Below are 57671 nucleotides of genomic sequence, written 5' to 3' on the forward strand. Positions count from 1 at the left end.
CACTCTAAAAGCGCAGACTCATATTTTTTAAAAGATTCGTGATAATTTTCCATTGAACCACCTTAGCCGTGTAACGCTTTCTATACGGCTTTATGCAGCCTTTAAGACATGCTAACGCCTTCTTTCTTATATAGTATTTATGGATAATAGCACTTATCTTTATGAAAAATAAAGAAACTAGGTATGAATATAAGTGCTGATACGCGCAATTAGGCAGCGAAAAGTAGGTTAATTAACTACGGAATGCTAATTTAATAAGCCTGTATGAATAAACAGGAAACATTTCGTAATGAAGTCCCTATTTTTACTTAGTGTTAAAGAATATATGCTTATGCGGCATTATTCGAATAAGACCATCGAAAGCTACCTATTTTGGATCAAGCGTTATATCGCTTTTCATCAGTTTGCACATCCATCTAAGTTATCAGAAGACGATGTGGTTAAATTTCTTAGCCACCTCGCTGCCAAAGATAAAGTCGCAGTGAAAACACAAACTTTAGCCCTCAATGCGATTGCATTTCTATACCGAGATTTTTTCAAGACACCGCTCTCATTAGAGATGCGATTTCAAAAGTCACTGACTGAGAGAAAACTTCCTGTGGTATTAACACGAGACGAGGTCCGCAGGTTTATTCAACATGTCGATCCCAAATACAAGCTTCACTCACTTCTGCTCTATGGCTCCGGGCTTCGATTGATGGAGTGCTTAAGATTAAGAATTCAGGACATTGATTATGATTATGGTGCAATTCGTGTCTGGCAAGGGAAAGGTGGAAAGAACCGTACGGTAACATTAGCAAAAGAGCTACATTCTCCCCTAAAAGCACAAGTGGATCTCGCTAGAAGTTATTATCATAAAGATTGTCACATGCCTGGCTACGCAGGTGTTTATATTTCAGAGGGGCTACAGCGTAAATACCCAAACGCACAGTTGGACTTTAACTGGCACTTTCTATTTCCGTCAGCAAAACTAAGTGTTGATCCGGAAATGGGTGAGTTAAGAAGACATCATATCAATGAGAGTGCGATTCAAAGAGCCGTTAAACGTTCAGCTTTGGATGCGAATATTGAAAAATCGGTAACGTGCCACACGCTAAGGCATAGCTTTGCAACGCATCTACTCGAGGCAGGTGCCGATATCAGAACGGTTCAGGAGCAATTAGGTCACTCGGATGTCAAAACCACACAAATCTATACCCATGTCATAGAGAGAGGAGCAAGTGGCGTTCTTAGCCCTCTTTCCAATCTTTGAAAAACAAAAGCCACCGAGTTGGTGGCTTAAGATATAAATGACACTAAGTGGCTTAGTGGCGTTCACCCAGTTTCACGTTACCTTTGGAATCAAACCAAAGTGCTTGTGAACGACGGCGACCAATCAGCATGGGACCATCATCATAGAATAGGAAGTTCTTCCAATGCTTTTTGAAGATAGACCACTTAGTTTCGATGACGTTGTACTTTTCGTAACAGAAATAAACCGTCACATCGTCTTGCCAGTCGATATGTGCTTCCACTTCAGCAGGCATTTCTGGCTCATCCGATTCCCACTCAGCCATCCAGTCGACAGTGTCTGACCAGTTGGACTCTTTCATCGGCCAATCTTGAGAGCTCAAACGGTCCATATCAGGGCTTTGTGCACTGATGTTCTCTTTCCAGAACTGAGCGGAGCGAGCCTGACTCATCGGCTTTATCTGCGCTAAGTCTTCTTCTGGTACCGGCATCGACTGGTGAGTAAAAATCCATTTTCTTTGGTATTCGTCCAAAGGCAAATAAGACATTCAGTCTCCTTTATTACGACTTCAGCCAACCTTTATCGGTGGCATCTTCAATTATTTCTTTCGCTTTGTCCCACAATGTGACAGAGCCAAGTTCAATTCTTTTGTTAATAGTAAGCGCTTGTTCACGCGTTACGCCATGTTCTTGCCAACTTTGACCGTTATTATGATAATTCAGAAGCATTGGTATTAAACGGTCGAGGGCTTTTGCATACTTTGCATCATCGGTCTGTGCGGCTTCGAACTCGTGCCACAGTGCCAATAACTCTTGGCCTTGTTCGCTAGGCAACATACCAAACAAACGTTCAGCGGCTTTGATTTCTTTCTCCGCCTGCTCTTTAGAAGCGGACGTATCATAAACAAAGGTGTCGCCCGCGTCGATCTCTACAACATCGTGGATCAACAGCATTTTCATGACTCGGCAAATATCGACGGGGGCATTGGCATGTTCCTCCATCAAGACGGCCATCAGGGCTACGTGCCAACTGTGTTCTGCACTGTTTTCCAGACGCCCTTCCGCGCTTTTCACACGGGTTCGACGAAGCACACTTTTCAACTGATCCAACTCTATTAATAGCTTTAGCTGCTTATCTAGTCTTTCCATATCATCGAGCCTTTGGTTGCCAGTCAGGTTTAGTCAGTGAGGTTAAGATATGATCTTGCCACTCGCCATCTATCAGAAGATAGTCCTTCGCATAGCCTTCTTTATTAAAGCCAACATGCTCCAGAACCGCTTCGCTGCGTTTGTTGTGTGGCATGTACCCTGCCTGAATTCGATGCATATTTTGCACGTCGAACATGTAATCACAAGCCATTTTAAGACCACGACGCATGTATCCGTTACCTTGCGCCGTTTGGGCAAGAGAGTAACCAACGCTGCATGAATGAAATGGAAAACGAACCAGACCGCTGAAGGATATTGTCCCTAACATGCGTTGTTTTTGGGTATCAATGAGAAGACAGTAATAGCCAAGCCCCTGTCGATGAAGTTCGTTTAGCTTAATTAGCTTCTGTAGCCAGCCATTGACGGTAAAAAATGCCTCTTCACGGGTTGGCTCAAATGGTTTTAAGTACTCTCGGTTCACCTGAAAGTACTCGGCGATCATATCTGCGTCAGCGATTTCAGCTGTGCGCAGCAGTAAGTTCCCGTCCAACTTATGAACGGCGACGGATGAACTTTTATCTTCCATTACAAATGACAACGTCCGTTTTCTCTTCGTTCAGGATTAATTCTTACGAATCCCGTAATCACGCAGTTTATTAGCAATTGACGTATGCGACACATTCAAACGCTTCGCCAGCTTTCGACTTGATGGGAATGACTGATACAAACGCTCAAGGATCTGGGACTCATAGTCACGCATGATCTCATCCAAAGAGCCATCTAAATTGAGTGTCGCACTACCACCACCAACCGATTGAGGTTGTGGCAAATTAAAGTGTTCAACCTTCAATAAATGCCCATCCATCTCGGTTAATGCGCGTAAAACCATATTATCGAGCTGACGCATGTTTCCTGGCCATTGATAATTGGCTAATCCATCGACCAAATCCGCGTCAAAGTCCGGCTTATCAATACCTAATTGTTGTGCGTGCTTAGTCACAAACAGATCTAATAGTGGAGCCACATCATTGGAGCGCTTACGTAAAGGAGGAATGGTCAACGTCAGTACGTTTAGGCGATAGTATAAATCTTCACGGAACATCCCCGCTTCCGACAGCTCAGCAAGGTTGTGCTTAGTAGAGGCGATAATACGCACATCAACGTGCATTTCATCCTCTGCGCCAACTCGACGGAAGTTACCATCTTGAAGGAAACGCAGCAGCTTGATTTGCAAGTGGGAGCTCATCTCACCAATTTCGTCCAGGAAGACGGTGCCACCGTTCGCTTGCTCAAAAATACCTTTGTGCCCTTGCTCGTGGTTAAATGAGCCTGGCGCATGACCAAACAATTCAGTTTCAGCTACATCATCCGGCATAGACGCGCAGCTCAGTACGAGGAAAGGCTTGCTCGCTCGGCTAGATCGGCTGTGACACGCTTTTGCCAACATTTCTTTGCCGGTGCCAGTTTCACCTTCGATCAATAAAGGTTGATCAAGTACTGCTAACTTTTTGGCTTGATTCATTAACGCTTTATGGCGATTAGATAAACCAACAAAATGTTCAAAACCAAGCGGGTTATGCAGTGGCACCGCTTCTTCAATTCTTGACACTTGCTGGCTGGAACGAATAGTGATCAGCGTGCTCGCCAGTGTCGAGTTCTGAGCTTCATCCTTGATGTAAACCGGCATCAACTCGAGAATATAATCCAAGCCATCAATAACCAGATTTTCACGAGTTCTCGCATTCACACCTTCAGACCAGCGAGAAAAACGCATGCTCGGCAGTAGCGTACCAATTGGAGTGCCGATCACCTCTTTTTTATGCAAACCAAGTAAAGAGAGCGCAGACATATTCGCCATATCTACCGCACCTTTAAGGTCGATAGCAAAGACAGGATCGGGTAAGTTATCCACCAGCGAAAGAAGCTCTGTGTTATGGCGCTCCATTGGCATAAATTGGATTTTACGTACGTCTTTAACCCCTGAAATACGGCGGATTTCGGCCATTAATTCACTAAAGGTATCGAAATCAATGTCCGGGCAGTTCAAGTAAATGATGCCGATGATATCAATTTCAATACCGCGTAAATCGATATTTTTAGACGCTAAAATATCGAGCAATTCTCGGGTAAGACCGAGTCTATCTTCACATAAGACTTCAAGACGCACTGAAAATATCCCAATTCACAACTGTCAGGAAAAGTTGACAGTAGTTTCTATCAAGCTTGTTATCGCGTCAAGCAATCCTACCTTTCAAAGGTGATATTGGTTACGGTTTCATTGTGATTGATGCAACTTTCGCCACTACCGCTTTACGAATTGTGCCTAGTTTGACCTGACGTTCAGGATACCAAGGTAACGGGCGAAGCAGTGTCATCGCTTTTAACCCTAAGCGAGCGGTGAGAATACCGACACCAAGCCCCTGCCCTGCGCGTGCTGAAACTTTACCCGCAAGATCCATCGACATCAAATCCATACCGGCATCAATCGCTAACTCACTCGCACCGGCGGCAGCCATATTCACAAACACCGCTTTAAGCAGTTTTATTCGCGACGCATAGCCCAGTTCGACGCCATAGACTTTCGATAAATTGTCGATCATTTTGAAGTTACGCCAAGCAACCAAAAACATATCTGCAGCGGCGAGAGGGCTGACTGCAACTAACGCAGCGGATTCGGTGGCATGTTGAGACACAATTTTAGTGGCGAGCTTATCTTGCTGGCTAACCACCATTGAGTCGTACATATCGAGAATTTCAGCGTCGCTGTGCGCAGGGTTAACGCTGTTTTTCCAGCGGTCAAAGCCTGGATTTTCAGCCAGAACGCCACTTTGTTCAGCCACTTTTTCACAAAACGCTTTGCCCTTGCCCACGCTATCACTGCCAACAAGCAACTCGCTCTCTTCTTGAATACTGAAGTGATTTCTTAGTTTGCGCAGCTTCCACAACTCTTTGCCTAACGCGCCAATACCAAATGAGGCAATGGTCGTAATAAAACCTGCCCATCCCAATGCAAGCCAGTCGGATGTTTGAACCGCCGTGACAACTGAATCGATCGCCTGCCACCCGACCAGACCTGAAAACGCGGTAAGTAGCCCTGTCGCTAACCACTTTCGTCCGGGTTTAGGGCGAATCACATGCTCAAGCTGTAACTCCTGCTCTGTTTCAGGCAGCTCTTCTTGCACCGTGACGGGCACAAAAGTTTCTTGATCACTAAAGGCTTGTTGAGAAGTTAGATCCTCAGATACAGAGTCCTTTTCTTTCTCTAGTACATTGTCGGAGAAAACCTGCTTTTGTTTGAATTCACTCATTTCAACTTATCTCCGATCAGATAATCCAGTGCTTTGTCTAAACGTATGTGTTTCATTGGTTCATCACTTGCTGACGGCATTGGACGGAACGAAGTGAAATCAAAACCGCTGTTTTGCCAATACGCCGCATTGGGTAATTTCTTTGGCACTTCCCCCGGGAACATCGTCATCTGCTCACCTTCGAGCGTTGTGCCTTGCAAGGCAGGAATGCTCTTATCACCGGAAGCGATAAATCCCGGCGTTGTCGCCTGAATCGAGGCAATACTCATACAACTCATTTCGATATTTTCATACGCAGCGGTCTGCCAGGCAGGATGTACCATCTGTTGAAGTAAAGACACCAGATTCGAGTGTTGCTCTGGCGTAACATGGTCTGCTTTGGTTGCCGCAAAGAGGACTTTGTCGATCTTTGGTGAAAAAAGTCGACGAATAAAACTGCTGCGGCCGTAGCGGAAGCTATGCATGATTTGCTCCAGCGCCTGACGCATATCGTAAAACGCCTCATCTCCGGCATTTAAAGGCTGCAAGCAATCCACCAGCACGATCTGTCGGTCAAACGTCGCAAAGTGATGTTTATAAAATGCCTTCACTACTTTTTGCTGATACTCCTGGAAACGCGCTTCTAGCATCGCTAGATTACTGCCTTTAATCGGCTTAGTATCTTTCTCAACCCGACAAGGGAAAAACTGCAGAACCGGCGCTCCGGCCAACTCACCCGGCAGAACAAAACGCCCTGGTTGAACCCAATGCAGCCCTGAGTCTTTACAACCATGTAGATATTGCGTGTAAGAATGCGCAATACTCTCGAGCTGCTTTTCATTAACACTCTCGTTAAGGTCCAGGTTTTCCAGTTCTTCTAACCACGTTTCTGCCAACTGACTGCGTTGACCTTTTAGCGCATTAAACTGCGTTTGCGACCAGGTAGCGAAATCCATATCCAGAAGCGGCAAATCAAGCAACCACTCTCCCGGGTAGTCAATGATATCCACGTTGAGCACCGCGGTTTTGCTCAATAACTTTTTGGTGGTTTTATTCGGCTTATATTTCAGCGCCAGTCGAATTTCACTTACATCGCGCGTTGGTACCGGCCATTCTGGGGGCGTGGCATGAATTTGAGCGATGGCTTCGTCGTAAGCAAAACGGGGAACCATCATATTCGATTGAGGCTCACGTTTAGCGCCTATCAATCTTTTGTCTCTGGCCGCGGCCAGTAATGGCAAGTTATCGTGCGTCGCTGTATAAAGCAGCTGATCGACCAGAGAAGTAATAAACGCCGTTTTGCCCGCTCGGGATAAGCCAGTAACGGCGATTCGGACATTCGAGTCCATGCCGCGGTTGATAAAGTCATTCACTTCTTTTGTTATTCTTTTCATACTTTTTATTTATCTCATTAGTAAACGACAAAGGTATGAGTCTAATTTTACATACATTAATCAAAGATGAACAAACGACTCACAGCAAAAGGCATGGCCCAAGAACACAAAAGCCCCTGAGAATTCTCAGAGGCTTCGGTATTCTAACTGTCGATCAAACGATTTAAGCTTAAACGTTCTAATCTTCTTCAATCAGTTTGTAGATAACAAATAGCGCCACCTCTAGTACTACCCACAGTACACACGTGATCGTGACATATTTTTCATCAAAGATACTGATACCGTGAAGAATCAAGTCATAGCCAACAAAGCCACCCACCACAACAGCAAGAATAATTTGTAGAATTTGAATAAAACGAGGCATGCCGTCTCCTAATTATTATTGTTCGCATAACGTCTGTTGCTATGCCCAAAGGTTAATATACCTAGTATATAGACAAAAAGTGCAGTTTTCGCTGCACTTTTGTCAATTGTTTGCTAGGTAAATCAGCACCTTGTCACATTCTCAAGACTGAGACGTCCTCAAAGTGCCATTTACATTAAGCTTCCATCTCTTGGATTTTTACTTTCCAAGTGTCAGGACCAATCTGGTGAGCGTTCACACCGTTAGAGTCTACCGCGACTGTCACTGGCATGTCTTCTACTTCAAATTCGTAGATCGCTTCCATACCGAGATCTTCAAACGCAACGACGCGCGCTTTCTTAATTGCTTTCGCAACCAGGTAAGCTGCGCCGCCAACCGCCATCAAGTAAACCGCCTTGTGCTTCTTGATAGACTCAACGGTCGCAGGGCCACGCTCCGCTTTACCGATCATGCCCATAATGCCTGTTTCATCAAGCATCATGTCGGTGAATTTGTCCATACGAGTTGACGTTGTCGGGCCAGCAGGACCAACGGCTTCATCACCCACAGCGTCTACAGGGCCAACGTAGTAGATAAATTTACCTTTGAAATCGACACCTTCAGGTAGACCCTCACCATTTTGCAACATAGTCTGGATGCGTTTGTGTGCCGCATCGCGACCAGTAAGAATCTTACCAGAAAGAAGTACGGTCTCGCCGGTCTTCCACTGCTCAACATCTGCTTGTGTCACTTCGTCTAAGTTAACGCGACGAGTATTCGCGCCCGCTTCCCAAGTGATATCTGGCCACTCTTCAAGCTTAGGCGGCGTTAAGTCTGCCGGGCCTGAGCCATCTAGCGTGAAGTGAACGTGACGAGTCGCAGCACAGTTCGGGATCAGACACACTGGTTTAGACGCTGCGTGCGTTGGCGCTGTTTTGATCTTAACGTCAACTACGGTAGTCAGGCCGCCAAGACCTTGCGCACCGATACCAAGTTTGTTTACGCGATTGAAGATATCAAGACGAAGCTCTTCTTCTGCGTTTTGTGGCCCACGGTCGATAAGCTCTTGAATATCGATATGCTCCATTAGCGATTCTTTTGCCAGTACCGCTGCTTTTTCAGCCGTACCGCCGATACCAATGCCAAGCATGCCCGGAGGACACCAACCAGCGCCCATCGTTGGTAGTGTTTTTTCTACCCACTCGGCAATATCGTCAGATGGGTTTAGCATCACCATCTTAGTTTTGTTTTCACTGCCGCCGCCCTTCGCCGCGATCTGAATTTCAACCTTATCGCCCGGTACCGTATTGATGTGTACTACCGCTGGCGTATTGTCTTTGGTGTTAATACGTTTACCAGCAGGATCCATCAGAACCGATGCACGCAATGGGTTATCTGGATTCGTGTAGGCTTGTCGAACGCCTTCGTCTACCATTTGCTGAACCGTCATGTCCGTTGAATCCCACTGCACGCCCATGCCGATGTTGACAAAACACGTCACGATACCCGTGTCCTGACAGATTGGGCGGTGGCCCTCTGCCGACATGCGGGAGTTAATTAGAATCTGCGCAATCGCGTCTTTCGCGGCTTGGCTCTCTTCGCGGTGGTAGGCTTTTTCAAGGGCTTGAACAAAGTCTAGCGGGTGGTAGTAAGAAATGTACTGGAGCGCATCAGCAACACTGCTGATGACATCCTGCTTGCGAATTACCGTCATTACATGCCTCGTTATAGTTATGCTTCCATTACTGGCTTGGCTTCAATCGTGATTGTTGAGCGAGTTGCTCTTTTGAGCTTCATTTTTATAAACACATTTTATAAACAGTTGTCGAATGGCTGATATCGACATACACGAGTTACTGAAGTCGCCTTCTTGTATAGTAAAACCGCCTCTGAACCCTTTGTATAGAGGAAGTTTGGCTATACGGTGGAATATGATACTCTTGCTGCCCATGACATGCCATGCAGTGAACGATCTCTTTGTCACAAATTACACAAATGAACAACATGGATAATCAATTCATTGATTTTAAAGCGCTGGATTACGCACCAGACTTAACGCTTCACCTTTTTTCGCGTATTCAGCACCAGCCTTGGGCGATGTTGTTGCGTTCCGCGTCCCAGACTCACATCGATAGCCGTTTCGATGTGCTTGTTGCGAACCCGGTAGCAACGCTAGAAACCATTGCCGACAATACACACATCAAAACGCCAACAGACGCTTACACCTCGAGTGATGACCCGTTTACGCTACTGGACAAGTTGCAACAGCAATGGCTACCAAGTGTTGCTCTCGGTTCAGAGTGGGACCTGCCGTTTGTCGGCGGAACGCTGGGCTACTTCAGCTATGATTTAGGTCGCCGCGTTGAAGCCATGCCAGAGCTCGCAGAAAAAGATCTGCAGACTGCCGATATGGCGGTTGGCCTCTATGAATGGGCATTAGTTGTCGACCACAAACTCAAGAAGGCTTGTATGGTCGGGCAAAATATTGCTCAAGCTTGGGATTGGCTAGATACACAAGCCGAAGTAAAGGATGCAGATTTCAGTTTGACCGGACCTTGGCAATCCAATATGACCGAGCAATCGTACGGCACTCGCTTTAATCGCGTGCAGGAGTACCTGCTGAGTGGCGATTGTTATCAAATCAACTTAGCGCAGCGTTTTAATGCACCTTACGCGGGCAGTGAATGGCAAGCTTATCTGAAGCTGGAATCCGCCAACCAAGCGCCTTTTTCTGCGTTTATTCGTATGCCTGAATCGTCTATTTTGAGTATCTCACCAGAGCGTTTTCTGGAACTGAAAGATCGCGTCATCGAAACCAAGCCGATCAAAGGTACGCGACCTCGCAGCCTGGATGCTGAGCAAGATGAGGCCAACGCCCATGACTTACAAACGGCGGAGAAAGATCAGGCTGAAAACCTGATGATTGTCGATCTACTGCGAAATGATATTGGACGCGTTGCCTCACCGGGTAGTGTTCATGTGCCAAAATTGTTTGATATTGAGAGTTTTCCGGCGGTGCACCATTTGGTGAGTACTATCCGTGCTGATTTAGATGAGCAATACTCTCCTGCGGATTTGTTGCGAGCTTGCTTCCCTGGCGGTTCAATCACTGGCGCACCTAAAGTGCGTGCGATGCAGATCATTGAAGAGCTAGAACCTCATCGACGCAGTGCTTACTGCGGCAGTATTGGTTACATATCTCGCCATGGTCGCATGGACACCAGCATTACCATTCGAACTTTGGTTGCAGAAAAAGGTAACTTGTACGCTTGGGCTGGCGGTGGCGTGGTCGCAGACAGTGAATGTGCAGCCGAGTATCAGGAAACACTCGACAAGCTGTCGAAAATTCTGCCGGCATTAAAGTAACACCAAAGCTAGTTTCTCCAGGTAATACCGCGACGCCTCCATATTTGGAGGCGTGTTCGTCCTCAGGGCATTTATTACCTTAACGTCTGATTTACTCTTGGTGAGTACCGATATAACCTCAATAAGATACTCAACGAGAAGGCCAAACTTCTCTATAATTATCAATAGGTGTCAGACAGAAGGACGTAACTTGGTCATCAATAAAACGAAACTGCTGCAAAACTTTCAACTGCAGTTGCCCACTGGTTATCACAAAGAGTCACTCGCGCGCTTAAGCTTTTTAAAAGACAAGCCACTGCGTGACGCGGCGGTGTTGATCGGATTTGTTGAACGACCAGAAGGGTTACAGGTCATTTTGACCAAACGCGCAGAGCACTTGCGCCATCATCCGGGCCAAATCAGCTTCCCCGGCGGCAAATTTGAACCTGAAGATATTCACTTAGTAAATACTGCCATTCGTGAAACCAAAGAAGAAGTGGGTATCGACAATCAGTACATTCACGTATTCGGCCAGTTACCCAAACTACCTACAATTAGCCGCTTTAATGTCACGCCCTTCCTGGCGTTCGTCTCTCCGGACTATACGACTCACATTGACCCAAATGAAGTCGAGTATGTGTTCGAAGTACCAGCCAATCATATTCTGAATCCCAACAAACTCTACAGCACTAAATTCAAACTTAAGCAAACCAATCACCGTGTGTTCGCCATTCCTTATCGCCAGCACTTTATTTGGGGTATGACGGCTCAAATTATTGAGTCGATGCAAAAGCACATCATGTCGAAGTAACAGTGTGCAAATTTTGCTGGTTCACCTTAGATCCCTGCTCAGTATCCCACCTCAATAACAGCTCATTTACATTAGATTAATTTATCATTTCTAAAGCAAACGGTTGCCTTGATCAAAATACACACAAATTACTTATCGCATTAGATTTTCTAATTTTAAACATTAGCAATAATCACTAGTAGCACGTCGTTTTCGTGATGAAAAACAGGTTTTTGATATATTGTTCAATAAGCCCGAGCAATACATGACGTAGATCTAATTTTCTCAATGTAAAATCTTGCAAAATTGCACCCGACTTATTTCCTGTTCCCAAAATGAGTAAACAAAAAATGAATTCAATCAATTCTGCGGTTGCTACCGCACAATCGTCTAGTAAGTTTTCTTACAAAGACTTCACCTGGTGTCTGTCGTTATTCGGTACAGCAGTAGGCGCAGGTGTACTATTCCTACCAATTAAAGCCGGTGCGGGTGGCTTTTGGCCATTAGTAATCCTAGCCCTAATTGCGGCACCAATGACTTGGTTCGCACACAAATCTCTGGCTCGCTTCGTTCTTTCTGCAAAGAACCCTGAAGCGGATATCACTGACACAGTAGAAGAGCACTTCGGTAAGACTGGCGCCAACCTTATTACTTTCGCCTACTTCTTCGCTATCTATCCAATCGTACTTATCTACGGTGTCGGTATTACCAACACGGTTGACTCATTCCTGGTTAACCAAGTAGGCATGGAATCTATTCCTCGCTGGTTGCTGTCTGGTGCTTTGATTTCAGCAATGACAGCTGGTGTGGTATTCGGTAAAGAGTTAATGCTGAAAGCAACGTCAGCAATGGTTTACCCACTGGTATTTATCCTGCTAGCGCTGTCTTTCTACCTGATCCCTGACTGGAACACGTCGATGATCGAAGTATCGCCAAACTGGGGTGACATGCCTTCAATCGTTTGGTTAGCAATTCCAATCATCGTATTCTCATTCAACCACAGCCCTATCATTTCTCAGTTCTCGAAAGAGCAACGTCGTGTGTACGGTGAAAATGCAGTGAAGAAAACTGACGCTATCACTGGCGGCGCGGCGATGATGCTGATGGGCTTTGTGATGTTCTTCGTGTTCTCTGTGGTTCTTTCTCTGTCTCCAGAGCAATTAGCAACTGCACAAGCACAAAACATCTCGGTTCTTTCTTACCTGGCGAACGTTCACGAATCACCACTGATCTCTTACTTAGGTCCACTGGTTGCATTCGCAGCGATTACTTCAAGCTACTTTGGTCACTTTCTTGGTGCTCATGAAGGTCTGGTTGGTCTTATCAAATCTCGCTCTAATACACAGGTTAGCAAGATCGAGAAAATTTCTCTGATCTTCATCGTACTGACGACTTGGGTAGTTGCTATCGTTAACCCAAGCATCCTGGGTATGATTGAAACAATGGGTGCGCCAATGATTGCGGCAATCCTATTCCTGATGCCTGTTTTCGCAATGCAAAAAGTGCCAGCAATGGCGAAGTACAAAACGTCAACACCTGTGCAAATTTTCACAGCAATTTGTGGTCTTGCAGCGATTAGTTCTGTAATCTACGGCGCGCTTTAATCTCAGCTGAAATACCAGCGTGATTAATCGAAAAATATAACGATAAAAATTAAGCCTCCCAAATCCCCTTGGGAGGCTTTCTTCTGAGGTAATCGATATGATTAGTGTATTTGATATCTATAAAATCGGTGTTGGTCCTTCTAGCTCACACACTGTAGGCCCAATGAAAGCGGGTAAAGAATTTATTGATGATCTTCGTGCAATGGGAAAATTACGCGACATCACTAAAATCACCGTGGACGTTTATGGATCACTATCACTGACAGGGAAAGGTCACCACACAGATATTGCAATTATCATGGGTCTTGCAGGCAACTCCCCTGAGAAAGTTGATATCGATTCTATTCCGGGCTTTATCGCTCGAGTAGAAGAAACTGAACGTCTTCCTGTTGGCATGCACTGTCATACAGTTTCATTTCCACGTGAAGGTGGAATGAACTTCCATAAGACTAACTTAGATCTTCATGAAAACGGTATGCAAATCCACGCCTGGATTGACGAAGAAAAAGCATACTCAAAAACCTACTACTCTATTGGTGGTGGTTTTATCGTTGATGAAGAAAACTTTGGTAAAGAAGTCGAGAACCCAATTAAGGTTCCTTACGCATTTACCACGGCAGAAGAGCTGGTAGGCCAGTGTCGAGAAAGTGGCCTGTCTATCAGTGCGCTTACCATGAAAAATGAACAAGCGCTTCATTCTGATGAAGAGACTCGTACCTACTTTGCGAACATCTGGCGCACCATGCGTGAGTGTATGGATCGCGGCATGAACGAAGAAGGCATTCTACCGGGTCCACTGCGTGTGCCTCGTCGTGCAGCTGCACTTCGCCAACAACTGCTTACTTCTGAGAAAACTACCAACGACCCGATGTCTGTGGTTGATTGGGTAAACATGTTTGCTTTTGCAGTCAACGAAGAAAACGCAGCAGGTGGCCGTGTGGTTACAGCACCAACGAACGGTGCGTGTGGCATTATCCCAGCAGTACTGGCTTACTACGACAAGTTTATTCAAACCGTATCAGAGAAAGACTACATCCGTTACTTTGCCGCCTCAGGTGCAATCGGCGGCCTGTACAAGCGCAACGCTTCAATCTCTGGTGCAGAAGTTGGCTGTCAGGGTGAAGTTGGTGTGGCATGTTCTATGGCTGCAGCAGGCCTTGCTGAACTGATGGGTGGCAGCCCAGAGCAAGTGTGTATGGCGGCTGAGATTGCAATGGAGCACAACCTTGGTCTGACTTGTGACCCAGTAGCCGGTCAGGTACAGGTTCCATGTATTGAGCGTAACGGTATCGCGGCGGTAAAAGCGATTAACTCGACTCGTATGGCGCTACGTCGTTCTTCTGCTCCGACGGTATCTCTGGATAAGGTTATCGAAACCATGCTAGAGACAGGGAAAGACATGAACGCCAAATACCGCGAAACCTCTCAGGGTGGTTTGGCAGTAAAAGTTATCTGCTAGTCCCAACTCTCTGTACATCAAGCCTGAGCTATCTGCTCGGGCTTTTTTGTATTTGCGCTTAGCATATCCATAATTTGGGTCGTCCAGATACAACAAAGGCAAGCGATGGGCTTGCCTTTGTTTCTGAGCGCTGGTTGCGATTACTCGCCTTTGTAGATACAACCTGCTGTGCAAGTTTCTTTGATCTCTACTTTGCTTAATAGCGGAAGGCTTGGTTTCAGTTGCTGCCAAATCCATTTCGCAAGCACTTCGCTGGTTGGGTTTTCCAAACCTTCGATATCGTTTAAGTAGTAATGGTCTAAACGATCGTAAATTGGTTTGAAAGCGGCTTTGATCTCTGCAAAATCCACAACCCAGCCCGTATGCGGGTCTACCTCACCTTCTACATAAAGACGAACAAGGAAAGAGTGTCCGTGCAAACGACCACACTTGTGACCTTCTGGCACATGCGGCAAGTGGTGTGCCGCTTCGAACATAAACTCTTTGTATAATTCTGTTTTCATCTTGATTCTCAGGCTTTAAAAAGACACGCAATACTAAGGAAATCGCTACCAAGAGACAAGCATTAGTCCTTTATTGAGTCATAAATCAATACCTTTATTTCATCGCGTAGCAACTGAGTGTTGATTTTTTGCTGTATGCCGAACCTTTGATTACATACCACCCACATTATAATTACATATTCACAACCAAACGTCTCAACGCAGTTTACAGAATAACCCCCTCAAACTAAGTATCGGCGTTGACTTGCGACGTCTGTCTGAACATTTTCAGCATTTAGAGAACCACTTCACGCTTGAGGAACAACATTAGGAAGACGAAATCATCCATTTCTGACCTTCAAAATGAATATAAAGGTTGAAGCTGACGAATTGACAGGTAATATGTCCCGTTGAATCTGTAAAATGCGACCCAACTCAGCGCCTTGCTTGTTTTTTAAACAAAAACATTATGGAACAAGTAGTTTAATAAGTGTTGAGTTGAATTTTTACCTCTATGGAGAATATTGAAAACATGACTTACGCGCCTGTATCAGACGTTTTGAAAGGTCAGCTAGCAGTAGACAGTGAAGTGACTGTTCGTGGCTGGATCCGTTCACGTCGTGATTCCAAAGCTGGAATCTCTTTCCTTGCCATTTATGACGGCTCTTGTTTCGACCCGATTCAGGCCGTGGTCCCTAATAATCTTAATAATTACGACGACGAAGTATTAAAGCTGACTACAGGCTGCTCTGTTGAAGTAACGGGTAAGATTGTTGAGTCTCCTGCAAAAGGTCAGGACTTCGAACTGGCAGCAACTGACGTTAAAGTGGTTGGTTGGGTTGAAGATGCTGAAACTTACCCAATGGCAAAAACTCGTCACTCGATCGAGTACCTGCGTGAAGTAGCACACCTTCGTCCACGTACAAACGTGATTGGCGCGGTAGCTCGTGTACGTAACTGCCTATCTCAAGCGATTCACCGTTTCTACCACGAGCAAGGTTACTTCTGGGTATCTGCACCACTAATCACAGCCTCTGACGCAGAAGGTGCGGGTGAAATGTTCCGCGTTTCTACGCTAGACATGGAAAACCTACCTCGTACAGACGCTGGCAAAGTGGATTACAACGAGGACTTCTTCGGTAAAGAGACTTTCCTTACCGTATCTGGCCAGCTAAACGCGGAAGCTTACGCTTGTGCAATCAGCAAGGTATACACTTTCGGTCCAACTTTCCGTGCTGAAAACTCAAACACAAGCCGCCACCTGGCTGAGTTCTGGATGGTTGAGCCTGAAGTTGCGTTTGCAGACCTGGATGACGTAGCGAAACTGTCTGAAGACATGCTGAAGTACGTATTCAAAGCGGTGCTTGAAGAGCGTCGTGATGACCTTGAGTTCTTCGCTCAACGCATCGATAAAGAAGCAATCACTCGTCTAGAGCAATTCGTTTCTTCTGATTTCGCACAAGTAGACTATACTGACGCAATCCAAATCCTGCTGGATTCTGGCCGCGAGTTCGAGTTCCCAGTTGAATGGGGTATCGACATGTCTTCTGAGCACGAGCGTTTCCTAGCGGAAGAGCACTTCAAAGCGCCAGTAATCGTGAAGAACTACCCGAAAGACATCAAAGCGTTCTACATGCGTATGAACGACGATGGCAAGACAGTAGCAGCGATGGACGTTCTGGCACCTGGCATCGGTGAAATCATCGGTGGTTCTCAACGTGAAGAGCGTCTGGACGTTCTAGATTCACGTATGCGCGAAATGGGTATCGACCCTGAGCACATGAACTGGTACCGCGATCTACGTCGTTACGGCACAGTGCCACACGCTGGCTTTGGTCTAGGCTTCGAGCGTCTGGTTTCTTACGTAACTGGTATGGGCAACGTTCGTGACGTGATCCCATTCCCACGTACGCCTCGTTCAGCAAACTTCTAATCACTCTTCGCTGAAACAGAATTAAAAAGACCTCCCACGTGGAGGTCTTTTATTTTGTCTGTCTGCCAGCCGTAGAATTAATGGTTTCGCTATTGCTCTGTTAGCGGAATTATCGTTCTCACAAGATAATTAATCACTGTTGGTTATACGAATTCTCGATCCGAAATAGACAATTATGTTCCATACTTTCAAAGGAATGACGTTTTTTATGGAGGAAATGATGAAAGTATTTACCATGGATGACCTCTCATATCGAGGGGCACACAAAGGAGTCCATAGCTGGGATCACCCTGGGGCGGCCGATCCTTATTATTGGCATCCAGACTGGTTACATATTGCTGAAGACGCAATGGGTATGCACAAAATGGCCGATCTTGTTGTACCCCCCGGTGAAGAAGCAACCGAAGAACATGCCAAAGAGGCAATTGTTAAATACCTCAACGAGAAAAATGCAGAGGAAGAAAAAGAAGACAAATAAACCGCCTCAGGCCATATTTTATCTGTGCACCATCATAAGAAGCTATCGATTGAACTCACTGAATATGATGGCGCACATATCCACCGCAAAAAGTCCTAACTGCGCGCGTTTCAGTCCCAATACTGCCAAACACTACTTTAACTGAAAAGTATTCTAAAAGGATGAATAAAAAACGTAGTCAGGAAACATGGTTGTTTATTCTTTTGTTTTTGCTTCTGTGTTCTTGTTTAGTAAAGAGTAGGTCAGGCTTTTAAGCCAAATTAAGCTAATGGAATCGTGTAACTTTTCAATAATAAACCCTCTACTTTGCCCTGCTTTAGAAAACGATTGCATCAAGTGGATAAAACAGCATCAATTCGCGATAAAGCTCGCTTTGAAACGCCCTTATCAGCACACTTTGCATTGCAAAAAAACAGCTTTTGCTACATTTCCATTTCCAATTGGATATTTTTTAGGTTTTCTTGCCAGTAAGTGTTGTAACAAGTAATGCTGAAAGGTATAAATACGGGCACACCCTTCGATTAACATGGATGAAGATTATGTTTGAAAAAGTAGTAGCCGCTCCGGCTGACCCTATTCTTGGTCTTACAGAAGAATTTAAAAAAGATACTCGCGCAGAAAAAATCAATCTTGGCGTAGGTATTTACAAAAATGAGCAAGGCGAAACCCCTGTTCTTGCAACAGTTAAAAAAGCTGAAGCAGCACTTATTGAGACTGAAAAAACCAAATCTTACCTAACAATCGAAGGTACGGCAGAGTACGGTCTGGCGGTACAAAAACTGCTATTCGGTGACGATGCAGAGATCGTTGCAGACAAACGTGCAAAAACCGCTCAAGCACCAGGTGGTACAGGTGCATTGCGTGTGGCAGGCGAATTCATTAAACGTCAGCTAGGCGATGTAAAAATCTGGATCAGCAACCCAACTTGGGCAAACCACAACGGTGTTTTCACTGCTGCAGGTATCGAAACAGCTCAATACAGCTACTACAACGCAGAAACGAAAGATAAAGACTTCGATGCAATGCTTAACGATCTTCAAGCGGCATCTGAGGGCGATATCGTTCTTCTACATGGCTGCTGCCACAACCCTACTGGTATCGATCCGACGGCAGAAGAGTGGGAAACTCTGGCTAAGTTAGTTGCAGAGAAGAAATTGCTACCACTATTTGACTTTGCTTACCAAGGTTTCGCGAAAGGTGTTGAAGAAGATGCAGCAGGTCTGCGTACTTTTGCTAAGTACAACAAAGAAATCCTAGTTGCTAGCTCTTTCTCTAAAAACTTCGGTCTTTACAACGAGCGTGTCGGTGCCTTCACTCTTGTCGCTGAGTCTGAAGAAGTGGCAACAACCGCATTCTCGCAAGTTAAAGCTATCATTCGCTCTATCTACTCTAACCCACCAGCTCACGGCAGCGCAGTGGTTACGCACATTCTGAACAACGCAGACCTTCGTGCAGAATGGGAAGCAGAAGTAGCAGAAATGCGCGATCGTATCCAAGAGATGCGTGAACTGTTTGTAGCGACACTGAAAGAAGAAGGTGTAGAGGCAGACTTTAGCTTTATCGAACGTCAAAACGGCATGTTCTCTTTCTCTGGCCTGTCTAAAGAGCAAGTAAACCGCCTGAAAGAAGAATTTGGCATTTACATTGTAGGCTCTGGCCGAATCAGCGTAGCTGGCATGACTAAGTCAAACATGAGCCCACTATGTAAGGGCATTGCCGCTGTACTTTAATAAACAGTGCAATAAATAAGTAAAGGTCAGCACTCGCTGACCTTTTTTGTATTCGATTATGACTTTACGCTAATAAACAAACCTGAGGCTTAAACCCACCTCATTGATGTAATCAGAGGGTGCCCCCGAGTATTCCGTATCTCGGTACTGGTAGTAAAGGCCTGTACCAATGACGTCATGCCACTGATAGTTGAAACCAATTTTATACTTATTCTCATCAACAATATCGCTGCGATTCGCTTCTAACTCAGCATTAATAATCAGTTTTTCACCCACAAGGTACTGAGCACCAATAGCGACAGCTTGGATAAACTCCGTTTCTGACAGCAATGCTTTATCCGTATCGTCATCTGTCGCTTTTGCTTTAATTGCCCCTAATCGATAAATGCCATAGAGATCAAATTGTTGAGTGACGCCATATCGGTAACCACCACCAAACATCAAACGATCTATTCTCAACGTATAAGTGTCTGGGTGAAAAAACTGCGCCGCATAGTCTACGTTAAATAGCCAGTTATCCGTAAACAAGTAGTTACCACCCACATCAATCGTCGTAACATTCGAGTTCTCTAACCATTCCTCATTGGTTGTCCCCGCCCCGACGTTGAGGTAAATGTGCTCATAACCAAATTTTTCCGCTTGTTCCGCCTCTGAAGCACTGCTTACTGCAGCAAAAGCGCAAAGCGGTACAAGTAATAAACTTCTCAACATTCGATTTCCTTTCATGAGAATCAATAGATGTTTTGTAATCCGATATCTAAACTCATCCGAGACCTTCGATATTAGCCGAATGCGCTTATTGTTGTCGTGTTACATGTCGGAATCTTATGATTAATCGCTCAAAACGACGATCGAGTAAGACTCTGTTTTAAAACTAAGTTAAGATTACTTTATTACTTGAAAATCAAAAGGCAACCACATGGATGCAGAACTTCTCGAGATTTATAACTTTCTCGCCAAGTACCCACCTTTTAATGAACTCCCAGAGGAAGCTCTGAGCAAAGTGACCGAGAGTGTCGAAATTTCCTACTACCGAGAAGATACTCCGATTATCCACTTTGGCGATGAAGTTCAAGAGCTCTTCGTGGTAAGAAGTGGCGTGGTTGAAGTTTACCGACGTAAAGGTGAGCTTTATAGCCGTCTTGACGAAGGCGATCTCTTCGGTCAGATGGGGCTACTGACCAATAACAAAGTTCGTTTCCCAGTAAAAGCGATCGATGACGCTTTGATATACTGCATTCCAGGCGATGTGTTCCAGGAAATGTACGATAACTATGACTCATTTGCTGACTTTGTCGAGGTGGAAAACAGCGCGCGTTTACGCATGGCTATCTCAGAAAATAAAGAAGCCAACGATCTTACGACGTCCAAAGTTAAGACACTACTAACACGTGATGCTCCAACAATTGAACGCGGTCAGTCCATTCAGCAGGCTGCAAAAATCATGGCCGATGATTATGTTTCATCGTTACTTATCATTGACCCTGACTTTGTACAAGACGAAGACGATCCTCAGTCGCCAGTCTTAGGTATCGTTACCGATCGAGATTTGTGTGCACGTGTTCTGGCCGAGGGTTTGTCTCCACTAGATGATGTTGCGACGGTCATGACAACCGAAGTTATCTCCCTCGATCATAACGCTTACGTCTATGAAGCCATGCTTAAAATGTTGCGTTATAACGTACACCATCTTCCTGTGGTTAAAGATCAACAACCGATCGGTATCATCGAGACAACAGACATCGTCCGTTATGAGTCGCAAAACTCGTTGCTTCTCGTTAGTAGCATTTTCCACCAGCACACGATTGAAGACTTGGCCGCCGTGGCAGGAGAAGTAAAAAGCAGTTTTGTGCGCCTGGTGAACGAAGACGCGAATTCGCACATGGTGGGAAGTGCCATGTCAGTTATTGGTCGAAGCTTCAAACAGCGTTTACTGGAAATGGCCGAAGAAAAATTAGGTCCACCGCCCATTCCTTACTGTTTCCTTGCGCTGGGTTCCATGGGACGTGATGAGCAACTTCTGGTTACCGATCAGGACAATGCCATCATTCTTGACGAAAGTTATCAAGAGACCAAACATGGTAAGTATTTTGAGGAACTGGCCCAGTTTGTCAGCGACGGCTTAGATGCGTGTGGCTACAAATATTGCACCGGCGACATCATGGCAACCAACCCGATGTGGAGAATGACTCGTTCACAATGGGAAGACTGTTTTGCCGACTGGATTGACGACCCAAACCCGAAAGCACTGCTCAACGCTTCCATCTTCTTTGATTTGGACGGCGTCTATGGTCGATTGAAATGGGCTGAACAGTTGACGAGTTTTATCGTTCGTCGTGCGCGTAAGAATAACCGCTTCCTGGCATGTCTCGCTCGTAACGCCCTAAACCGCACGCCTCCACTCGGGTTCTTTAAGAGCTTTGTTGTGGAGAAAGATGGACAACATAAAAACTCAATTAACTTGAAACGTCGCGGGACGGCACCTCTGGTTGACTTAATCAGGGTACACGCACTGGCTGTCGGTTCTCGTACGCAGAACTCATTCGAGCGCCTTGATGACATTATTGATGCCGGTATTTTACCTAAAGGTCGTGCGCAAGATTTAAAAGACGCGCTAGAGTTCATCTCTATGGTAAGGATTCGTCACCAAGCGTACGATGTTGAAATGGGCATTGACCCAGACAACAATATTGAACCGGAAAGCTTGTCAGACTTTGAACGCCGTAACCTTAAGGATGCCTTCCAAATTTTGAGTAATGGGCAAAACTTCCTTAAGTTCCGGTATCAAGCAAACAAGAGCTTTAAGTGAGGCGTAACATGTTAAAAAAGCTCTTTCAAAAGCCGACGATTCAATGGCACGCAAAGTTTAAACAAAAAGTTGAGATGGCAAAGGATGAAAACTTAATTGCCTTCTATGGCACTGAATTGCCTGCGCCGGACACGCCACTTTCCGAGGTTGAATTTGTTGCATTGGATCTCGAAACCACCGGCTTAGACCCTGATAAAAACGATATCATTACTATCGGTCTGGTCCCTTTCAATTTAAATCGTATTTATTTGCGAAAGGCACGCCACTGGAAAGTAAGGCCAAAACAAAAGCTGGATGAAGACTCAGTCATCATTCATGGTATTACCCATAGCGAGCTTATTGATGCCCCTGATTTGGGTGAGATTCTTAATGAACTGCTCCCCTGCTTAAGCGGCAAGATCGTTGTAGTGCATTATCGTCGTATAGAACGAGAATTTCTTGATAAAGGACTGCGAGATCGTATCGGTGAAGGCATCGAATTCCCTGTTTTGGATACTTTTCAAATCGAAGAGGATATTCAGAAAAAGCGTCCGGGAAATCTGTTGGAAAAGATAAAAGGTAAAAAACCAGAGTCGTTGAGATTAGCTCAATCACGGCGCCGCTATGGTTTACCGGACTATACTCCTCATCATGCGTTGACTGATGCAATAGCAACTGCCGAGCTGCTACAGGCACAAATCGCGCACTATTACGATGAGAGTCAAACGATAAGCGAATTCTGGCTTTAGTCATACAACCAAAAAACAAAAAGGAGCTCAAATGGCTCCTTTTTCAATTATTGCGTGCTAACAATTAAGAGAATCAAAGCTTAAAGCGTTTGATTTCCTGCTCAAGCTCATGTGATAGCTCAGACAAGTAAGCGGCCTGTTCCGCTGCTTGATGGGCCTCTGCTGAAAGCTCGTTAGAAACATCACGAATCCCTTCTGTATTACGCGTAATTTCTGTGGTTACTGACGCTTGTTCTTCTGCAGCTGAAGCGATTTGTGTCGCCATGTCGCTGATTTGCTCTACTGCACTGTGAATTTGAGTCAGACTTACGGCCGCTGAGTTCGCATCATCAACACTGGTATCAGCCAGACGACGGCTATCACCCATTATCCCGACCGCCTTCTGCGTTGTGCCTTGAAGCATCTCGATGGTTTCTTGAATCTCTTTTGTTGAAGCATGTGTACGTTGACTCAATACACGAACTTCATCCGCAACGACGGCAAAACCACGTCCCTGCTCTCCTGCACGCGCTGCCTCTATGGCCGCATTAAGTGCCAGCAAGTTCGTTTGTTCTGCGATGTCTTGAATGGTCGATAGAATGGTATTGATACTATTGCCATGCGCTTCCAGATCCTGAATAACGTTCGTCGCGACCTGGACTTCTTGTGCAAGATTCTGAATCGAATTTTGTGTCTGTACGACTTGGCTAGAACCATGAGCACAAGCCTGCACTGCTTCTTCGGAGTTATTCGCCGTGCTATCTGCGTTACCTGCGATCTCCTGAGTTGCCGCCGCCATTTCGTTAACCGCAGTTGCGACCATGTTGATTTCATCCTGCTGATAAGAGATACGCTGACTACGTTCTTCCGCTTGCTGAGCCGTGGTACGTGCCTGATCAGACAATGATGAGGATACATGGCTTAATTTCGTTACCATGGTATGCATATTGCCAACAAAGCGGTTGAAGTTTTCCGCAAGTTTACCCACTTCGTCGTCACTGCGTGGCTCCAGACGCTGCGTCAGGTCACCTTCGCCAGAAGCAATTTCTTCCAGTGCATGAGATACACGATTTAGGTCGCGGAATAGGAAACCCACTAACCAAGATACCGCCACAATCACTGCGATAGTAATCATCACTGCCGCGATCAGCAAATCACGTAACAACAGCGCATTACCCGCTTCTTCTGTTGCTTTATCCATCTCGATGGCGAACATCCAATGCGTGCCAGGTACCTTGTTGAAGTAGTACAGTTTCTCTACCCCTTTTATCGAGGTATTTTCAATTTTACCTTCGTCAGCAGCACGCTCGATCGCCTGTCGAGAAAAGTCTTTTGATAAACTGGTGATTGGCTTAAGCGTTAAGCTTTTATCAGGGTGGGCGAGAAACGTCCCTTCATTCATATCAATCAACATCGCACGAGAGTTTTCACCCGCATCAATGTTGATAACATCACTGATTAGCTGATCAATAAGTACATCAGCGCCTACGACACCAATAAACTGACCATTTTTCATCACTGGCTCAGCAATAGTCACTAACAGAGCATTGGTAATCGCATCCTGATATGCTCCAGTGATGATCTGCTTACCAGCGGCATTGGCATCTTTGTACCAAGGACGAGTTCGTGGATCATAATCCGCTCGGTTACGCTCTGGGTGAGAACGGTACATATCTCCGCGTGGTGTACCAAGGAAGATATCATCAAAGCCACCGGCTTTACGTGCTTGCTGCAGAAACGGAACCACGTCTTGTTCACCCGAGTAATCGTTAAATGCAGTAGCAATTTCTTTACGGATCGTAACCCAGTCAGAAATTCCTTCTGATGCAACGGCACTCAGGCTTTGTGCTCTTGAATAGACACCAGCAGAAGTCTGATCAAACAACTGACCAGCGGACAGCCAAGTCAATGCTGCGGCCATTATGATGACAGCCGAAAGACTCGCGCCGATAAGTTTTTGTTTAAGTGTAAGTTTCATAATTTTTATTTAATTTGGAAGGACAACCTAGAAGCGTGAATAGTACACATTTTTTTGTCACTAATCACCAAGTTTTAATCAACCAAATCTAAATCTAAATCATTGTAAAATATGAGTTTTAACCGTGTCATTCTTTTGTCCTTCGTCAGAAAATCGGCACAAAAAAAGCCAGCTAAGCTGGCTTTTTAGAAAAGAGATAATTAATACCGATTATTGACGTTCGGTTTTCATACCCATCAGCAAGCTCACACACATCGCAAGCAAGATAATCGTAAATGGTAATGCAGTTGAAATAGCACCAGCTTGGAGCGCTTGTACCGCTTCCGAACCACCGATCCACAGCAACGCAACAGCGATTGCACCTTCCATCAACGCCCAGAAAATACGTTGTGGTACTGGAGCATCCACTTTACCACCTGCAGTAATACTGTCGATAACCAACGAGCCTGAGTCTGAAGAGGTAATAAAGAAGACCAATACCAGAACAATAGCAATGAACGACAAGATATTACCAAATGGCAATGAATCAAACATTTGGAACATAGCCAGTGATACGTCAGTCAGACCATTCGCACCTAGGTCACCTACTTTATCAACCACCTGCTCGATAGCTAAGCCACCAAATACAGACATCCAAATAACTGTGACTGCAGTTGGTACAAGTAGAACAGCGGTAATGAACTCACGTACTGTACGGCCGCGAGAAACACGTGCGATAAACATGCCGACGAATGGTGACCAAGAAATCCACCAAGCCCAGTAGAATACAGTCCAACCTTGGAACCACGCTTCATCGGTACGATCAAACGGGTTACTTAGTGGAATGATGTTTTCTACGTATGCCATCAGTGTAGTTGGGATTGAACCCAAGCTTGCTGCCCAGCCGATCAAACCAACCAAAATAAGCAGTAAGAAAGCGACAAGCATGTTGATGTTACTGATGACTTTTACACCACCATCGATACCACGAATAACGGATACCACAGCGAGTAATGTAACCACCGTAATCACAACGACTTGCAGGCCTATTCCAGCCTCAATACCAAATACATGGTGAATACCACTTGCGGCTTGTTGCGCCCCCAGACCCAGAGATGTCGCCAGACCAAATAAGGTTGCAAGTACCGCTAAAATATCAACAATATGACCAGCCCAGCCCCACGCACGGTCACCCAGCAATGGGTAAAAGATCGAGCGCATCGACAGTGGAAGTCCTTTGTTGTAGGCAAAGAATGCTAAGGAAAGCGCCACAACACCGTAAATAGCCCATGGATGCAGACCCCAGTGGAACATAGTCGCGCCCAGTGCCAATCTCGCAGCTTCAGGCGTGTTCGCTTCCACACCTAGCGGGGTTTCATACCAACCAGTGAAGTAAGCAACAGGCTCTGCAACACTCCAGAACATCAGACCGATACCCATACCCGCAGCAAACAACATCGCTAACCAGGATAAGAAGGAGTAGTCAGAAACGGCGTCTTTACCACCCAGGCGAATTTTACCCATCGGTGACACGATGAGAACCAGGCAGAAAATAACAAAAATGTTACCTGAAATAATGAATAACCAATCAAATGAACCAATGATCTGCCATTTGATCCCATCAAGTACCGTCTTAGCAGTGTGTGCATCTAGAACTAATGCAGCAACAAGAAACAGCGCAATTAAACCTGCACTAATTCCAAAAACAGGGTTATGTACGTCAAACCCCCATTTTTGAACGTTATCCTGACCTACCGTATAGTCGGTACTATCGATACTGTATTTATCGACACCTTTTGTCATCGTTCCTCTCTTTATTCTTGTAATCTTTACGCACCAAACAAAATTCGTTCGAACACGATACGTTTTACATTCCGTGAAGGCCTAAGATCCTAACATTTGAGGTGTTTTTGTCTAGATCTTCCATGAAAAATCCCAGTTTATTACATTTCAATCGGAAATTTCTTACCAAAATCATGCAACATGCTGCACTAATAATTAGACCACAAACAATTATTGCTATAATAATTTTAGGGCTTACTGACTCTCTGCACCCAGCGATAAATGGAAATTGGAATAACCAAGTACGGTTAGAAAGGGTATCAAGGGAATTTTTTTACGCAGCCCTTTAAATAACAGAGCATTTGAGTTAGTGTCGCCCCGTTAAATGTTCCTACAGACTGGATGAAAAAATTGGAAAAGTACGAAGAAGTATTGGTCTCGATTCGTCAGATCATCCGCGCAATTGATTTACACTCAAAAAAACTGAGTAAAGAGTCTGGCCTGACTGCCCCTCAGGTAATTTTAATGCGTGCTATCTACGAGTTAGATAACGTCACAATCAAGCAATTGTCTAGCCATACCAATATGAGTCAAGCAACGGCGACCACCATTCTCGATCGATTAGAGCGTAACCAACTGGTAGAACGTCGTCGTAGTGTTGAGGATAAGCGTAAAGTGCACGCCGTATTGACAGATAAAGGGCTAGAAGCATTAAAACAAGCACCAACGCCACTGCAAGAGCATTTCATTAATCGATTCCAGAAGTTGGAAGAGTGGGAACAAACCCTGCTACTATCATCCGTTCAGCGCATTTCTACCATGATGAATGCTGAAGACATCGACGTCGCGCCAATGCTTGAGATTGGCAGCATTACTGGTACATTCCCGAAAGCAGAGTAATTCTATCTAAAAGTGCTCGCTGGTGGTGAGCACTGATCATTTAGTCAGTCCTGTCTCAAACGCATATTTGGCCAATTCGGCAGTCGAATGCAGATCCAGTTTATGCTTAATATTGTGACGATGCGTTTCGACGGTTCTGTAACTGATATTAAGTAAAGTGGCGATTTTTTTGCTGCTGTTTCCCTGCGCGACAAGCTTGAGTACCGCCTCTTCTCTGCGGCTAAGTGGATTAGTCCTTTGATTGATAGGCGTTACTTCTTGTGTGAATAACGTCTGAGTCACTGACTCACAAAAGTAGGTGGAACCTTGGTTCACCGTTTTAATTGCTTGGACCATTTTCTCTGCTGAAATCTCTTTCAACATGTACCCGACTGCGCCCGCTTGCATCACCTTCATGATGTACTCACGGTTATCGTGCATGGTTAGCATCAAGATTTTACTCTCAGGCAATTCCTCTTTAATAATACCTGTCGCTTCAATGCCGTTCATGATTGGCATACTAATGTCCATAAGTATGACATCTGGATGAAGATGTTTGGCAACTTCTATTGCTTCTAAGCCGTTGCTAGCCGTACCAATGACGTTAATATCTTGTTCTAACTCCAGTCGTGCCATAAAGCCATCTAATACCACTTGGTGATCATCCACGATCAATACACTAATTGGTTTATCCATAAACGTCTTCGTCCAAATTTAACAACACAGTAATCTCTGTCCCTAAACCAAGCTCGCTCATCAATTCAAACTCTCCCCCAATAAACTCCACGCGTTCCTGCATGTTTCGCAGCCCTATCCCTTGGCGATGAATAGCTTGGTTAACAACAAAGCCGACGCCGTTGTCACGTATCAGTAATTGCAGCATATTGCCCATTTTTTGCAAAGTGACCGTGACTGTTTTCGCTTTCGCGTGTTTTTCGATGTTGTTCAATGATTCTTGAGCAACTCGATACAAAGTGGTGGCGACTTCCGAGGTCAGTTTGTGCTGCTGGGTATCAAAATGGCTATCGATATCAATACCAGAGTGAGAGTGAAAATCCTGCAGCAAGGTCGTGAGCGCGGCTTCTAAACCAATATCGTCCAATGCACTGGGCCTCAGCTGGTGAGAAATATGTCGGACTTCATTGATTGCCGTAACCAGAGACCTCTGAGATTTATCTAAGTGTTGCTTGAGCTTTTCATCTTCTAAGCGATGACTCATCAGATCTAAATGGCACTTGCTTGAGACCAACAATTGATTAATGCCATCATGCAGCTCTCGCGCCAAATGCTTCTTCTCATCCTCCTGAAACATCACGGTTTTATACGCTAGTTCTTTCAAGTGTTTATCTGCCAAGCGATGTTCATGCAAATTGATCGCCAGGGTTAAGACAATAATCACCGCTACGGTGACGACCAGAATAACAACCACCGAAAAGAAGGTGGTTTCGATATTTTTATTTACTGTCGCGCGCATGCTTGCTACTTCCTGGCTGACATCTTCAATGTACAATCCAGTCCCGACCATCCACTCCCATTTTTCTAACCAGCCGGCATAACTGAGCTTGGGAACGACCTCTCCTGTTGAAGGCTTTTGCCACAAGTACTGATGAAAACCGCCGCCCGTTTGCGCTTGATATAACAATGCCTCTATAAGCCGATCGCCATTTGTATCTTGAAGACCTAAGAGGTTCTTGCCGACCAACTCGGGCTGTGCGGGATGGACAAGGTTGGTGCCATGTTTATCGTAAGCAAAGAAGTAGCCATCGGAGCCATAGGTTAAGCGGTTTAAAATGGCTTTAACGCGTGCTTTGGCAACACCTTCTTCAATCGTTGTGTCGTTGTAGATGTGAATGATGGAGTCAAAAGCAACATCGACGGTGTCTTTTAACGCGGCTTCTTTCGACTGAATGAGGTTTTGTTGGAAGAGTTCTACCTCTCGCTGACCGAGCGTCTTAGCCTGATAGATAGAAATCCAACTGATACTGGCTGACACCAATACCACAGGTATCAGTGCCAGCAGAATTAATTTAGCTTTGAGAGGCATCCCTTCCCTCCATGAAACGCTGCTCTAAGCGTCAACGAATAAGCAGCTTAACAACTTGTTTCAAAAGGTGGAAACTCTCAGGTCACAAAATCTCCGATTAGCCCATTCCATAAAACTCAGGGAAGAACAGTAACGATGCAAGTACGACTATCTGAATGGCAATAAACGGCATCACCCCTTTATAAATATCGCGCGTTGTCACCCCTGCCGGAGCCACCCCTTTCAGGTAGAACAAACTAAAACCAAATGGCGGAGTTAAGAAGGACGTTTGTAAGTTCATCGCAACCAGAATCGCAAACCAGGTCATATTAATGCCTAACAGTTCCGCGACAGGCGCAAGGATAGGAACAATGATGAAACAGATTTCGACAAAATCAATAAAGAAGCCCAAAACCAAAATAACCAACATGGTGATGATCAGGAACCCCCACTTCTCACCGGGGATATTCAGCATCCACTCTTCGACTAAGTAATCACCGCCAGTGTATGTAAAGGCCATCGAGAAGGCGGTTGCGCCAAGCAATATAGCGAAGACCATCGCCGTGACTTTTACTGTCTCTTTTGACGCATCATAAACCATCGACCAGCTAAACTGTTTATACAACAAAGCCAGTACAATCGCGCCAGCACCACCCAAAGCCGCCGATTCTGTTGGAGTTGCGATACCCGCAAAAATAGAACCTAATACAACAATGATTAGAGCCAGTGGTGGCAGCACCGCTTTTAGTGCGCTTATGACTTCTTCTTTACGGCTGACAGACTCATCCCGCTCGATAGGCTGAGCGGCGCCTGGATTCAATTTGGCGTAAATAAGGATGTATATCACGTACGCAGCAACCAAAGTGATACCCGGCCATATTGCCGCTTGGAATAAGTCACCGACCGGCACACCTAATACGTCCCCTAGAAGGATCAGCACAATGGAAGGAGGAATAATTTGTCCTAGTGTGCCTGACGCACAGATGGTGCCACACGCCAGGCCTTTGTCATAATTGTACTTTAGCATCACTGGCAGTGAGATCAGGCCCATCGCGACCACTGATGCTCCAACCACACCTGTCGATGCGGCAAGCAATGCACCAACTAATACAGTAGAAATCGCGATACCACCACGAACCCCACCAAACAGACGGCCCATAGATTCTAATAACTGCTCTGCGAGCTTAGTTTTCTGAAGGACAAGCCCCATAAACACAAATAACGGTACGGCCATCAGCACCGTATTTTGCATAATCGATTGAATGCGGTATGGCATAAACGCAAACATTTCGATGCCTTCTGCCCAAACACCAAAGATCAACGCAATGCCGCCAAATGTAAAAGCAACAGGGAACCCTAGAAGTAGCGCAAATAAGGCTACAAAAAACATGACTATACCGATCATAATAACTTCCTTTTACGACTTACCGCTTTTGCCGGCATAGATAAAATGAGGATTAACGATTTTATTGATTGAATGCAGTAACAAGCCGATACCACTCACCGCCATGAAAAAGAACGACAATGGAATCATTGCCTTGATGATCCAACGATAAGGCAAACCACCTGGGTCACCGGATGTCTCTCCTAGCGCATAACTTTCTTTAGCAAAGTCGATACCAAACCACGCGACCAATAAGCAGAAAGGAAGCAGGAAAAACAGTGTGCCGATGATGTCGATGACCGATTGCGCCTTGTAAGATAAACGCTCATAGAAAATATCGACTCGAACGTGACCACCCGCTTTAATCGCGTATGGCACACCCAACAAAAATACGGCGGAAAAGAGGTGCCATTCCATTTCCTGAAAGGCGATAGAGACATCGTTGAACACGTAACGCATGACAACGTCGTATACCACATTTAGTAGCAGTAAGATGAAGAGGATGCTGGACAACCACCCCAAAAAATCACTGAAGCGATTGAATATCCGCTCAATATAAATAAGGCTTCTCATTCCTAACTCCGTGGAACGTATGGTTGAGCTCCACTATTTTGTGGAGCATTTATTATGATTTTTGTTGAGCTTCACTGTCAGCCCAAACCTCTCTGGCTTGGGCTGGGAGCTGTAGTATTAGTCAGCTTGACTGTTTAGATACGCTCGTTGTGAGATGTTAGTCCATTGACGCACTTGCTCCATGTAAGAAGCTTGAGAGTCTTGGATCTCTTTCGCCAGTGCATCTTCCTCCGCGTGTTTTTGCAGAAGACGATCATTTGCTTCTTTCATTGCGGCCATCACTTCCGGCGGGAAATCCTTCACTTCTACGTTCGGATACTCTGACTTAATCGTCGCCCAGTTTTTGCCACTTTCGTGTTTAGACTGAGTGTACATATCGTAAGCCGCCGTTTTCATTGCCACTTTTAAGATCGCTTTCAGATCGTCAGGTAGTTTTTCCCACGTACGTTTGTTAACCAGGAACTGAAGTTCTGTCGCAGGCTCATGCCAGCCGGTGTAGTAATAAGGAGCAATCTTGTGGAAGCCCATACGCAGGTCTAGAGAAGGACCAACCCACTCAAGTGCATCAATGGTACGGCGCTCAAGAGACGTGTATAGCTCGCCTGGTGCAATATTGGTTGGCTTTGCGCCCAACTCAGCCAGGATTTCTCCGGCAAAGCCAGGGATACGCATTTTCAGACCTTGAAGGTCATCCAGTGTCTTGATTTCCTTTTGAAACCAGCCGCCCATTTGGGTATCTGTGTTACCACCAGGGAAAGACATCATGTTGTGAGGCGCGTACACTTTCTCCATCAGCTCCATACCACCGCCATAGTAGAACCAAGCATACTGTTCTGTTGGCAACATACCGAAAGGCATTGAAGAGAAGTAAAGCGTATTCGGCACTTTCCCTTTCCAGTAATACGACGCTGAATGGCCTAAGTCGTATTGACCTGATTTGACCATATCAAACACACCAAAAGGAGCTTTGTGCTTGTTCGCCGAGTCAATACGGATCTGTAGACGACCGTTTGACATTTCCTCAGCCATTTTCGCCATATTTTTCGTCGTATCGCCAAAAATAGGGAAGTTAGGTCCCCATGTTTCTGCGAGTTTGAGGCGATATACTTTTTCAGCAGCGTTTGCAGAAGTTGCCGCGAAGGCCATCGCAGCAACCAACGCAGTGGATTTCAACACACGTTTTAAAGATTTTTGGATTAAACTCATCGTTCACGTCCTTTGTCACCAAGGTTATTGTTATCATCCATTTCATGAGGATTTGTATTACATCCAGGTAACAGCAAACGAGCGTGTTTACGTTGGCTCTTGAATAAACACAGCATCAATTTGAGTTACACGGCGTAACTTGATGCTAAAGGTGTATCAATAATGTTGATTCCGAAATGCGCAGGAATACGCAACTTTTACCGCTAACACATCTCGCATTAGCTATTGGTAGTACGTATTTCTACGTAGGAAGTTACCCTAACTAAAATTTATAATTTTTTAAAACAGGATGTTATCGTGAAGCCCAAACACATAGAGTGAAAAGACTACGTACGTAGTATCTTTCCAAGAAATTTACAAAGTATTTAAGGAAATGTGACAAACAACATTTTGACGCCGCTAGACTTGGCCAAATCAAAGATGGATAAATAGGTTGACGCAGTTTTAGGTAGCTTATAAAAAAATACCCCGACAATAATAGTCGAGGTATTAGAGAACCGTATCTTACTAAGATAAGGGGTTTTAAATTAAATCGCTTTGTAGATAACTTTGTTACCTGCCAATTGCTCTTTTTGAACCAGGTTTTCTTCAAGAAGCTTCTTCAGTGCGCCAGTCGCCCAAGATGCTGCTTTCGTGTCTTCTTGACCTGCAGCAAGGCCGATGCCTTTAGGGTTAATACCGTCGGCATTTGCCACAACGATATCTAGCACTTGTTGCTGTTTTGGAGTTAGAGCAACTTCTACTGTTTTCGCTACCGCTACTTTCTTCTCAGCTACTACTTTCTCAGTAACAGAAGCTACTGCTACTTTCTCAGCAACAGGCTTCGCTGCTTTTTGTACTGCAGCAATGTTTGCTACTGTCGCCTTAATGCGCTTTTGCAATTTCATTTGCACTTTACGCTTATGAGCAAGTCTCATTGAATATGTCTCCAGTTCACTGCATCTCAGCAGGGATGAAAATTTGAAGCGCGTTTTATACCAAAATTCGCAAACAATTTGTAGGTTTTAGCACCTAAATGCGATGAAAAATGCCCTCAAAACCCAGTACGTCTATTATTTATACAGATGATTTGTGAACTGTTTTATTGAATACTGGGTATAAAAACAGAGGTTTTTTGTCCACTAAGTCACTTTGTTTCACACTAAAAAAGTGAAGTAATCGCCCCCTAAATAACCCAGAAACAAAACCAGATTAGGACGCGATAATAAAAGTCACTTGGGTAATTTTGCCAATTCAATGGGGTTAAAAGCATGGAAACGCTGCATCTCACTAATTCACATTTTAAGCCTGGCTCTATTCTTACCCGAATAACCTTGTTTCTTGTCGCTCTGATAACGCTGTTTCTGGTATTAATATCACCAGGATGGAAGCAAGCAATGTTATCTGTGATATTAATGGCCGTGATTGTCGGGTTTGCGGTAATGATGATCAAGAAAAGCCAAGTTTCATTTACGCTAACGGCAACCCATTTTCAGCAACACCTTTTTAAAGGTGGCTGGGTAGTCCGCTGGTGCAATGTTGAATCGATAGGTATTTGTAGTTACCAGCAAGATGGTTGGTATCAGCCATTGCCTTGGATAGGCTTGCGTTTAAAGCACTACTCTCCCTACCTCGATGCAATTTGCCCGCGTATAGCAACAGAAATCTTGCTAAGCCAGCGTGCTTTACTTTATTTAGGCGCGAAACAGAATCAATGCGAAGAGAAATTTGAAGATATGGTCCTCGATCCAAGACCCTATATTAGTAGTAATGGGAAACATTACCAAGGCTTGCTCGCAATCCTGGCAAACAGAATGAAATATCAACGAGAATTCTACGGTTATGACGTGTTTATCTCAACCAGTGATCTGGACAGAGGAGCGGAAGATTTCGTCGGATTAACTCGGCGGTATTTAGCGGCCGCCGAGCCAGACTTGCTTGAGAAAAAATAGCTCTGCTTTACCAACGTAACTCATTCAATGATTAGATAATTGACGATGGTTATTAGGCTAACAGGTCCTAGTAAAGCGGCATCTCATCGGCAACAAATGGGTTGGTTTTACGTTCATGACCAAAGGTTGATTGCGGACCATGACCAGGAATAAAAGTGACGTCGTTACCAAGTGGCCAAAGCTTCTCTTTGATAGACGTGATCAATGTATTGAAGTCGCCTTGTGGGAAATCGGTACGACCAATACTGCCGTTAAACAGGACGTCGCCAACAAATGCAACACGGGCTTCTTCACTGTAAAGTACAACGTGACCTGGGGTATGACCCGGAGTATGAATCACCTTCAGCACTTGATTACCAAAAGTGACAGTGTCACCCTCATCCAGCCACTGATCAGGTTCAAACGCTTCCGTTAGCGGGAAGCCAAACATTTTGCTCTGCCCTTCCAACCCTTGTAACCAGAAATTATCTGCTTTGTGGGGACCAACAATTTCCTTTCCACCAAGCAAAGCCGCTAGTGGCTGAGTACCACCGACATGATCCAAGTGACCGTGTGTCAAAACCAATTGAACGACATCAACGCCTAACTCTTTGACTAACACAGCAAGCTGCTTTTCATCACCGCCCGGGTCAACCACGATGCCTTTCATCGTTTCATCACACCAGACAATAGAACAGTTTTGAGAAAAAGCTGTCACCGGGACAATTTGGTATTTCAGAGCCATGGATAACCTATCACCACATAAATGTTGTTAAAACTGCCGCAACTATGACACTAAGCCAAAGTGACTTCAAGACTTGTAGAAGTCAGGCAACTCCTGATTCTCTGGTCACTCAGACAAACTCAATTACCAGGAACGAACGGCACCCGTATCAATATGAACAAAGTTACTGCCCGGGTAGTAGCCGACGCCGCCCGCTTTTAGGCTTAAAGCAGCATCACGTACGGTGGACAACTTAACCCCGTCTAAACGAAAATCGATGGCTTTTCCTTCCATATGAAGGCTTTTCTTCGCAACACCGGAAGAGCCCTTGCGTAATGCGGAGTTTGTCTTTGGCGAACGATAACCCGAGATTACAATGACTTCAGACTCTGTACCAATGAGCTTTTGAATTTGGCTGATCTGATCAAACAAACGGCGATCCATTGGAAAAGCTTCATTACGTCGATGATCACGACAGAATTGATCCAACCTTTTGAGCTCAGTTTTAACGTACCCATTTCCATCAAAGTAGCACGTCTCTAATTGCTCTCCAGTATTAAGGTTATTCATCGCTAACACACGAGGCTCATCTGGGAGTGACGCCCATGATAGCGCTGGCATAGCAGAAGCTAACACAACACCACCAGCGCTCAATTTAAGAAAATCACGACGGGAAAAATTACAACTTACCATATAGAAATACTGCTCAAAAACTACACGAGCAGCGGACATTAACCAAACTGGTGCATTTCGTCAATTGCATAAATCAGTCCGGAATGTCGTAAGTGACCACAATGCTTGGCTTACTAATTGAACAAAAAGTAAATTTTCAGAAGTGTAAATTTACTTAAAGGTTTACCCTGCCATTACCCTTGATTATCGTAAGAATAAATGTCGTCACGGTAATAAAGCGTCCCCTCTTCTAACCACGCAGTTTGATAGATGATGTGAACCGGAATACGCTCGCCTAACGGAACCGACGTATTAGAGCGGCTAACACTTTCTCGTTTCTTCGCAAAGCGCTCTTCCAGCCCCTGTGTTTTGAAAAGCAGCTCCGCTAATTGATCAGCATTTTCCACGCGAACACAGCCAGAACTGAAGGCGCGACGATCTTGTTCAAACAAGTTCTTGCTTGGCGTATCGTGCAAATAAATGGCTTGCGGGTTTGGCATATTGAACTTATACAAGCCCAACGCATTTTGCGATCCAGAAGCCTGACGCATCCGGTACGGGAACGTTCTTGGATTAACTGTAGCCCAGTTGATCGTGGTCGGATCAATGATCTCTCGCGAGGTCCATGAGCGAATGATTTGAATGTTATTATGAATCAAGTACATCGGGTTGCGTTTAACTTTCGGAATGATGTCTCTCACCATGATTGACCATGGCACATTCCATGTCGGATTCAAAATAACCGAATCCATGTTGACCGTCATGATCGGTGTCTTTCTCGAGCGCTTACCGACGACGACTTTAGACTCAAACAGTGGTTGACCATCATGCCAGTAGGTCACTTGATACCCTGGCACATTAACAAAGACGACGTTGTCTCTCTCTTTCGCCCATATTCTTGAGCGTTCTGAATTCAGTGCCAGTAAATGCATACGCTGCTTAGGAGAGAAGTTAATCCAGCGAATGGTATTTGGGCCAATAATACCGTCTTGTTTCAAACCATGTATACGTTGAAACTCTTTTACTGCTAACTCTAGGTCCTCGTCATACAACGGATCGTTAAGATCAACATAGCTGACATCCACACCAACGATTGCAACACGTTCGGTCAAAGCGGCTTTGTTTGTGATTGGATCACCGGTACGAAGTAACCCTTGTTGTTGATATATCGGGTATTGGTATTGCGCGTGCTCAGATAAAGTAGAGTAAGCCGAGTTGAAGTCTCGATCCATTTGCAGAGGAGAACGCAGACTCAATAAGAACTGATCGAGCTTACCAACCGTGAGCTCATTGCTAAGAACCGATAAAGTATCGATACTTGGAGGAGGAAGTTCAACTTGCGTTTTATTGGCAAACAGCCAGTTAACCCCTTCATGAGGTACTTGCTCTAGATAGCTGAGATACATCAGCAGTGAATCGGTCATCACCAAATCAAAATCGAGGCTGTCACCTTGCCATCTTATCTGGTTGATTCTATGAAGTTGGTTGTCAAACTCTTTGGTAACGTCAGCAAGTGCAACAATATTCAATTGAAAAATGAACTGCTCTACATCACTTTCATCTTGCCAATTCAAACGGTAATTGTTGGTCTGGTACAGTTGATCCACCACTGAGGGATAGTGGATCATTTTTTCAATCGAGAGCTGTTTAACCGCCCCCTCTTGCTCTACTTGTGCAGCAGTATCAAGAGAAACCGCAGTAGAAAAGCTGCAAAACGGCACTAAAAGTGCCGTCATTATTAAAACCTTAGCAAACACTGATACAACCCTTACCTACTTGCCTTAATAGAAAGTATGGCAAATATCTCACAGGTTGCTGCTTTAAAAATAAGAACTCGACAATATTTTTTCCGATAAGTTTCACATAAAACTATCAATTAGCGCGCTTTTTATACAACCCTAGACCAGTGATTATCCCACTGTATACCGCTGGAAAATGTATTTTTGAATTCTGTTGGTTGTTGCTCTATGACTTTGCCTGCGCCAGAACTGATGCGAAACTCATCGCCATAGATCACAACACCGGATGCATCGGGTAATGCGTTCAGTTCCACTAATCTGCCAGTCGATTTAGACCAAATGCCATAACAGCTACCCGGAGGAGAAGTGGCTAATATCCAATCCTCAGTCGCAGCAATGCTGGCAACATAATGATTGAACCGAGCCCACTCCTCAGGCTCTGCTTGTAGTTCTGACATTTCCCCACCGCGCGTATGCATTGCAATCAACGCAGGGTATTCATCTGGCTCACCTCGATATTGCTGGCCGCATAATACGGTTTCAGAGCCATCATGCGCTAGATGACGAATGCTCAACTTATGATCCGGTAGAGAAACTTGATCAAGCAGTTGTCCATCTTGAGAAAGGTAGCTCAGACTTGGCGTCATCGTGCCAAGGTTTAAAGGCTGACGCCCATTAGTATGTACACCACCAACACCTATCGCTAATGCGCCATCGGGCATCATAATGACCTCATGTGGTCCGATACCAAAACCTGATAGCTCATCAATCTTCTGATATTGTCTGCGCACATCGTAAACGCCAATAATACCTCGGCTTGTTCCCCTTTCACCTTCTGTCGCGAACAGGTAGTGCCCATCGTGGGAGTAAACACCATGACCATAGAAATGACGGTTTGCTTGTGCAGATTGCAGCTTTATCACTTGCCCTGTTCGATAGTCAAACACCATAAAAAAGTTACCCGGCCGACGACCGAACACTGCCGCATGATTTTGTTGATTGATTGCGACTCCGTGACCACGCTCTGGGATAGGCAGCTTAGAAATCAGCATACCGTGTTCGTCAGCGACAACGGCAGCATATTTATCACGGCCTATAATTGAACATCCAATCAGAGCGGGTTTGCGTGGAGTCGTACTAGCACAACCAAAAGGCAGTAATGGGGCTGCCGCTCCAAATAGAGCGGCTTTAAGTAATGTGCGTCTTGTTTGATCAGTCACCATCGGTAGCATTAAATCCTATAACCACGCCGAGTTCGATTGCTACCTCTTCATGAATGAGGTACTTCAATTGCTCTAACTTATTGTACTGAGCCAGTACAGCTCGGTAGCCATCTACCGTTTGAAGTGCGGTAAATAAACTATTCTCTTCAGGCCAGCTATCAAGTGTCATCGCAAACTGACGAGTAACTCGATCTGCAAGTGACGATTTGCCCTGCTCACGTAACAGTGAATCCAAACCCTTTCCGTTGGCAAAATATAAGGTTTGCATGCTTTGCACGTTTGCTTTCAGATTCACCAGTGAGGTGCCCGAACGCCAAGATTCTGAAAAGTACGGTCTCGGGTGACCTATTTTCGCCATCGGACGACTTAACTTTTTCATACTGTAGTCAAGCTGGTTCGACAGGAGTGAAATGTACTCCGACTCCCACTGCGTGTTTTGCATTGCTTTCCATGGGTTCTGGCCCCAGGCTTGCGCAATCAGCTTGGCTTTAGCATTGAGATTTTTCGCAATCGAAACGCCAGTGGAACAAGTATTACTGTTCGTTTCCAGTGTCGAACCACTATCGTAAAGTAACCACTCAAGTGCCCCCAAGCCCTGTACCGTCACGCTCTGCGTTGAGATCTGTTGTGCACTCCAGACTTGATCCGATTTGGTTAGTGCCGACATTTTTCGTCCGGTGGTATTCTTTTTATCTGGCCAAAACTGAACATTCCAGCTTTGCTCCAACGCACTCGCAGGCCCGCGCTGCTGACCTTGTAGAGCCATCCAGGCGCGCATGGTTTCATGCCATTGTTGTTTAACAGCGGACGAGTCTTTAGCCTCAGAAGCACAAAAATCACTGAAAGCTTGTTCTAAAGACGAACTTTGAGCTAAAAAGGCGTAAGCAGATTGATACTCGACTTCATACACACTTTGCGAAATGTGGCTTGTTTTCTCGGCCTGACTGGCTTCTGAACTCAATGTCGATTGGCACCCCGTCAGACTCAGAGCAGCAACCACTGCACTAACTGGTATTTTTTTATTCACGATCGATTCCTTATAAAGAGTCTAAGAAAGCCACCAGCGCGTCACGCTCGTTCTTGCTTAACGCCAATACGTTCTGTTTTGCAGCTTCTGCTTCCCCACCATGCCAAAGTACCGCTTCCATGACATTGCGTGCACGACCATCATGCAAATAGTAGGTGTGGCCGTTGACCTCTTCGGTATAACCTACCCCCCAAAGTGGAGGGGTACGCCACTCACGACCATTTGCCAGATATTCAGGTCGGTTATCTGCCAACCCTTCCCCCATATCGTGCAACAGTAGATCGGTATATGGATGAATTTCTTGTTCGGAAAGCGCCGGTAATTCAGCCCGCTTTGCTGTTTTTACGTTGGTTTTATGGCAACTTTCACAACCAGTAGAAGCAAAAATTTTCTGACCTAGTTGAACTTGTGGATCATCCACATTGCGGCGAATAGGCACGGCCAAGTGCTGACTATAAAATTCAACAAAATCGAGGATGTTCTGGCTAACTTCTGGCGCACCACCGTTTGGCAGTTCATCACAGATGGTTTGTTTTGCAGTACAGTTTTCTGTTGGAAACAAATGACTTGTGAGGCCGACATCACCATTAAAAGCGGCAGCATTCTGTTGCATCAATGTTGGCTGACCCGCTTTCCAGCCAAAACGACCGAGCGCAAAGTCCCCTTTTGCGATATCCCAAACTTTGTTTACTTTTCCTGAAATACCATCTTTGTTGCTGTCATTTTCATCCGCCCAAGCAAGTAAGGTACTATCAGGGATGCTTTCCAATAGCCCTAAGCCAATCATTGGTGGGGCTACGCGCGCAGAAAACTGAGTATCCGGGTGCATCTCACCATAACCCAAGTTGGTGATCTTTAGGGCCGGTTTTCTTAGTGTCACCTTTGTGCCGTCGTTAAATTGCACTGGTACATCGGTATAGGTGATAGCAATTTTACCTTCCGGTGTTTGATCCTGAAGGGCAAAATCTTGTAGCTGGCCGCCATAAGTTGGTTCAGGAATACCACCATCAATGATGTACGCTTTTTTTTGCTCTGGTGTCACCGCTGGAATGCTCAAACGCACCAACATTGAAACGGCATGGAGATCCCCTTTTTCTGGAGGGTGACCCCGACCATCTTTAATATGACAGTTTTGACAACCGTTAGTATTGAATAATGGGCCGAGTCCATCTCGCGCATCCGTCGTAGCGGGCGCTTGTACCCAGGGGTTTCTAAAAAAGCTATTTCCGACACTAAAATCCAGTCGTTTACTCATGGGCAAGTTGGCCGCTGGAAGAGAATAGGCATTCGCACCGTCTTTTTTTACACTGGTCTTTCCGCCCGAACGCACCTCATAGGCAGACACGGAAGCAGAAAGTGCAGCAGTAAACAGTAGTGCTAGATGGGGATAACTAGGGATTGATGGCTTCATATCATTGCTCTTAAGGAAATGGATAACAACGAGCTCAAACAGCGAAGGGCTCAACCGATAAGTTGAGCCCTTGCTTAATTCTTCTACTTTTCTTAGAACTCGTGGTCGGCTGTATCTGGACTCAGACTATCAATGCCAATAATACCTGCAGCACGTTCAATCGAACCGGTTTGAGCCACCAATGACATGATGGTTTCATTCACTAACGCGTTGCCTTGGGCGTTATCTGCAGCAATCAGTTGGTCGAAGTGTTGGTTGTTCTTTTCAGCAGACGTCACCAACTTACCCACTTGGCTAAGCGTGTCATCAAATTGCTTCTGAATCTCTTTCGCTGCTTGTTTGTCCTGCTGTGACACGAGATCTGCAATACTTGGTCCAGTCAAAAGCGTGCCGTCCTGGCGCTTATAAAGCCCCATGTATACGTTGTAGATACCCTGATCATTGTAGTAATGAGAGTTGTGAGTGTTATCAGAGAAACAATCGTGCTCGTCTTCTGTTGAGTTCGCTTCCAACGCTACTTTCATACGCTCACCGGCCAACTCGCCAAGAGATAGCGACCCCATACCAAACATCATCTTACGCAGGCCATTGTCTGCTGAATCGGCAAGTAGCTCCTGACGGTAATTGTCTTTCACATCCGCTGACCACTGTTTCTCCATCCACTCCAGATCCTGAACCAATAGATCAGCAGCCGCTTTGAGGTATTCCCCACGGCGTTCACAGTGGCCATTGGTGCAATCAGAACCAACAACAAAGTCAGTGTAAGCACGTTGACCAGCACCCGCGTTAGTACCATTAAGATCTTGGCCCCAAAGCAGGAATTCAATAGCGTGGTAACCAGAAGCTACGTTCGCTTCGGAACCCCCCACTTCATTTAGCTCGGCAATCAGTTCAGGTGTGATTTTTGATACGTCGAGTTTGGTAGCACCAATCGTCAGGCTTGTGTTAGCCACAATATTCGCCGCCGCGCCTTCGTTACCAAGCTCATATTGGTAATCCGTAGCGACGTAATCGATAAGACCTTCATCCAACGGCCATGCGTTAAGCTGCCCTTCCCAATCATCGACGATCGCGTTACCAAAGCGGAATACTTCAGATTGTTGGTATGGTACACGAGAGTCAAGCCATGCTTGTTTAACGTCTTCCAGCTTCTTAGCTGAAGGTGAATTGAGGAATTCATCAATTTTCACGTCTAACGTTTTAGCCGTTTTTAAAGAATCTGAGAATACCGCATGTGCAACGTCTGCATAGTGTTCAACAACACCTTGCTTAGTTACCTGATCAGCCACTGCAGTACCACTGGAAATTAGAAGTGAAGCAGTAATAGCTTGAACTAACACTGTTTTTGCATTCATTTAGAAGCATCCTTGTTGAGCAAATTGTCTTTGTATTGGTAGCGCTAATTATTCTCATTTGCACTTTTAGTCACAAGATAATACAAATTTACAATTTATTTGCAACTTAAGATGAAAAAAAGCCTCATCAATGTGAGGCTTTTAACATGAATTAACAGTTCTATCTTTAAGGCTAAACCTTTAGGTTATGTTTGCCATGAGATATTTTTGCTTTTAGATAGTTTTCGTTACCATCTTTAATGTGAGCAGAAGTGTTGACAACTTCAACGATTTCGACCCCGTATTCGGCGAGCTCACGAATCTTTTTCGGGTTGTTCGTTACCAGACGGATCTTGCTAACACCTAAAGCTTGCAACATTTGAGCTGCTTCAGTGAAGTCACGTAAGTCGTCATCAAAGCCCAAGTGGTTATTAGCCTCGTAGGTGTTCATACCCTGACTTTGTAATAGATAAGCATCAATCTTGTTGTAAAGACCGATACCGCGGCCTTCCTGTCGCAGATAAAGAATGATACCACCAGACTCGCCCATGATCTGAATCGTTTCTTCCAACTGCTCACCGCAGTCGCAACGAGAAGAGTGAAAAACATCGCCGGTCAGACACTCTGAGTGCATACGCACTAATGGCGTTTCCTGAACCTTGTCTGCTTGATTAAAGATAACTGCCACATGCTCTTTATCCGTTTTCAAACCACGGAAAGACAGGATTTCAGCATCAATATCACTCTTAACCCCGACTTTAAAATCTACTCTGGCACGTACTTCAGCCATATCTACACTCACTCGATTTAATTCTTGATGCACTTTCGCTATTACATTCATGGGATGCACTCATGCTCTTCAACTATGGGGATTGATACCACATTTTTCAATGCATAGATCACTATATCTTAGATCTTTTCCTCTCAGCTATACAGGACAATGGGTGCCCTCTGCCACGCTGACGAAGTGTTATAATATAACATTTCCGTAAAACTACAATAAAAAACCCCAGACAAATTTTGTCTGGGGTTGATAAATTCTCGTTAAAAAGAAGCAGGTTAGTGTGTCTGGCGACGCTTCCAAACGGCAAACTCTATCCATACTGTTTCGAGTTCTTGAATCTCTTCTTCGGTCAAAACAGCGAGAGTCGAAGTAACTTGTGGCAGCTTTAGTGCCTGCATAGCGCGAATGTGCGCATAAAAGTCCTTTCTTAACTGTGATATAACTGAATCCACTGCATGCACCTATTTAGTTTTTTGCTATTACTCCAGCATAAACAACAGAGTTTGCTAATTAATTAGAGCTTAAAAATAGAAAAAAATCATACCATTCTGCTTGATGTTTGCACATTCAGAATTTAATTGTGGAACTATCATCACACTATTGGCGTTTGCTGATTTTGACAGAAAATAGAACGAAGCAGATAAAAAATAATAACGGAAAGATCCATAGGACTGCTGTTGAATAATTAAATGGAGGTTGGTAGAGAACGATATTCCCATACCTCTTGACCAAGTAATCTTTAACCTCTTGATCAGTGCTGCCATTGTTTACCATCGAATACACTTTTAATCTCAAATCCTTGGCAGATTGTGCGTTTGATTCTACAAGATTTTGGTTTTGACATTGCGGGCAGCGCAAAGCTTTAGCTAACATCGTAGCCCTTTGTTGCAGTTCAACAGAGTGGAATTCAAATAGATCTACATGCTGTTTTATTTGCTCAGCTTTTATTCCTGCAGCAAATAGCATACAAAAGATTACAACGATACAGTTATATTTAAAGTGAGACATTAAAATACTCCGAAAACAGTGAGTTCCATTTGTCGGTGGTGAGCTTGCCTCTATATTTAATCACCACGTTGCCACTTTGATCTATTAAATAAGTTTCAGGGGTCCCTATCACACCTAACTCCACCGCAAGTTGGCCGTTTGGATCAGAGATCACCTCGCTATAAGGGTTTTGTTTAGCGTTCAAATAACTTTTTGCTGCGCTATCTTTATCTCGATAATTAAGACCAATAATGGGGACACCTTGTTGTGCCAACTGGACTAAATCGTCATGTTCTTGTTTACAAACACCACACCATGAGGCCCAAACATTCAACAGCACGTAACCTCTGTTATCCAATACCGCCTCCGTCACGCGCTGTCCTGTTAATAATGATTGAGCGGTAAAAGAAGGGATCGCAACTCCGCTCTTTTGTGGCACTTCAATGTTTGGCCTATCTGATAGAGCACGCGTCGCAACAATAGCAAACGCTGCCACGAGCAATATGAGACCGGCCAGTTTAAGCATACTTGTCGATCTCATAAACACGCCTCTTTGTCTGATTCATCCAAGTCCCCGTGACACTTATCACAATGAATGCGCCTCCGCACCATATCCACCAAATACCTGCTCGATACTGAACTTTCATTGCGTAAGCGTGTTTATCAACTTTATCCCCCAAAGTGATATAGTAATCGCCATGCCACAACGATTGAATCGCTGGCTCTGTCATGCCCATTACCCTCACTGGATAATGACGTTTTTCCGGTTTGAAGGTAAGCGTCTCTCCACTTTGCAGATGTAGGTTAACTTGGCCCTGTTCTGCAGTATAATTAGGGCCTACGAGCCACTCTATACCGTGATAGTCGATGGTAATACCAGCTCTTTGATGTGAGCTACCAGGCTCGACACGTAAGTTGTACTCGTACGAATAGTCACTATTAAAAACAGCGCCGCTCGCCGCCAGCGCAAAGCCGACATGGGCGAAAAGCATCGGTACCAGTTTGGTCTTGTTTTCAACACGCATCAACATCAATAAATGAGCGGAGATAACCCAAGTTGCTAATGCTAAGGTAATCAGAGTCGTCAAATGAAGCTCTTCAACATTAGCAACAAAAACCATGCTGATCACGACCGATGAAGCAAAGGCAAGCACGAGACAACGAATCGCGTTTTCTTGTATTCCTTTGGTCCATTTCAACATAGGCATGATGGCGAGAGCGATAAGCGTGCTCAAGCTCAGTGGAAATACCAAACTATTAAAATATGGCGCTCCGACAGATATGTTGCCCCAACCAAGAAGTTGATAAATCATCGGATAAAAGGTTCCAAGAAATACAATCGCTGTGGAAATCACCAACACCCCAATGGCGATGTAGGCGGTATAAGCTCGACTGGTCAAAGAAACCAGATTAAAGCGAGGAATTTGATCGCCTCGCATAATAAGCACACCAAATGTGCTGATCACGAGCAGGCTCAGAACCGTCAGCAACAGCAAGCCTTTTGTTGGATCAACGGCAAACGCATGCACGGAGGTCAGGACACCCGAGCGCACCACAAACGTACCGAGAATACTCAAGCTGAACGTCGTAAATGCAAGCGCGTAGGTACTCCAAATCGCGCGATTATTGCGTTTTGCCAATACGCCACTATGCAGTAAAGCTGTACCTGTTAGCCAAGGCATCAATGAAGCATTTTCTACTGGGTCCCAAAACCACCAACCGCCCCAACCTAACTCATTGTATGCCCACCAGGAACCAAGCAAGATACCGACTGTGAGGGCACCCCAGGCAAAAAAAGACGCGCCATGGGCAACCTTGTACCATTCATTCAGCGGACGTTTACTCATTAACCCAGCCAGAGCAAAAGCAAGAATGGCCGAATACCCGACGTAACCTAGATACAGCAAAGGTGGGTGAATAATGAGCCCAACGTCTTGCAGCATCGGATTGAGATCTCGCCCTTCCGTTGCCAGTACTTGAGCGTACTCGAATGGATTTGACGTCGTTAAAGTAAACCAAGCGAATATCGCGATAAGCACATTCATGATACCAAGACAGTCAGCGGTATATTGGACATTAATTGGCAATTTGAGCGCGATAAAAGATGCCCATAAGCTCAGTGTTACTACCCAAAACAGCATTGAGCCTTGATGTCCGCCCCATGCAGCGGCCACCTTAAAAGCCACTGGCAACTGGCTATTGGAATGAGTGACCACATATTCTAATGCAAATTGATCTTTAACGAAGCAGACAATCAGAAGGGCCAGGCAAACCAAAGAGGCTAAACTGATAACATGTGATATCGCCACTTGATGTGGCAGCACCATCTTCTTACTCATCACACGACGAGACCAATGCAGCAATGCAGCACATGTGGACGCCACTGCGACCAAAATCAGTAAGAAGAATCCCAGATCAGCCTCCATCACCTCACCTTACACCACGGTCATCTGACCGGCATAGAGAATGAAGGTACGCAGCATCAGTACTCCCACTAAACTTAATGCGGTTACAACAAACACATAACTGCCTTTGTGGCGTAATTTCTGAGGCGTTAACCAATTCAATGTAAGCGGCATTAACATCCCGATGAGTATGACACCAAGCCAAAACCATTGTGCCCAGAAGCCACTGGATATCGCATTCCAAGCCGCAACTTCGTTCTGACCGCCACTAAAGATCAAACCCGTAAAAAAGGTCACCAGTACAAACAACTCAAACAATACGACTGGCCGTTCAAATCCATGCACCCAAGAAACGCTCGGGCTGCTCGCTGACTCTTTAAATACCAGTATGCCGAACATCAGGCACGCAGCGGCTCCCGAAGATAAGCTTGAGAACAAGAACAAGATTGGCAGTACAGGATTATTGAGCATCGGATAGGTTTTCAATGCCGACAGTAGGAAACCAGTGTATGCCGCAAGCAGTACCGCGAGAAAGCCTAAGAACAGCTCAATGAGGTTACTAACTTTGCCTGCCTTTATTAATAGTCCATCGACAAAATCCAACAACCGGCCCGGTAATTTACCTTCGCAGAAGTTAATGATTTGATGACGGAAGATCACACCAATCCAAACAAACAGGACGATCATGTAAACTTGAAACAAGATGACGCCCATCGACATCACGGAGGTCGGGTTGTAGTAGATCATGATCTTCCAAAACTCGAGTGGTTTAGTTAGGTGGAAGATCAAAATGACCAAGCCTGAAATGATACCAAATGGTGCTAACCAAGCCATCGCTTTCAGAATGCCATTACTTGCCGGGTCTCCTTCTATTACTTTACGTTTGAGGTAAATCGAAATCATGACTGCACCAGCCGACATGCCTGCGAGAAACAGGTAAATCGCGATGATCCAATCCCAGACTAATGAGTCAAAGTGGAAAGCATTCTCGAAACCGTTCATGATGACACCTCCCCTTTACTATGCGGAATTTTGTACAGCTTAGGTTTCGTACCTAGATGAGATTTATCACGGTACACAACATGGTTTTCAATGGCTTTGCTCACTTCACTGTTTGGATCGTTCAAGTCACCAAATATCAATGCTTTAGTTGGACAAGACTCGACACAAGCTGGTTGTTTACCTCGCGCTAGGTTGGTATCGCGGCAGAAATTACATTTATCCGCAGAGTGGTCGACCGGGTTGAAAAAGCGTACCTGGTAAGGACAAGCTGCCAGGCAATAGCCGCAACCGACACACTTCTCTTTATGGACATCCACAATCCCTGTTGATTCGTCTTTATACGCTGCTCCCGTCGGGCACACATACACACAAGGCGGGTTTTCACAGTGCTGGCACGATTCACGAGTGAACTGATATTCCACATCAGGGAACTCACCAATGGGTTCACTGCGATGGATTTTAAGGCGAGTCACTCCTTCCGGAACGTTATTCACTTCGCGGCACGCATCGGTACATGCGGTACAGCCAATACAGGCATTTTCATCGTGAACCATCCCCATACGCTTAGCTTGTTCACTGTCGCTGGCATAAAGAGAAGAGCTCACAACGGAAGTCCCCGCAACACCAGTGGTTAAAATCAACGCGCCGCTGCCGGCGAGGAAATTTCTTCTAGAACATTTCATGCTATCTCTCCTCTTCTTTCACAAGTTCAGGTTCGACGGCAAATTCCGAGTGACAATCAACACACTGCTTAATTAACTGCTTTCTGTCGTAAGACAGTACTTTGGTTTTCGCTGCATGAACATCGTGACAATTTGAACAAGTCAGATTTTTCGCATGAACATCATGGGTCCAATGTTTCTCTCTTAGCTTGATAGGTGCGTGACAATCCACACACTGGCTATTGGCTTTGAGAATTAAGCTCGGGTCGAGGAACGTTTTATCGTGCACCGCTTTAGATTGTGCAGCAGAAAACTTGGTTACATCCGGTGCGCCTTCGCGATGTTCAGGACCGATATTGTTATGGCAGTTGGTACAATTTAGCTGGTCACCTTGACTCAATAATGCCTGCGGGTCATGCGACAAGTTCAGAGTTTCTTTCGCGTCCTTATGACATTGAAGACATTTATAGTCTCGGTCACGGATCAATTCGACTTGATGGCGTTCGGCTTGAACACCTTCAATTTGCTCTGAAGAAGTCGCATGGGCGGCGATGGAAAAACCATAGATGGCAAAAACGAAGAGAAGCTTCAGCATTGTCTCTATGGTCAATTTTATATTGCCCATATTTTCTTTCCTTAGCTCGATAATAATTGATAATTCATCTCAACTATCTTTCGAGCAACAATTAATTTCCTCTGAAGATATATTTCATACCTTCAAATGACATCAATTCTTATTTCGGAAAGCCACAACGCTAAACCTGTATTTATATTACCCCTAATATTACTAAGGGGTAATATTAGTAATCAAAAAAGCGAACTCAATCACTCTATTTCAAAATAGCTAAAAGATAACACATTGCTTAAAAAAGGAATTTACAACTACCACTTTAGAGGTATATGAATTCAAGCGTGATTGAGATCAATAGTGTAAATTGATCTAAAACAAGACAAGTTCCGCCCACTATTTCATCTCTTTATTTAAGCCTTAATATTAGCGGTAGATCTCCAATTCTTATTTGGAATAGCCTCTCACAACGCTGCTAATAAAAAGAATGGAGATAATACCGTGAGCATAAAACACTGGATGAGCGCACCTATCGCAGTTGCGACCTTACTCGCCAGCCAATTATTTTTGGCCGGCTCTTCGTTGGCGGCAGAAGATCTCATGGATCCTCGCAATGACACCTTTGAACAAAACCACCCAGATCAATACCACTCGTGGAGAGCAACGTCAGAAAGCGAACATATTGAAGATGCCCTCAGTGAAGATCCCAATATGGTTATTCTCTGGGCAGGCTATGGATTTGCAAAAGATTACAACAAAGCTCGAGGTCACTTTTACGCGTTGGATGATGTGCGCCAAACACTGCGTACTGGTGCACCAACCGATGAAGATTCAGGCCCTATGCCGATGGCTTGTTGGAGTTGTAAAAGCCCGGATGTGGCACGCGTAATCGAAGAGCGAGGCGAAGATGGCTATTTCGAAGGCAAATGGGCGCGCCTGGGGGCTGAAATCGCCAATCCAATCGGCTGTTCAGACTGCCACGATACGCGATCAGAAGCGTTTAAGAACGGCGAGCCTGCACTCGCATTAACTCGACCGTATGTAGAGCGGGCTTTTGATACCATCGGAAAAAACTTTGATCAGCAATCTCGTTTAGATAAGCAGGCGTCTGTCTGTGCCCAGTGTCACGTCGAGTATTACTTTACCGGTCCAACAAAATCAGTCAAATTCCCATGGGATATGGGCACCACCGTTAATGATATGGAAAGATACTACGACGCACTGAACTTTAAAGACTGGACACATGCCGTATCTAAAACACCCATGTTAAAAGCACAACATCCAGGCTTTGAAACCTGGAGTGCGGGTATTCATGGAAAAAACAAAGTCGTGTGTGTGGATTGCCACATGCCGAAAGTCACCAAAGAGGACGGCACTGTTTACACAGACCACAAAGTGGGTAACCCATTCGACCGCTTTGACGACACCTGCGCACAATGCCATACCCAAACTAAAGAACAGCTTCAAGGCATTGTTTCTACGCGTAAAGCTCAAGTGCTGAACATGAAACTTACCGCAGAAAAACAAATTGTAGCCGCACACTTTGAAGCAGGAGAAGCTTGGAAAGCGGGTGCAACAGAAGAAGAGATGCAACCGATTCTTCAAGATATCCGCCATGCTCAGTGGCGTTGGGACTATGCTATTGCCTCCCATGGCGTTCATATGCATGCACCAGAGGTCGCACTGGAGGTATTAGGTACTGCTGTTGACCGTGCTGCAGATGCACGTACTAAGCTGATTCGTCTACTGGCGAAAAAAGGCATTACTGAACCCGTTCAGATTCCGGATATCTCAACCAAAGCCAAAGCACAACAAGCATTGGGAATGGATATGGAGAAGATGAACTCAGATAAGAAAGACTTCCTAGAAACCGTGGTTCCAGATTGGGAGAAAGCCGCCGCAGATCGCGAGTCAAAGTATTAGGCTTTATACTGATTATTTAAGTCACTAACGCAGATAAAGTAACAAAGAAAGGAACAAAGGGCGCATTCTCGCGCCCTTTGTGTAGCTATACCAAATGTGAACTTTATTACCTTCTTATCTTCGGTACTTTTTGAATATGGGGTCTGTTTATCGGCCGCTTCAGTTTTGGTTTCGTAACAGGGCGTTGCACCTTTCTTTGTGGTAATGCTTTCCTGCTTAATGTCTTATCTTTTAACTGTTGGCCTTGCAATGTTTGAGGCTTGATATGCTCCGGACGGTTGTTCCACTTAGTTTGAAGCTGTTGTTTTTTGTCGTCGGGAAGCGATTGCCAATGCTCGTTTAGCTGGCGCTTAATATTTCCGATATTGGCGGGCATATCATCGTGTTTCCAACCTTCGACTTTGTCTTTGATCGACTGCTGTTGGTCTTCATCTAAACCATTCCACCACTTTTCAAGTTTCTCTTTCGATAGCTCGTCATCGCAGCAGCCTGGATAATAATATACCCAGTAGTCATGTTGATCGTACCACCAGTGATCATAATAGCCAGACGAATAATAAACGGAAGCTGAGGAGCTAGGATATTCAGAAGAGCTACAACCTACCAACAACAAACCGACAAACAAAACTAATAGGCTTGACGCTTTTTTCTTCATTCCGACTTCCTGCCTTTTTGTACTGATTTAATTCTGCGCTTACAATAACGCTTTCGCTTTGTTGATTGCATTAATGATTCGCACTCTGTCCAAATTTGGATCATTTGAATCTAATAATAGCACCCAAGTGTCGATCGCCTCCTGAAAGCGAAATGAAACAAAATGATCGTTGGCGATTAAAGATAAAGCGGCATTGTTGTGTGGCTCCAGCTGCAACGCTTGTTCAAGCAGTACGGTGACTTCATTTGTCATCATTTGGTTGTTGAGGTAATACTGTGCGGTCGCCTTTGCTGCAAGCAGGGTGGCACTTACCGGATCACTCAACTGAATCGCGTAATCAAAACAAATCAATGCACCATCAAGTTCGCCTTCGACTAAATACCCCTGCCCTAATTGAAACCACAATTCACTATTATTGGGTTCTTGTCGCAATTGCTCTTGTATTTCTTCCACGATATCTCGGGCTGTCATCATACGTGAAGCTTCTGCTTGTATAGACTTCGGAGGAGTCTGACGCAGAAATAAAAAACCAGAGCTGGTTAGTACCAATACCAAGGCGCAAAAACCGAACCATTGCGCAGGTTTTACTTTTAAAGCACTTAAAGACAAAAATACAATAAACAAGCTCATCAATGTGATGGCAATAAAGAACCAAGCAGACATAAGAACACCTAAGCGTAGACGAGAGCCTAGTGTACTGGTTTACTGTCGTGGTTGCGTTGATTCAAGTACAAAAAAGCCGAGTATAAAACTCGGCTTTTAGCTATAAAAGATACAGAATTAAAGATTAATCTTCATCTTCTTCCGCTGCAGGCGCATCTGGAGTTTGTTGCTCAGCTTCAACTTCAGCCGTTTCAGCGCCTTCTCCTTCGAGTAGCTCTTCATCCTCGACTTCTTCGATGCGTTGTAAGCCAACCACAGATTCATCTTCTGCTGTACGGATCAGTGTGACACCTTGCGTGTTGCGACCAACCTGGCTGACTTCACCTACGCGAGTACGTACTAGTGTACCTGCGTCGGTGATCATCATCATTTCATCACCTTCCACAACCTGAATAGCGCCAACTACCGGGCCGTTTCGCTCAGAAACTTTGATAGATACCACACCCTGAGTGCCACGACCTTTGGTCGGGTATTCATTAAGCGTTGTACGTTTACCGTAACCGTTTTCTGTAACCGTTAGGATATCGCCTTCGTTTGCCGGAACGATAAGTGAGACAACCTGGTCGTTTTCAGCCAGCTTCATACCACGAACACCAGAGGCGGTACGACCCATAGGACGAACACCTTTAAACTTAAATTCTGGTTGACCGTTCTCATCAAGAACAGGTTTACCATTTTCATCAAGTACTGGAATCTCTTCGGCTTCTTTAAAGCGAACCACTTTACCCGCTTTAGAGAACAGCATGATTTCGTTTTCGCCATTGGTGATATCCACACCGATTAACGAATCGTCTTCACGCAGGTTCACCGCAATCAGGCCATTTGAACGAACATTAGCAAATTGGTTCAGCGGCGTTTTCTTAACCGTACCATCACCAGTCGCCATGAAGATAAACTTATCTTCAGAGAATTCATCCACACGCAAGATAGCTGTGATGCGTTCACCGTCTTCCAGCGGAAGAATGTTAACGATAGGCTTACCACGAGCAGTACGGCTCGCAAGTGGCAATTGATATACTTTCAAGCGGTATGTCTTACCACGAGTAGAGAAACACAAGATATTATCGTGGGTATTCGCCACCAGAAGACGCTCAATATGGTCTTCGTCTTTCATCTTAGTGGCACTTCTGCCTTTACCACCACGACGCTGTGATTCGTAGTCGCTCAAGATTTGATACTTAACGTAACCACCGTGCGACAGAGTCACAACAACGTCTTCACGAGCGATCAGCTCTTCCATATCGATATCATGGCTAGCTGCTGTGATTTCAGTACGGCGTGCATCGCCAAAGCCGTCACGAACCGCTTCTAGTTCTTCACGAATCACTTCCATCAAACGCTCAGTGCTTGCAAGAATGTGCATTAACTCAGCGATTTCGTCTAGAAGCTCTTTGTATTCAGCCAGAATCTTCTCGTGCTCAAGACCAGTCAGTTTGTGTAGACGTAGGTCTAGAATGGCTTGCGCTTGTTGCTCTGTCAGGAAGTACTGGCCGTCACGGATACCGTATTGCGGCTCTAGCCACTCAGGGCGGGCTGCGTCAGTACCTGCACGCTCAAGCATTGCTGCAACGTTGCCAAGATCCCAACCACGAGCGATAAGGCCAGCTTTCGCTTCTGCTGGCGTTGGCGCTTTACGAATTAGGTCGATGATTTCATCGATGTTTGCCAGTGCAAGTGCCAAACCTTCAAGGATATGAGCACGTTCACGAGCTTTACGTAATTCGAAAATAGTACGGCGAGTCACGACTTCACGACGGTGATCCACGAAGCACTTCAACATGTCTTTCAGGTTGAATAGCTGAGGCTGACCGTTATTCAGCGCTACCATATTGATACCGAAAGTCGTTTGCAGCTGAGTCTGTGCGTAAAGGTTGTTCAGAACCACTTCACCTACAGCATCACGCTTACATTCAATAACGATACGCATACCATCTTTGTCAGATTCGTCACGTAGCGCACTGATACCTTCTACTTTCTTATCTTTAACCAGTTCAGCAATCTTCTCGATTAAACGAGCTTTGTTTACTTGGTAAGGAATTTCGGTAACGACGATCGTTTCTTTGCCGTTCTTCTCTGTTTCGATTTCCGCTTTAGAGCGCATGTAGATCTTACCGCGACCGGTTTTGTACGCGTCTACAATGCCTTTGCGACCGCTAATTAGCGCCGCCGTCGGGAAATCTGGACCAGGGATGTAATCCATTAGTTCATCAATAGTGATCGCTTCATTATTGATGTATGCAAGACAGCCATCGATCACTTCGCCAAGGTTGTGTGGCGGAATGTTGGTTGCCATACCTACCGCGATACCAGAAGCACCGTTGACCAATAGGTTCGGAATCTTTGTAGGAAGAACCGCTGGAATCTGCTCCGTACCATCGTAGTTCGGTACGTAATCTACGGTTTCTTTATCTAGGTCAGCCAAAAGTTCGTGGGCAATTTTTGCCATACGTACTTCGGTATAACGCATTGCCGCAGCAGAGTCGCCATCGATCGAGCCAAAGTTACCTTGGCCGTCAACCAACATATAACGAAGTGAGAACGGCTGAGCCATACGTACGATTGTGTCGTACACAGCACTATCACCGTGTGGGTGATATTTACCGATTACGTCGCCGACAACACGGGCTGATTTTTTATATGGTTTGTTCCAATCGTTGCCTAGTACGTTCATCGCGAACAAAACGCGGCGGTGTACTGGTTTTAGGCCATCACGCACATCTGGAAGAGCACGACCCACGATTACTGACATCGCGTAGTCTAGATATGAACCTCGAAGCTCGTCTTCAATGTTTACGGGCGTGATCTCTTTAGCTAAATCGCTCATAGAGCCATTATCCCTCTATTATCTGATCGTAATTACGATACGTGTAAGGCGAAAAATATAACACACATTTCATCACTTCGGCATCCCTTTCCCTCTCCTTTTATCAGGTTGTGAGCTTTGTTGAGATTCAAATGTCGAGAATTTGCACACTCATCCGATATCCTTATGAAAAGTGACTATATTTCGGTCAATATTAAGCAAAAATAGAATTCTGGCGAACAAAACGAGGATTAATCAGTTTAATCCTGACAAAACGTTGGAGTATACTGACGCCCTCTAAAGGACTCAGATTGAATGCAGTACAACCATTATGACTAAAGCACAAAACGTCGACCCTAGTGAAATTAAGAAATTCGAGGACATGGCCTCTCGTTGGTGGGATTTAGAAGGTGAATTCAAGCCACTTCATCAAATTAACCCGCTTCGTTTGAACTATGTACTCGAAAAAGCAGATGGCTTGTTTGGCAAACGCGCACTCGATGTTGGTTGTGGTGGTGGTATTCTCGCAGAGAGTATGGCAAAAGAAGGGGCGATCGTAACCGGGCTAGATATGGGTAAAGAACCTCTGGAAGTCGCGCGTCTGCATGCTCTGGAAACGGGCACGAAGCTAACCTATATCCAAAGTACCATCGAAGACCATGCTGCAGAACATGCCGCGACTTACGATGTCGTCACTTGTATGGAAATGCTGGAGCATGTTCCTGACCCTCTTTCTGTTATCCGCTCTTGTGCGGCCCTGGTGAAACCTGGCGGCCATGTGTTTTTCTCAACCTTGAACCGCAACATTAAATCGTACTTGTTTGCCATCGTTGGTGCAGAGAAGCTGCTAAAGATTGTTCCGGAAGGCACACACGACCACGAGAAATTCATCAAACCAGCGGAAATGATGAAGATGATAGACCAAACCGATCTGACTGAGTTAGGTATCACAGGTTTGCATTACAACCCACTTAACGACAACTACAAACTTGGTCGTAATGTTGATGTAAACTACATCGTTCATACTAAAAAATACTCGACGGCATAGCGTCAAAAGCACCTTGTTCTTATTGACCATTTAGTTAGGAAAATTACCTAAAGCGGTAGCACAAAGTTACCGCTTTTGTGCATAAGATTTGTGCAGTCGATAGCATTTTAACCAACCTGATTATCGCAAATAAAAATGTCCAAAGATCAAGGAAAATATTTTTCTATATGGTTATTTATAAACCAAACTCAAATCTGTAATTTTACCTATTCAAGTCCGCCCTTTTCTCATCGGTTAGTATTCACTTACTGATTTTTTTTATTTGGGCAGTTATCCACAAGTCATCCCAAATATGTACCTTGATCAATCTGAGCAATAGCACTATCTTGTAACCCGCAAACAGATGAACCCCTATATGTTGTGTTTAAGCTACAATATATAGATAAACTTCGATCACAAAGCCACCGCAAGACTCGCAAGCTTTGCACATAAATAGACAAAAACACGGCTTTTATCAGTTTTCTTAGGGAAATAAAGCAGAATGAACCAACAACTTACCGTCACCAAGCGTGATGGCCGTAAAGAAATTATCGATCTGGATAAAATCCACCGCGTTATCACTTGGGCTGCAGAAGGTCTGCACAACGTTTCTGTGTCTCAAGTAGAGCTACGAGCTCACATCCAGTTTTATGATGGTATTACAACGTCAGATATACACGAGACTATCATCAAATCTGCGGCCGATCTTATCTCAGAAGAGACACCGGATTACCAATACCTGGCAGCCCGTCTAGCTGTATTCCATCTACGTAAAAAAGCGTACGGCCAATATGAGCCACCTAAGCTTTACGATCACGTAGCTAAACTCGTAGATATGGGTAAGTACGATGGACATCTGTTAGAAGATTACACAAAAGCAGAACTAGACGTACTGGATTCGTACATCGACCACAAGCGTGACCTGAACTTCTCTTACGCAGCAGTAAAACAGCTGGAAGGTAAGTACTTTGTGCAGAACCGCGTAACGGGCCAAATCTACGAAAGCGCTCAGTTCTTGTACATTCTGGTGGCAGCGTGTCTATTCGCTAAATATCCAAAAGAAACGCGTCTTGATTACATCAAGCGTTTCTATGATGCGACGTCAACATTTAAGATTTCTCTACCTACGCCGATTATGTCGGGCGTGCGTACACCTACCCGTCAGTTCAGCTCTTGTGTACTGATCGAGTGTGGCGATAGCCTGGACTCCATCAACGCAACGGCAAGCTCTATTGTGCGTTACGTTTCTCAACGTGCAGGTATCGGTATCAACGCAGGTCGTATCCGTGCTCTTGGTTCTGAGATCCGTGGTGGTGAAGCATTCCACACTGGTTGTATTCCTTTCTACAAATACTTCCAAACCGCCGTAAAATGTTGTTCTCAAGGTGGTGTGCGTGGCGGTGCTGCAACTGTGTTCTACCCTATGTGGCATGGTGAAGCGCGTTCACTATTGGTGCTTAAGAACAACCGTGGTGTTGAAGAGAACCGTGTTCGTCACATGGACTACGGCGTACAGCTCAACAAGCTGATGTACCAACGTTTAGTAGAAGGTGGCAACATCACGCTCTTCTCACCATCAGACGTACCAGGTCTTTACGACGCATTCTT

General features: G+C 45.0%; 51 protein-coding genes (1 of these 51 running past the window's edge). 15 read left to right on the plus strand and 36 right to left on the minus strand.

The window, feature by feature from the left end:
- The first annotated feature begins 289 nt into the window (after positions 1 to 289).
- Entirely contained in the window at positions 290 to 1252 is a 963-nt protein-coding gene (locus RXX31_RS21235; RefSeq protein WP_317591674.1) for an integron integrase, read from the plus strand.
- A 52-nt stretch (positions 1253 to 1304) separates the two neighbouring features.
- On the opposite strand, the gene RXX31_RS21240 is transcribed toward RXX31_RS21235, so the two are convergent.
- From RXX31_RS21240 to RXX31_RS21275, 8 genes are all read right to left on the minus strand, one after another.
- Complete coding sequence (locus RXX31_RS21240; protein WP_317591675.1) at positions 1305 to 1778, minus strand: DUF2947 domain-containing protein; 474 nt, start codon at positions 1776 to 1778, stop codon at positions 1305 to 1307.
- A 13-nt stretch (positions 1779 to 1791) separates the two neighbouring features.
- On the minus strand, positions 1792 to 2379 hold the full coding sequence (locus RXX31_RS21245; protein ID WP_317591676.1) for an HD domain-containing protein: 588 nt from the start codon (positions 2377 to 2379) through the stop codon (positions 1792 to 1794).
- A gap of 1 nt (position 2380) precedes the next feature.
- Positions 2381 to 2965 carry a ribosomal protein S5-alanine N-acetyltransferase gene (gene rimJ / locus RXX31_RS21250; RefSeq protein WP_317591677.1) on the minus strand — a complete coding sequence of 195 codons (585 nt, stop codon included), beginning with the start codon at positions 2963 to 2965 and terminating at the stop codon, positions 2381 to 2383.
- Positions 2966 to 3001: 36 nt separating this feature from the next.
- Positions 3002 to 4546: a transcriptional regulator TyrR gene (tyrR, locus tag RXX31_RS21255; protein ID WP_317591678.1), complete on the minus strand. Its 1545-nt coding sequence runs from the start codon at positions 4544 to 4546 to the stop codon at positions 3002 to 3004.
- A 100-nt stretch (positions 4547 to 4646) separates the two neighbouring features.
- On the minus strand, positions 4647 to 5687 hold the full coding sequence (locus tag RXX31_RS21260) for a TIGR01620 family protein (protein WP_317591679.1): 1041 nt from the start codon (positions 5685 to 5687) through the stop codon (positions 4647 to 4649).
- Positions 5684 to 7060 carry a YcjX family protein gene (locus RXX31_RS21265; protein WP_317591680.1) on the minus strand — a complete coding sequence of 459 codons (1377 nt, stop codon included), beginning with the start codon at positions 7058 to 7060 and terminating at the stop codon, positions 5684 to 5686. Before RXX31_RS21265 ends, RXX31_RS21260 begins: the two co-directional genes overlap by 4 nt.
- A gap of 178 nt (positions 7061 to 7238) precedes the next feature.
- Entirely contained in the window at positions 7239 to 7424 is a 186-nt protein-coding gene (locus RXX31_RS21270) for a hypothetical protein (RefSeq protein ID WP_014232347.1), read from the minus strand.
- Positions 7425 to 7599: 175 nt separating this feature from the next.
- Positions 7600 to 9117: a fumarate hydratase gene (locus RXX31_RS21275; protein ID WP_317591681.1), complete on the minus strand. Its 1518-nt coding sequence runs from the start codon at positions 9115 to 9117 to the stop codon at positions 7600 to 7602.
- 290 nt (positions 9118 to 9407) lie between these two features.
- Between RXX31_RS21275 and pabB the strand changes: the two genes are divergently transcribed.
- From pabB to RXX31_RS21295, 4 genes are all read left to right on the plus strand, one after another.
- Positions 9408 to 10769, plus strand: coding sequence for an aminodeoxychorismate synthase component I (gene pabB / locus RXX31_RS21280; protein ID WP_317591682.1), 1362 nt, complete (start codon positions 9408 to 9410; stop codon positions 10767 to 10769).
- Positions 10770 to 10959: 190 nt separating this feature from the next.
- Positions 10960 to 11559, plus strand: a complete 600-nt coding sequence (locus RXX31_RS21285) for a CoA pyrophosphatase (RefSeq protein WP_317591683.1) — start codon at positions 10960 to 10962, stop codon at positions 11557 to 11559.
- A gap of 329 nt (positions 11560 to 11888) precedes the next feature.
- The gene (locus tag RXX31_RS21290) at positions 11889 to 13142 is read left to right on the plus strand and encodes an aromatic amino acid transport family protein (protein ID WP_317591684.1); all 1254 of its coding nucleotides are present in this window, start codon (positions 11889 to 11891) and stop codon (positions 13140 to 13142) included.
- A gap of 97 nt (positions 13143 to 13239) precedes the next feature.
- A complete protein-coding gene (locus RXX31_RS21295) occupies positions 13240 to 14601 on the plus strand; it encodes an L-serine ammonia-lyase (RefSeq protein WP_317591685.1) in 1362 nt (453 codons plus the stop codon).
- Between the two features lie 140 nt (positions 14602 to 14741).
- Here the strand turns inward: RXX31_RS21295 and queD are convergent, their stop codons facing one another.
- Positions 14742 to 15104, minus strand: a complete 363-nt coding sequence (gene queD / locus RXX31_RS21300) for a 6-carboxytetrahydropterin synthase QueD (protein ID WP_014232353.1) — start codon at positions 15102 to 15104, stop codon at positions 14742 to 14744.
- A 511-nt stretch (positions 15105 to 15615) separates the two neighbouring features.
- Here queD and asnS point away from each other — a divergent pair.
- From asnS to RXX31_RS21315, 3 genes are all read left to right on the plus strand, one after another.
- Positions 15616 to 17016 carry an asparagine--tRNA ligase gene (gene asnS / locus RXX31_RS21305; protein ID WP_264906075.1) on the plus strand — a complete coding sequence of 467 codons (1401 nt, stop codon included), beginning with the start codon at positions 15616 to 15618 and terminating at the stop codon, positions 17014 to 17016.
- A 220-nt stretch (positions 17017 to 17236) separates the two neighbouring features.
- A complete protein-coding gene (locus RXX31_RS21310) occupies positions 17237 to 17494 on the plus strand; it encodes a hypothetical protein (protein WP_317591686.1) in 258 nt (85 codons plus the stop codon).
- A gap of 539 nt (positions 17495 to 18033) precedes the next feature.
- Positions 18034 to 19224, plus strand: a complete 1191-nt coding sequence (locus RXX31_RS21315) for an amino acid aminotransferase (protein WP_317591687.1) — start codon at positions 18034 to 18036, stop codon at positions 19222 to 19224.
- A gap of 69 nt (positions 19225 to 19293) precedes the next feature.
- Here RXX31_RS21315 and RXX31_RS21320 read toward each other — a convergent pair whose 3' ends face one another.
- On the minus strand, positions 19294 to 19935 hold the full coding sequence (locus tag RXX31_RS21320) for an outer membrane beta-barrel protein (RefSeq protein ID WP_317591688.1): 642 nt from the start codon (positions 19933 to 19935) through the stop codon (positions 19294 to 19296).
- A gap of 208 nt (positions 19936 to 20143) precedes the next feature.
- On the opposite strand from RXX31_RS21320, the gene RXX31_RS21325 reads away from it, so the two are divergent.
- Positions 20144 to 22033, plus strand: a complete 1890-nt coding sequence (locus RXX31_RS21325; RefSeq protein ID WP_317591689.1) for a DUF294 nucleotidyltransferase-like domain-containing protein — start codon at positions 20144 to 20146, stop codon at positions 22031 to 22033.
- Positions 22034 to 22041: 8 nt separating this feature from the next.
- Positions 22042 to 22761 (plus strand): 3'-5' exonuclease, encoded by a 720-nt coding sequence (locus RXX31_RS21330; protein ID WP_317591690.1) that lies wholly within the window; start codon positions 22042 to 22044, stop codon positions 22759 to 22761.
- Between the two features lie 73 nt (positions 22762 to 22834).
- Here RXX31_RS21330 and RXX31_RS21335 read toward each other — a convergent pair whose 3' ends face one another.
- A complete protein-coding gene (locus RXX31_RS21335) occupies positions 22835 to 24718 on the minus strand; it encodes a methyl-accepting chemotaxis protein (protein WP_317591691.1) in 1884 nt (627 codons plus the stop codon).
- Positions 24719 to 24928: 210 nt separating this feature from the next.
- A complete protein-coding gene (locus RXX31_RS21340; RefSeq protein WP_317591692.1) occupies positions 24929 to 26500 on the minus strand; it encodes a BCCT family transporter in 1572 nt (523 codons plus the stop codon).
- Between the two features lie 390 nt (positions 26501 to 26890).
- Here RXX31_RS21340 and cosR point away from each other — a divergent pair, with 390 nt between their 5' ends.
- Positions 26891 to 27379 carry a MarR family transcriptional regulator CosR gene (cosR, locus tag RXX31_RS21345; protein WP_317591693.1) on the plus strand — a complete coding sequence of 163 codons (489 nt, stop codon included), beginning with the start codon at positions 26891 to 26893 and terminating at the stop codon, positions 27377 to 27379.
- 36 nt (positions 27380 to 27415) lie between these two features.
- Here cosR and RXX31_RS21350 read toward each other — a convergent pair whose 3' ends face one another.
- The 6 genes from RXX31_RS21350 to RXX31_RS21375 form a co-directional block, all read right to left on the minus strand.
- On the minus strand, positions 27416 to 28054 hold the full coding sequence (locus tag RXX31_RS21350) for a response regulator transcription factor (protein ID WP_317591694.1): 639 nt from the start codon (positions 28052 to 28054) through the stop codon (positions 27416 to 27418).
- Positions 28047 to 29402 carry a cache domain-containing protein gene (locus tag RXX31_RS21355; RefSeq protein ID WP_317591695.1) on the minus strand — a complete coding sequence of 452 codons (1356 nt, stop codon included), beginning with the start codon at positions 29400 to 29402 and terminating at the stop codon, positions 28047 to 28049. Before RXX31_RS21355 ends, RXX31_RS21350 begins: the two co-directional genes overlap by 8 nt.
- 97 nt (positions 29403 to 29499) lie before the next feature.
- Positions 29500 to 30786 (minus strand): TRAP transporter large permease subunit, encoded by a 1287-nt coding sequence (locus RXX31_RS21360; protein WP_317591696.1) that lies wholly within the window; start codon positions 30784 to 30786, stop codon positions 29500 to 29502.
- 12 nt (positions 30787 to 30798) lie between these two features.
- Complete coding sequence (locus RXX31_RS21365; RefSeq protein WP_317591697.1) at positions 30799 to 31338, minus strand: TRAP transporter small permease subunit; 540 nt, start codon at positions 31336 to 31338, stop codon at positions 30799 to 30801.
- A 117-nt stretch (positions 31339 to 31455) separates the two neighbouring features.
- Entirely contained in the window at positions 31456 to 32544 is a 1089-nt protein-coding gene (locus RXX31_RS21370) for a TRAP transporter substrate-binding protein (protein WP_317591698.1), read from the minus strand.
- A 527-nt stretch (positions 32545 to 33071) separates the two neighbouring features.
- The gene (locus RXX31_RS21375) at positions 33072 to 33461 is read right to left on the minus strand and encodes a MarR family transcriptional regulator (RefSeq protein ID WP_317591699.1); all 390 of its coding nucleotides are present in this window, start codon (positions 33459 to 33461) and stop codon (positions 33072 to 33074) included.
- Between the two features lie 333 nt (positions 33462 to 33794).
- On the opposite strand from RXX31_RS21375, the gene RXX31_RS21380 reads away from it, so the two are divergent.
- On the plus strand, positions 33795 to 34475 hold the full coding sequence (locus RXX31_RS21380) for a DUF2982 domain-containing protein (protein WP_317591700.1): 681 nt from the start codon (positions 33795 to 33797) through the stop codon (positions 34473 to 34475).
- Between the two features lie 67 nt (positions 34476 to 34542).
- On the opposite strand, the gene RXX31_RS21385 is transcribed toward RXX31_RS21380, so the two are convergent.
- The 15 genes from RXX31_RS21385 to nrfB all read right to left on the minus strand — a co-directional run bounded on the left by RXX31_RS21385 (position 34543) and on the right by nrfB (position 49049).
- Positions 34543 to 35199 carry an MBL fold metallo-hydrolase gene (locus RXX31_RS21385; protein ID WP_317591701.1) on the minus strand — a complete coding sequence of 219 codons (657 nt, stop codon included), beginning with the start codon at positions 35197 to 35199 and terminating at the stop codon, positions 34543 to 34545.
- Between the two features lie 123 nt (positions 35200 to 35322).
- Positions 35323 to 35871 carry a DUF882 domain-containing protein gene (locus RXX31_RS21390; protein WP_317591702.1) on the minus strand — a complete coding sequence of 183 codons (549 nt, stop codon included), beginning with the start codon at positions 35869 to 35871 and terminating at the stop codon, positions 35323 to 35325.
- A gap of 173 nt (positions 35872 to 36044) precedes the next feature.
- Complete coding sequence (locus RXX31_RS21395) at positions 36045 to 37586, minus strand: murein L,D-transpeptidase (RefSeq protein WP_317591703.1); 1542 nt, start codon at positions 37584 to 37586, stop codon at positions 36045 to 36047.
- A gap of 152 nt (positions 37587 to 37738) precedes the next feature.
- Positions 37739 to 38821, minus strand: coding sequence for a DUF1513 domain-containing protein (locus RXX31_RS21400; RefSeq protein ID WP_317591704.1), 1083 nt, complete (start codon positions 38819 to 38821; stop codon positions 37739 to 37741).
- Positions 38802 to 39839: an imelysin family protein gene (locus tag RXX31_RS21405; RefSeq protein WP_317591705.1), complete on the minus strand. Its 1038-nt coding sequence runs from the start codon at positions 39837 to 39839 to the stop codon at positions 38802 to 38804. Before RXX31_RS21405 ends, RXX31_RS21400 begins: the two co-directional genes overlap by 20 nt.
- A 10-nt stretch (positions 39840 to 39849) precedes the next feature.
- Positions 39850 to 41250: a di-heme oxidoredictase family protein gene (locus RXX31_RS21410; protein ID WP_317591706.1), complete on the minus strand. Its 1401-nt coding sequence runs from the start codon at positions 41248 to 41250 to the stop codon at positions 39850 to 39852.
- A gap of 92 nt (positions 41251 to 41342) precedes the next feature.
- A complete protein-coding gene (locus RXX31_RS21415) occupies positions 41343 to 42605 on the minus strand; it encodes an imelysin family protein (protein WP_317591707.1) in 1263 nt (420 codons plus the stop codon).
- A 172-nt stretch (positions 42606 to 42777) separates the two neighbouring features.
- A complete protein-coding gene (locus RXX31_RS21420) occupies positions 42778 to 43374 on the minus strand; it encodes a GTP cyclohydrolase II (RefSeq protein WP_317591726.1) in 597 nt (198 codons plus the stop codon).
- 269 nt (positions 43375 to 43643) lie between these two features.
- Entirely contained in the window at positions 43644 to 43820 is a 177-nt protein-coding gene (locus RXX31_RS21425; protein ID WP_317591708.1) for a hypothetical protein, read from the minus strand.
- A gap of 145 nt (positions 43821 to 43965) precedes the next feature.
- Positions 43966 to 44334 (minus strand): cytochrome c-type biogenesis protein CcmH, encoded by a 369-nt coding sequence (locus tag RXX31_RS21430; RefSeq protein ID WP_317591727.1) that lies wholly within the window; start codon positions 44332 to 44334, stop codon positions 43966 to 43968.
- Between the two features lie 28 nt (positions 44335 to 44362).
- Positions 44363 to 44896: a DsbE family thiol:disulfide interchange protein gene (locus RXX31_RS21435; protein ID WP_317591709.1), complete on the minus strand. Its 534-nt coding sequence runs from the start codon at positions 44894 to 44896 to the stop codon at positions 44363 to 44365.
- Entirely contained in the window at positions 44874 to 46781 is a 1908-nt protein-coding gene (locus tag RXX31_RS21440; protein ID WP_317591710.1) for a heme lyase NrfEFG subunit NrfE, read from the minus strand. The genes RXX31_RS21435 and RXX31_RS21440 overlap by 23 nt, the downstream gene beginning before the upstream one ends.
- Positions 46782 to 46790: 9 nt before the next feature.
- Positions 46791 to 47762 carry a cytochrome c nitrite reductase subunit NrfD gene (gene nrfD, locus RXX31_RS21445; RefSeq protein ID WP_317591711.1) on the minus strand — a complete coding sequence of 324 codons (972 nt, stop codon included), beginning with the start codon at positions 47760 to 47762 and terminating at the stop codon, positions 46791 to 46793.
- A complete protein-coding gene (gene nrfC, locus RXX31_RS21450; protein WP_317591712.1) occupies positions 47759 to 48445 on the minus strand; it encodes a cytochrome c nitrite reductase Fe-S protein in 687 nt (228 codons plus the stop codon). Before nrfC ends, nrfD begins: the two co-directional genes overlap by 4 nt.
- A gap of 1 nt (position 48446) precedes the next feature.
- Positions 48447 to 49049, minus strand: a complete 603-nt coding sequence (gene nrfB, locus RXX31_RS21455) for a cytochrome c nitrite reductase pentaheme subunit (protein ID WP_317591713.1) — start codon at positions 49047 to 49049, stop codon at positions 48447 to 48449.
- Positions 49050 to 49511: 462 nt separating this feature from the next.
- Between nrfB and nrfA the strand changes: the two genes are divergently transcribed.
- A complete protein-coding gene (gene nrfA, locus RXX31_RS21460) occupies positions 49512 to 50915 on the plus strand; it encodes an ammonia-forming nitrite reductase cytochrome c552 subunit (protein WP_411197996.1) in 1404 nt (467 codons plus the stop codon).
- 106 nt (positions 50916 to 51021) lie between these two features.
- On the opposite strand, the gene RXX31_RS21465 is transcribed toward nrfA, so the two are convergent.
- From RXX31_RS21465 to gyrA, 3 genes are all read right to left on the minus strand, one after another.
- Positions 51022 to 51570 (minus strand): hypothetical protein, encoded by a 549-nt coding sequence (locus tag RXX31_RS21465; RefSeq protein ID WP_317591715.1) that lies wholly within the window; start codon positions 51568 to 51570, stop codon positions 51022 to 51024.
- Positions 51571 to 51609: 39 nt separating this feature from the next.
- Positions 51610 to 52233 (minus strand): hypothetical protein, encoded by a 624-nt coding sequence (locus RXX31_RS21470; protein WP_317591716.1) that lies wholly within the window; start codon positions 52231 to 52233, stop codon positions 51610 to 51612.
- Positions 52234 to 52357: 124 nt separating this feature from the next.
- Positions 52358 to 55057 carry a DNA topoisomerase (ATP-hydrolyzing) subunit A gene (gene gyrA, locus RXX31_RS21475; protein WP_317591717.1) on the minus strand — a complete coding sequence of 900 codons (2700 nt, stop codon included), beginning with the start codon at positions 55055 to 55057 and terminating at the stop codon, positions 52358 to 52360.
- A 310-nt stretch (positions 55058 to 55367) separates the two neighbouring features.
- Between gyrA and ubiG the strand changes: the two genes are divergently transcribed.
- Complete coding sequence (gene ubiG / locus RXX31_RS21480) at positions 55368 to 56084, plus strand: bifunctional 2-polyprenyl-6-hydroxyphenol methylase/3-demethylubiquinol 3-O-methyltransferase UbiG (RefSeq protein WP_317591718.1); 717 nt, start codon at positions 55368 to 55370, stop codon at positions 56082 to 56084.
- Between the two features lie 481 nt (positions 56085 to 56565).
- Positions 56566 to 57671, plus strand: the 5' portion of a protein-coding gene (gene nrdA, locus RXX31_RS21485) for a class 1a ribonucleoside-diphosphate reductase subunit alpha (protein ID WP_317591719.1). The gene runs 1177 nt beyond the window's last position; the window shows 1106 of its 2283 coding nt (coding positions 1-1106); the start codon lies at positions 56566 to 56568; the stop codon falls past the right edge of the window.

This window comes from Vibrio sp. EA2 (genome assembly GCF_033042495.1).
Classification (GTDB): Bacteria; Pseudomonadota; Gammaproteobacteria; order Enterobacterales; family Vibrionaceae; genus Vibrio.

What these genes read in the sequence shown, in the direction of transcription:
- RXX31_RS21335 (WP_317591691.1), bottom strand. Translation starts at nt 24,718, where the DNA reads ATGAAACTTACACTTAAACAAAAACTTATCGGCGCGAGTCTTTCGGCT.
- RXX31_RS21395 (WP_317591703.1), bottom strand. Translation starts at nt 37,586, where the DNA reads ATGACGGCACTTTTAGTGCCGTTTTGCAGCTTTTCTACTGCGGTTTCT.
- RXX31_RS21415 (WP_317591707.1), bottom strand. Translation starts at nt 42,605, where the DNA reads ATGAATGCAAAAACAGTGTTAGTTCAAGCTATTACTGCTTCACTTCTA.
- nrfC (WP_317591712.1), bottom strand. Translation starts at nt 48,445, where the DNA reads ATGAAATGTTCTAGAAGAAATTTCCTCGCCGGCAGCGGCGCGTTGATT.
- RXX31_RS21315 (WP_317591687.1), top strand. Translation starts at nt 18,034, where the DNA reads ATGTTTGAAAAAGTAGTAGCCGCTCCGGCTGACCCTATTCTTGGTCTT.
- RXX31_RS21295 (WP_317591685.1), top strand. Translation starts at nt 13,240, where the DNA reads ATGATTAGTGTATTTGATATCTATAAAATCGGTGTTGGTCCTTCTAGC.
- RXX31_RS21440 (WP_317591710.1), bottom strand. Translation starts at nt 46,781, where the DNA reads ATGGAGGCTGATCTGGGATTCTTCTTACTGATTTTGGTCGCAGTGGCG.
- RXX31_RS21380 (WP_317591700.1), top strand. Translation starts at nt 33,795, where the DNA reads ATGGAAACGCTGCATCTCACTAATTCACATTTTAAGCCTGGCTCTATT.
- RXX31_RS21240 (WP_317591675.1), bottom strand. Translation starts at nt 1,778, where the DNA reads ATGTCTTATTTGCCTTTGGACGAATACCAAAGAAAATGGATTTTTACT.
- RXX31_RS21420 (WP_317591726.1), bottom strand. Translation starts at nt 43,374, where the DNA reads ATGGCTGAAGTACGTGCCAGAGTAGATTTTAAAGTCGGGGTTAAGAGT.
- RXX31_RS21275 (WP_317591681.1), bottom strand. Translation starts at nt 9,117, where the DNA reads ATGACGGTAATTCGCAAGCAGGATGTCATCAGCAGTGTTGCTGATGCG.
- RXX31_RS21360 (WP_317591696.1), bottom strand. Translation starts at nt 30,786, where the DNA reads ATGATCGGTATAGTCATGTTTTTTGTAGCCTTATTTGCGCTACTTCTA.
- RXX31_RS21260 (WP_317591679.1), bottom strand. Translation starts at nt 5,687, where the DNA reads ATGAGTGAATTCAAACAAAAGCAGGTTTTCTCCGACAATGTACTAGAG.
- RXX31_RS21365 (WP_317591697.1), bottom strand. Translation starts at nt 31,338, where the DNA reads ATGAGAAGCCTTATTTATATTGAGCGGATATTCAATCGCTTCAGTGAT.
- RXX31_RS21410 (WP_317591706.1), bottom strand. Translation starts at nt 41,250, where the DNA reads ATGAAGCCATCAATCCCTAGTTATCCCCATCTAGCACTACTGTTTACT.
- RXX31_RS21235 (WP_317591674.1), top strand. Translation starts at nt 290, where the DNA reads ATGAAGTCCCTATTTTTACTTAGTGTTAAAGAATATATGCTTATGCGG.
- pabB (WP_317591682.1), top strand. Translation starts at nt 9,408, where the DNA reads ATGGATAATCAATTCATTGATTTTAAAGCGCTGGATTACGCACCAGAC.
- RXX31_RS21470 (WP_317591716.1), bottom strand. Translation starts at nt 52,233, where the DNA reads ATGTCTGCTTGGTTCTTTATTGCCATCACATTGATGAGCTTGTTTATT.
- RXX31_RS21375 (WP_317591699.1), bottom strand. Translation starts at nt 33,461, where the DNA reads ATGAGACTTGCTCATAAGCGTAAAGTGCAAATGAAATTGCAAAAGCGC.
- queD (WP_014232353.1), bottom strand. Translation starts at nt 15,104, where the DNA reads ATGAAAACAGAATTATACAAAGAGTTTATGTTCGAAGCGGCACACCAC.
- RXX31_RS21430 (WP_317591727.1), bottom strand. Translation starts at nt 44,334, where the DNA reads ATGCTATTTGCTGCAGGAATAAAAGCTGAGCAAATAAAACAGCATGTA.
- rimJ (WP_317591677.1), bottom strand. Translation starts at nt 2,965, where the DNA reads ATGGAAGATAAAAGTTCATCCGTCGCCGTTCATAAGTTGGACGGGAAC.
- RXX31_RS21390 (WP_317591702.1), bottom strand. Translation starts at nt 35,871, where the DNA reads ATGGTAAGTTGTAATTTTTCCCGTCGTGATTTTCTTAAATTGAGCGCT.
- nrfD (WP_317591711.1), bottom strand. Translation starts at nt 47,762, where the DNA reads ATGAACGGTTTCGAGAATGCTTTCCACTTTGACTCATTAGTCTGGGAT.
- RXX31_RS21325 (WP_317591689.1), top strand. Translation starts at nt 20,144, where the DNA reads ATGGATGCAGAACTTCTCGAGATTTATAACTTTCTCGCCAAGTACCCA.
- nrfA (WP_411197996.1), top strand. Translation starts at nt 49,512, where the DNA reads ATGAGCGCACCTATCGCAGTTGCGACCTTACTCGCCAGCCAATTATTT.
- RXX31_RS21265 (WP_317591680.1), bottom strand. Translation starts at nt 7,060, where the DNA reads ATGAAAAGAATAACAAAAGAAGTGAATGACTTTATCAACCGCGGCATG.
- RXX31_RS21465 (WP_317591715.1), bottom strand. Translation starts at nt 51,570, where the DNA reads ATGAAGAAAAAAGCGTCAAGCCTATTAGTTTTGTTTGTCGGTTTGTTG.
- RXX31_RS21435 (WP_317591709.1), bottom strand. Translation starts at nt 44,896, where the DNA reads ATGAGATCGACAAGTATGCTTAAACTGGCCGGTCTCATATTGCTCGTG.
- RXX31_RS21355 (WP_317591695.1), bottom strand. Translation starts at nt 29,402, where the DNA reads ATGCCTCTCAAAGCTAAATTAATTCTGCTGGCACTGATACCTGTGGTA.
- RXX31_RS21320 (WP_317591688.1), bottom strand. Translation starts at nt 19,935, where the DNA reads ATGTTGAGAAGTTTATTACTTGTACCGCTTTGCGCTTTTGCTGCAGTA.
- RXX31_RS21385 (WP_317591701.1), bottom strand. Translation starts at nt 35,199, where the DNA reads ATGGCTCTGAAATACCAAATTGTCCCGGTGACAGCTTTTTCTCAAAAC.
- gyrA (WP_317591717.1), bottom strand. Translation starts at nt 55,057, where the DNA reads ATGAGCGATTTAGCTAAAGAGATCACGCCCGTAAACATTGAAGACGAG.
- asnS (WP_264906075.1), top strand. Translation starts at nt 15,616, where the DNA reads ATGACTTACGCGCCTGTATCAGACGTTTTGAAAGGTCAGCTAGCAGTA.
- RXX31_RS21245 (WP_317591676.1), bottom strand. Translation starts at nt 2,379, where the DNA reads ATGGAAAGACTAGATAAGCAGCTAAAGCTATTAATAGAGTTGGATCAG.
- RXX31_RS21350 (WP_317591694.1), bottom strand. Translation starts at nt 28,054, where the DNA reads ATGGATAAACCAATTAGTGTATTGATCGTGGATGATCACCAAGTGGTA.
- ubiG (WP_317591718.1), top strand. Translation starts at nt 55,368, where the DNA reads ATGACTAAAGCACAAAACGTCGACCCTAGTGAAATTAAGAAATTCGAG.
- RXX31_RS21330 (WP_317591690.1), top strand. Translation starts at nt 22,042, where the DNA reads ATGTTAAAAAAGCTCTTTCAAAAGCCGACGATTCAATGGCACGCAAAG.
- RXX31_RS21290 (WP_317591684.1), top strand. Translation starts at nt 11,889, where the DNA reads ATGAATTCAATCAATTCTGCGGTTGCTACCGCACAATCGTCTAGTAAG.
- nrfB (WP_317591713.1), bottom strand. Translation starts at nt 49,049, where the DNA reads ATGGGCAATATAAAATTGACCATAGAGACAATGCTGAAGCTTCTCTTC.
- RXX31_RS21370 (WP_317591698.1), bottom strand. Translation starts at nt 32,544, where the DNA reads ATGAGTTTAATCCAAAAATCTTTAAAACGTGTGTTGAAATCCACTGCG.
- RXX31_RS21340 (WP_317591692.1), bottom strand. Translation starts at nt 26,500, where the DNA reads ATGACAAAAGGTGTCGATAAATACAGTATCGATAGTACCGACTATACG.
- RXX31_RS21310 (WP_317591686.1), top strand. Translation starts at nt 17,237, where the DNA reads ATGAAAGTATTTACCATGGATGACCTCTCATATCGAGGGGCACACAAA.
- RXX31_RS21270 (WP_014232347.1), bottom strand. Translation starts at nt 7,424, where the DNA reads ATGCCTCGTTTTATTCAAATTCTACAAATTATTCTTGCTGTTGTGGTG.
- RXX31_RS21400 (WP_317591704.1), bottom strand. Translation starts at nt 38,821, where the DNA reads ATGCTACCGATGGTGACTGATCAAACAAGACGCACATTACTTAAAGCC.